At 46.4% G+C, this 57,671-nt stretch carries 59 protein-coding genes, 3 riboswitches and 1 other annotated feature (1 of these 63 running past the window's edge); of the genes, 15 read left to right on the forward strand and 44 right to left on the reverse strand.

Annotation, left to right across the window (positions count from 1 at the left end):
* Positions 1-189: 189 nt before the first annotated feature.
* Positions 190-373, reverse strand: a riboswitch (Lysine riboswitch).
* A 66-nt stretch (positions 374-439) separates the two neighbouring features.
* The 27 genes from yunB to JJQ88_RS08115 all read right to left on the reverse strand — a co-directional run bounded on the left by yunB (position 440) and on the right by JJQ88_RS08115 (position 29,379).
* Positions 440-1,198 carry a sporulation protein YunB gene (yunB, locus tag JJQ88_RS07990; protein WP_210365220.1) on the reverse strand — a complete coding sequence of 253 codons (759 nt, stop codon included), beginning with the start codon at positions 1,196-1,198 and terminating at the stop codon, positions 440-442.
* Between the two features lie 62 nt (positions 1,199-1,260).
* On the reverse strand, positions 1,261-2,367 hold the full coding sequence (locus tag JJQ88_RS07995; RefSeq protein ID WP_210365221.1) for an HD-GYP domain-containing protein: 1,107 nt from the start codon (positions 2,365-2,367) through the stop codon (positions 1,261-1,263).
* Positions 2,368-2,591: 224 nt separating this feature from the next.
* Entirely contained in the window at positions 2,592-2,894 is a 303-nt protein-coding gene (locus tag JJQ88_RS08000) for a YunC family protein (protein WP_210365222.1), read from the reverse strand.
* Between the two features lie 64 nt (positions 2,895-2,958).
* Positions 2,959-4,368, reverse strand: a complete 1,410-nt coding sequence (locus JJQ88_RS08005) for a bifunctional metallophosphatase/5'-nucleotidase (RefSeq protein ID WP_349237111.1) — start codon at positions 4,366-4,368, stop codon at positions 2,959-2,961.
* 376 nt (positions 4,369-4,744) lie between these two features.
* Positions 4,745-5,593: a DUF72 domain-containing protein gene (locus tag JJQ88_RS08010; protein ID WP_210365223.1), complete on the reverse strand. Its 849-nt coding sequence runs from the start codon at positions 5,591-5,593 to the stop codon at positions 4,745-4,747.
* Positions 5,594-5,983: 390 nt separating this feature from the next.
* On the reverse strand, positions 5,984-6,475 hold the full coding sequence (locus JJQ88_RS08015) for an OsmC family protein (RefSeq protein ID WP_210365224.1): 492 nt from the start codon (positions 6,473-6,475) through the stop codon (positions 5,984-5,986).
* A gap of 95 nt (positions 6,476-6,570) precedes the next feature.
* A complete protein-coding gene (locus JJQ88_RS21665) occupies positions 6,571-7,227 on the reverse strand; it encodes a Crp/Fnr family transcriptional regulator (protein WP_210365225.1) in 657 nt (218 codons plus the stop codon).
* A 506-nt stretch (positions 7,228-7,733) separates the two neighbouring features.
* Complete coding sequence (gene sufB, locus JJQ88_RS08025; protein WP_210365226.1) at positions 7,734-9,131, reverse strand: Fe-S cluster assembly protein SufB; 1,398 nt, start codon at positions 9,129-9,131, stop codon at positions 7,734-7,736.
* 113 nt (positions 9,132-9,244) lie between these two features.
* The gene (gene sufU, locus JJQ88_RS08030) at positions 9,245-9,685 is read right to left on the reverse strand and encodes a Fe-S cluster assembly sulfur transfer protein SufU (RefSeq protein WP_210365227.1); all 441 of its coding nucleotides are present in this window, start codon (positions 9,683-9,685) and stop codon (positions 9,245-9,247) included.
* On the reverse strand, positions 9,675-10,904 hold the full coding sequence (locus JJQ88_RS08035; protein ID WP_210365228.1) for a cysteine desulfurase: 1,230 nt from the start codon (positions 10,902-10,904) through the stop codon (positions 9,675-9,677). Before JJQ88_RS08035 ends, sufU begins: the two co-directional genes overlap by 11 nt.
* Positions 10,904-12,211 carry a Fe-S cluster assembly protein SufD gene (sufD, locus tag JJQ88_RS08040; RefSeq protein ID WP_210365229.1) on the reverse strand — a complete coding sequence of 436 codons (1,308 nt, stop codon included), beginning with the start codon at positions 12,209-12,211 and terminating at the stop codon, positions 10,904-10,906. The genes JJQ88_RS08035 and sufD overlap by 1 nt, the downstream gene beginning before the upstream one ends.
* A 17-nt stretch (positions 12,212-12,228) precedes the next feature.
* Positions 12,229-13,014 carry a Fe-S cluster assembly ATPase SufC gene (gene sufC / locus JJQ88_RS08045; RefSeq protein ID WP_210365230.1) on the reverse strand — a complete coding sequence of 262 codons (786 nt, stop codon included), beginning with the start codon at positions 13,012-13,014 and terminating at the stop codon, positions 12,229-12,231.
* 489 nt (positions 13,015-13,503) lie between these two features.
* Positions 13,504-13,656: a YuzK family famiily protein gene (locus JJQ88_RS21825; protein WP_481748286.1), complete on the reverse strand. Its 153-nt coding sequence runs from the start codon at positions 13,654-13,656 to the stop codon at positions 13,504-13,506.
* A 243-nt stretch (positions 13,657-13,899) separates the two neighbouring features.
* Entirely contained in the window at positions 13,900-14,271 is a 372-nt protein-coding gene (locus tag JJQ88_RS08050; RefSeq protein WP_210365231.1) for a carboxymuconolactone decarboxylase family protein, read from the reverse strand.
* A gap of 1,503 nt (positions 14,272-15,774) precedes the next feature.
* The gene (locus JJQ88_RS08055) at positions 15,775-16,605 is read right to left on the reverse strand and encodes a MetQ/NlpA family ABC transporter substrate-binding protein (RefSeq protein ID WP_210365232.1); all 831 of its coding nucleotides are present in this window, start codon (positions 16,603-16,605) and stop codon (positions 15,775-15,777) included.
* 14 nt (positions 16,606-16,619) lie between these two features.
* The gene (locus JJQ88_RS08060; protein WP_210365233.1) at positions 16,620-17,288 is read right to left on the reverse strand and encodes a methionine ABC transporter permease; all 669 of its coding nucleotides are present in this window, start codon (positions 17,286-17,288) and stop codon (positions 16,620-16,622) included.
* Positions 17,281-18,306, reverse strand: a complete 1,026-nt coding sequence (locus tag JJQ88_RS08065) for a methionine ABC transporter ATP-binding protein (RefSeq protein ID WP_210365234.1) — start codon at positions 18,304-18,306, stop codon at positions 17,281-17,283. Before JJQ88_RS08065 ends, JJQ88_RS08060 begins: the two co-directional genes overlap by 8 nt.
* A 188-nt stretch (positions 18,307-18,494) precedes the next feature.
* Positions 18,495-18,608: riboswitch (SAM riboswitch) on the reverse strand.
* A 118-nt stretch (positions 18,609-18,726) separates the two neighbouring features.
* Positions 18,727-20,043: an O-acetylhomoserine aminocarboxypropyltransferase/cysteine synthase family protein gene (locus JJQ88_RS08070; RefSeq protein WP_210365235.1), complete on the reverse strand. Its 1,317-nt coding sequence runs from the start codon at positions 20,041-20,043 to the stop codon at positions 18,727-18,729.
* Positions 20,044-20,129: 86 nt separating this feature from the next.
* A riboswitch (SAM riboswitch) is annotated at positions 20,130-20,232 on the reverse strand.
* 81 nt (positions 20,233-20,313) lie between these two features.
* Positions 20,314-20,805: an SCP2 sterol-binding domain-containing protein gene (locus JJQ88_RS08075; protein ID WP_210365236.1), complete on the reverse strand. Its 492-nt coding sequence runs from the start codon at positions 20,803-20,805 to the stop codon at positions 20,314-20,316.
* 206 nt (positions 20,806-21,011) lie between these two features.
* Positions 21,012-21,320 carry a thioredoxin family protein gene (locus JJQ88_RS08080; protein WP_210365237.1) on the reverse strand — a complete coding sequence of 103 codons (309 nt, stop codon included), beginning with the start codon at positions 21,318-21,320 and terminating at the stop codon, positions 21,012-21,014.
* A 7-nt stretch (positions 21,321-21,327) separates the two neighbouring features.
* The gene (locus tag JJQ88_RS08085; RefSeq protein WP_210365238.1) at positions 21,328-21,681 is read right to left on the reverse strand and encodes a toprim domain-containing protein; all 354 of its coding nucleotides are present in this window, start codon (positions 21,679-21,681) and stop codon (positions 21,328-21,330) included.
* Between the two features lie 520 nt (positions 21,682-22,201).
* On the reverse strand, positions 22,202-22,441 hold the full coding sequence (locus JJQ88_RS08090) for a YusG family protein (RefSeq protein WP_210365239.1): 240 nt from the start codon (positions 22,439-22,441) through the stop codon (positions 22,202-22,204).
* Positions 22,442-22,654: 213 nt separating this feature from the next.
* Positions 22,655-23,035, reverse strand: a complete 381-nt coding sequence (gcvH, locus tag JJQ88_RS08095; RefSeq protein ID WP_210365240.1) for a glycine cleavage system protein GcvH — start codon at positions 23,033-23,035, stop codon at positions 22,655-22,657.
* 53 nt (positions 23,036-23,088) lie between these two features.
* The gene (locus tag JJQ88_RS08100; RefSeq protein WP_210365241.1) at positions 23,089-23,445 is read right to left on the reverse strand and encodes an arsenate reductase family protein; all 357 of its coding nucleotides are present in this window, start codon (positions 23,443-23,445) and stop codon (positions 23,089-23,091) included.
* Positions 23,446-23,906: 461 nt separating this feature from the next.
* Positions 23,907-25,691 (reverse strand): acyl-CoA dehydrogenase family protein, encoded by a 1,785-nt coding sequence (locus tag JJQ88_RS08105; protein WP_210365242.1) that lies wholly within the window; start codon positions 25,689-25,691, stop codon positions 23,907-23,909.
* 54 nt (positions 25,692-25,745) lie between these two features.
* Complete coding sequence (locus JJQ88_RS08110) at positions 25,746-26,921, reverse strand: acetyl-CoA C-acetyltransferase (RefSeq protein WP_210365243.1); 1,176 nt, start codon at positions 26,919-26,921, stop codon at positions 25,746-25,748.
* 76 nt (positions 26,922-26,997) lie between these two features.
* Complete coding sequence (locus JJQ88_RS08115; protein ID WP_210365244.1) at positions 26,998-29,379, reverse strand: 3-hydroxyacyl-CoA dehydrogenase/enoyl-CoA hydratase family protein; 2,382 nt, start codon at positions 29,377-29,379, stop codon at positions 26,998-27,000.
* Between the two features lie 241 nt (positions 29,380-29,620).
* On the opposite strand from JJQ88_RS08115, the gene JJQ88_RS08120 reads away from it, so the two are divergent.
* Complete coding sequence (locus JJQ88_RS08120) at positions 29,621-29,752, forward strand: YuzL family protein (protein WP_210365245.1); 132 nt, start codon at positions 29,621-29,623, stop codon at positions 29,750-29,752.
* Between the two features lie 93 nt (positions 29,753-29,845).
* Here the strand turns inward: JJQ88_RS08120 and JJQ88_RS08125 are convergent, their stop codons facing one another.
* Complete coding sequence (locus JJQ88_RS08125) at positions 29,846-30,763, reverse strand: proline dehydrogenase family protein (protein WP_210365246.1); 918 nt, start codon at positions 30,761-30,763, stop codon at positions 29,846-29,848.
* 208 nt (positions 30,764-30,971) lie between these two features.
* Here JJQ88_RS08125 and JJQ88_RS08130 point away from each other — a divergent pair, with 208 nt between their 5' ends.
* Both JJQ88_RS08130 and JJQ88_RS08135 read left to right on the forward strand, forming a co-directional pair.
* Positions 30,972-31,247 carry a hypothetical protein gene (locus tag JJQ88_RS08130; protein WP_210365247.1) on the forward strand — a complete coding sequence of 92 codons (276 nt, stop codon included), beginning with the start codon at positions 30,972-30,974 and terminating at the stop codon, positions 31,245-31,247.
* Positions 31,248-31,266: 19 nt separating this feature from the next.
* Complete coding sequence (locus JJQ88_RS08135) at positions 31,267-31,611, forward strand: spore coat protein (protein ID WP_210365248.1); 345 nt, start codon at positions 31,267-31,269, stop codon at positions 31,609-31,611.
* Positions 31,612-31,652: 41 nt separating this feature from the next.
* Here JJQ88_RS08135 and JJQ88_RS08140 read toward each other — a convergent pair whose 3' ends face one another.
* From JJQ88_RS08140 to JJQ88_RS08150, 3 genes are all read right to left on the reverse strand, one after another.
* Entirely contained in the window at positions 31,653-31,895 is a 243-nt protein-coding gene (locus JJQ88_RS08140; RefSeq protein ID WP_210365249.1) for a DUF2573 family protein, read from the reverse strand.
* 19 nt (positions 31,896-31,914) lie between these two features.
* A complete protein-coding gene (locus tag JJQ88_RS08145) occupies positions 31,915-32,502 on the reverse strand; it encodes an IucA/IucC family C-terminal-domain containing protein (RefSeq protein WP_210365250.1) in 588 nt (195 codons plus the stop codon).
* 85 nt (positions 32,503-32,587) lie between these two features.
* Positions 32,588-33,763 carry an FtsW/RodA/SpoVE family cell cycle protein gene (locus JJQ88_RS08150; protein WP_210365251.1) on the reverse strand — a complete coding sequence of 392 codons (1,176 nt, stop codon included), beginning with the start codon at positions 33,761-33,763 and terminating at the stop codon, positions 32,588-32,590.
* A gap of 268 nt (positions 33,764-34,031) precedes the next feature.
* Here JJQ88_RS08150 and JJQ88_RS08155 point away from each other — a divergent pair, with 268 nt between their 5' ends.
* The 6 genes from JJQ88_RS08155 (at position 34,032) to JJQ88_RS08180 (ending at position 39,611) form a co-directional block, all read left to right on the forward strand.
* Entirely contained in the window at positions 34,032-34,814 is a 783-nt protein-coding gene (locus JJQ88_RS08155) for an undecaprenyl-diphosphate phosphatase (RefSeq protein WP_210365252.1), read from the forward strand.
* 709 nt (positions 34,815-35,523) lie between these two features.
* Complete coding sequence (locus JJQ88_RS08160) at positions 35,524-36,447, forward strand: substrate-binding domain-containing protein (protein ID WP_349237112.1); 924 nt, start codon at positions 35,524-35,526, stop codon at positions 36,445-36,447.
* A 2-nt stretch (positions 36,448-36,449) separates the two neighbouring features.
* Complete coding sequence (locus JJQ88_RS08165; RefSeq protein ID WP_210365253.1) at positions 36,450-37,322, forward strand: ABC transporter substrate-binding protein; 873 nt, start codon at positions 36,450-36,452, stop codon at positions 37,320-37,322.
* Between the two features lie 25 nt (positions 37,323-37,347).
* Positions 37,348-38,046, forward strand: a complete 699-nt coding sequence (locus JJQ88_RS08170; RefSeq protein ID WP_210365254.1) for an ABC transporter permease — start codon at positions 37,348-37,350, stop codon at positions 38,044-38,046.
* Positions 38,043-38,774: an ABC transporter ATP-binding protein gene (locus tag JJQ88_RS08175; RefSeq protein WP_210365255.1), complete on the forward strand. Its 732-nt coding sequence runs from the start codon at positions 38,043-38,045 to the stop codon at positions 38,772-38,774. The genes JJQ88_RS08170 and JJQ88_RS08175 overlap by 4 nt, the downstream gene beginning before the upstream one ends.
* 90 nt (positions 38,775-38,864) lie before the next feature.
* Positions 38,865-39,611, forward strand: a complete 747-nt coding sequence (locus JJQ88_RS08180; protein ID WP_210365256.1) for a (S)-benzoin forming benzil reductase — start codon at positions 38,865-38,867, stop codon at positions 39,609-39,611.
* A gap of 37 nt (positions 39,612-39,648) precedes the next feature.
* Here JJQ88_RS08180 and JJQ88_RS08185 read toward each other — a convergent pair whose 3' ends face one another.
* The 4 genes from JJQ88_RS08185 to JJQ88_RS08200 all read right to left on the reverse strand — a co-directional run bounded on the left by JJQ88_RS08185 (position 39,649) and on the right by JJQ88_RS08200 (position 42,811).
* Positions 39,649-41,022, reverse strand: coding sequence for a sensor histidine kinase (locus JJQ88_RS08185; RefSeq protein ID WP_210365257.1), 1,374 nt, complete (start codon positions 41,020-41,022; stop codon positions 39,649-39,651).
* Complete coding sequence (locus JJQ88_RS08190) at positions 41,000-41,725, reverse strand: response regulator transcription factor (protein WP_210365258.1); 726 nt, start codon at positions 41,723-41,725, stop codon at positions 41,000-41,002. The genes JJQ88_RS08185 and JJQ88_RS08190 overlap by 23 nt, the downstream gene beginning before the upstream one ends.
* Before the next feature lie 289 nt (positions 41,726-42,014).
* Complete coding sequence (locus JJQ88_RS08195; protein ID WP_210365259.1) at positions 42,015-42,179, reverse strand: hypothetical protein; 165 nt, start codon at positions 42,177-42,179, stop codon at positions 42,015-42,017.
* A gap of 53 nt (positions 42,180-42,232) precedes the next feature.
* A complete protein-coding gene (locus JJQ88_RS08200; protein ID WP_210365260.1) occupies positions 42,233-42,811 on the reverse strand; it encodes a PH domain-containing protein in 579 nt (192 codons plus the stop codon).
* Between the two features lie 153 nt (positions 42,812-42,964).
* Between JJQ88_RS08200 and JJQ88_RS08205 the strand changes: the two genes are divergently transcribed.
* The 4 genes from JJQ88_RS08205 (at position 42,965) to JJQ88_RS08215 (ending at position 46,562) form a co-directional block, all read left to right on the forward strand.
* Positions 42,965-44,314: a sensor histidine kinase gene (locus JJQ88_RS08205; protein WP_210365261.1), complete on the forward strand. Its 1,350-nt coding sequence runs from the start codon at positions 42,965-42,967 to the stop codon at positions 44,312-44,314.
* A 59-nt stretch (positions 44,315-44,373) separates the two neighbouring features.
* Positions 44,374-44,679: a hypothetical protein gene (locus JJQ88_RS08210; RefSeq protein WP_210365262.1), complete on the forward strand. Its 306-nt coding sequence runs from the start codon at positions 44,374-44,376 to the stop codon at positions 44,677-44,679.
* Between the two features lie 327 nt (positions 44,680-45,006).
* Complete coding sequence (locus JJQ88_RS21480) at positions 45,007-45,141, forward strand: hypothetical protein (protein ID WP_282597672.1); 135 nt, start codon at positions 45,007-45,009, stop codon at positions 45,139-45,141.
* A gap of 302 nt (positions 45,142-45,443) precedes the next feature.
* Positions 45,444-46,562 carry a KamA family radical SAM protein gene (locus JJQ88_RS08215; protein WP_210365263.1) on the forward strand — a complete coding sequence of 373 codons (1,119 nt, stop codon included), beginning with the start codon at positions 45,444-45,446 and terminating at the stop codon, positions 46,560-46,562.
* Between the two features lie 70 nt (positions 46,563-46,632).
* Here the strand turns inward: JJQ88_RS08215 and JJQ88_RS08220 are convergent, their stop codons facing one another.
* From JJQ88_RS08220 to JJQ88_RS08235, 4 genes are all read right to left on the reverse strand, one after another.
* Positions 46,633-47,838, reverse strand: coding sequence for a membrane-associated sensor domain-containing protein (locus JJQ88_RS08220; RefSeq protein ID WP_210365264.1), 1,206 nt, complete (start codon positions 47,836-47,838; stop codon positions 46,633-46,635).
* A 158-nt stretch (positions 47,839-47,996) separates the two neighbouring features.
* Complete coding sequence (locus tag JJQ88_RS08225) at positions 47,997-48,260, reverse strand: hypothetical protein (protein WP_210365265.1); 264 nt, start codon at positions 48,258-48,260, stop codon at positions 47,997-47,999.
* 62 nt (positions 48,261-48,322) lie between these two features.
* Complete coding sequence (locus JJQ88_RS08230; protein WP_210365266.1) at positions 48,323-49,879, reverse strand: alpha/beta hydrolase; 1,557 nt, start codon at positions 49,877-49,879, stop codon at positions 48,323-48,325.
* A 439-nt stretch (positions 49,880-50,318) separates the two neighbouring features.
* Positions 50,319-51,347, reverse strand: a complete 1,029-nt coding sequence (locus JJQ88_RS08235; protein ID WP_481748287.1) for a ThiF family adenylyltransferase — start codon at positions 51,345-51,347, stop codon at positions 50,319-50,321.
* A 145-nt stretch (positions 51,348-51,492) separates the two neighbouring features.
* On the opposite strand from JJQ88_RS08235, the gene JJQ88_RS08240 reads away from it, so the two are divergent.
* On the forward strand, positions 51,493-53,334 hold the full coding sequence (locus JJQ88_RS08240) for an aldehyde ferredoxin oxidoreductase family protein (RefSeq protein ID WP_210365267.1): 1,842 nt from the start codon (positions 51,493-51,495) through the stop codon (positions 53,332-53,334).
* 296 nt (positions 53,335-53,630) lie between these two features.
* Here JJQ88_RS08240 and JJQ88_RS08245 read toward each other — a convergent pair whose 3' ends face one another.
* From JJQ88_RS08245 to JJQ88_RS08265, 5 genes are all read right to left on the reverse strand, one after another.
* Positions 53,631-53,903 (reverse strand): MoaD-like domain-containing protein, encoded by a 273-nt coding sequence (locus JJQ88_RS08245; RefSeq protein ID WP_210365268.1) that lies wholly within the window; start codon positions 53,901-53,903, stop codon positions 53,631-53,633.
* A gap of 1 nt (position 53,904) precedes the next feature.
* On the reverse strand, positions 53,905-54,177 hold the full coding sequence (locus JJQ88_RS08250; protein WP_210365269.1) for a ubiquitin-like small modifier protein 1: 273 nt from the start codon (positions 54,175-54,177) through the stop codon (positions 53,905-53,907).
* Between the two features lie 110 nt (positions 54,178-54,287).
* Positions 54,288-54,755: a CD3072 family TudS-related putative desulfidase gene (locus tag JJQ88_RS08255; RefSeq protein WP_210365270.1), complete on the reverse strand. Its 468-nt coding sequence runs from the start codon at positions 54,753-54,755 to the stop codon at positions 54,288-54,290.
* Entirely contained in the window at positions 54,745-55,323 is a 579-nt protein-coding gene (locus JJQ88_RS08260) for a CD3073 family putative ECF transporter S component (protein ID WP_210365271.1), read from the reverse strand. The genes JJQ88_RS08255 and JJQ88_RS08260 overlap by 11 nt, the downstream gene beginning before the upstream one ends.
* Positions 55,310-56,218, reverse strand: a complete 909-nt coding sequence (locus JJQ88_RS08265; protein WP_210365272.1) for a selenium metabolism-associated LysR family transcriptional regulator — start codon at positions 56,216-56,218, stop codon at positions 55,310-55,312. The genes JJQ88_RS08260 and JJQ88_RS08265 overlap by 14 nt, the downstream gene beginning before the upstream one ends.
* Before the next feature lie 244 nt (positions 56,219-56,462).
* Positions 56,463-56,697: a binding site (T-box leader), on the forward strand.
* A gap of 99 nt (positions 56,698-56,796) precedes the next feature.
* Here JJQ88_RS08265 and brnQ point away from each other — a divergent pair.
* Positions 56,797-57,671, forward strand: the 5' portion of a protein-coding gene (gene brnQ, locus JJQ88_RS08270; protein WP_210365273.1) for a branched-chain amino acid transport system II carrier protein. 469 nt of this gene lie beyond the right edge of the window; only the first 875 of its 1,344 coding nucleotides appear in the window; it begins with the start codon at positions 56,797-56,799; the stop codon falls past the right edge of the window.

Below are 57,671 nucleotides of genomic sequence, written 5' to 3' on the forward strand. Positions count from 1 at the left end.
TGCGGCAGCATTTTTACAAGCTCAGTGAAGAAATCATCCCTTAGAATTGATTTTTCATAGAACTTTTGACACTACCTTTTAACAGGGGGAAACTTTACATGAAAAGAGTAAAACTAGAAAAGAAAAATAAAAAGGGCAACGATAGAGAAAAATCTATCGTTGCCCTTGTCAGCAACTAGTTTCTCCATCACGATCTGTAGCTCCCCATTATGGCTTTTCCTCCATAATGACAGTGGTACTCTTATTCAAAGTACCCCCAGCAAACTAAATGATGACTCACTTTAGCCTGCTTCGGCAAAATTCCCTTTCAACTGCGGTCAACGTTGTCATCCTCGCGCAGCCTACTCTTGAATCCTGCTCCTCTACCCCATCGGAATGATAAGGTTTTTTATTCAATTGCCTTAATAATATAACAATGCCCCAAACTTGGCAACTGGTTTTATTCGCCAGGCAGTTGGATGGCCGGCGATGAACCCTTTCCGCCATTATAAAATTGCGGGACTTTCCCAGGATAGTAGAAGCTGCCAATTGGAATATTCTCCTGCACCGTTGCGATCTCGGTCGCGAAAGGGATGATGATTTGTACATTTACCTTTACTCTGACCGAAACGTTTATCAGTGTGTTGTTGATCCCATGTTCCTCGGTTTCCCAGAATACGTCCGCCATGACATCGCCGATTGCATTGAACTTGACCGGAACCTTGGGGCCCATATTCCCCAGGAGCGCGTTATTCGTTGCCTGCCCCAGCGGGACATAATAAATGATTCCTTCTGTCTCCTGATCTTCATCCGTGACAATCTCGACATCGGACAACATTTCAAGCGCGGTGAGATTTCCTCTTTCCGCTTCCTTTAGATTCGTCTGGACAATATTGGTCGTCTCCGCTTTTACCCGATTGATGATTTCAGTATTGAATTTGACGACAGTGGTAGACCCATTGTCGACCGGGACAAATTCAATCACTTTATCAATATCCATACCGCTCGCGATTTTCTTATTGATTGCTTTGTTGATGACAAGTGTGGCAATCTTCCTGGTCTGGGATTCCGCATAGCTCATCAACGTCGGCTCGATTCCTTTATCGATGATCCACAGCCCTGCAGCTGTTGAAAATGAAAAAAACACAAATGTCAGCAGGAATACATACCTGAAAGGCAATGGCCCTTTCCGGGGCAGCCGCCGGCCGAATTTTGGCAAAACAAATCCCCCCTCTAAAGCTATATGTATGCTTCAGGGAGGGGAACTAGCCATAAAAACTACTATTTGCCGGCATACTCATATGTAAGAATCGTATCGCAGCTGGTTATCATCAAAGATAAATTCGACTTCAGATTTACTTCGTACGGGACAACTTTTATATGGTTTTCTTCGAGGACCCTCACGATTGGCCGTTCACTGAAGCCCGGGTTCTGTCCAGATATGACACCTTTCCTGCCATCATTCAAGTTCACTGTCAAGCCGACTGGATAAATGGCGACTGCCTTACGGAAAGCATCAACCACCATTGGATCAAATAAGGTACCGGAGCCTGAAAACAGGATTTCCAGCCCTTCATGGGGAAGCATCGCTGGACGGTAAACCCGGTTCGAGGTAACGGCGTCGAATACATCCGCGACACCAAGGATCCTGCCGAACAAATGGATACTCTCCCCTTTCAGTCCGCGGGGATACCCCGCTCCGTTCAGACGTTCATGATGCTGGTAGGCACAGTGGGCAACGACCAATGGAATAGCAGGGACCTTTCTCAGAAGCTCGAACCCATCCTCTGCATGCGCTTTGATGATCTTGAACTCTTCGGCCGTCAGCCGTCCAGGCTTTGTTAAAATCTCCTCGGGAACCATCATTTTCCCTACATCATGCAGGATGGCTCCAAGCCCAAGCTGTTCCAGCTCCTTCGGCGGGAGCTTCAGCTCAATCCCGATGGCAAGAGCATACAAGGTGACATTCAGCGAGTGGGAAAATATATAATGATCATGAAGGAAGACATCAGACAGCAGATTAAGCAATTCTTTGCTCCTGTTCAGTTCCTCCAGTAACGACTTAATCAATTGCTGGAAATTCCGGTAGGCTTTCTCGAGGATGAACGAATGAGCGAATTTCTTGTCCTTCTGGATCTGCTTGAATGCGGCTCCAATCGTCTTGATTGCCTGGACATGAAGTTCATCGGAAATCGGGTTCATTAATTTAATATCTTCCGTTTCCTTATCGATTATATAAATATAATCAATGCCGAAATCCACCAGCCTGTCCAAGATTCTTTTCTCAAGCCGCGCGCCGACGTTCAGGAGAACCTGCCCCTGATCATTATAAATCGCCTTGCCGAGCAAAGCACCTTCTTCTGCATAAGCCGTCGCTACCAGTCTCATGAACATTCCCACTTTATCTGTTTATTGTTGGAGCAAGAAAATTTTACATAAAACGACAATATTTTCTTTTATTCTATCATACCTGTCGCTCAGCGAGGAGAAGAATGTTGCATTTTGGCAAGTCTTTTGAGCTTGCTATTCCCCAAGAATGAGCTGCTCAAGGTTTACTTGTTCCTCCTGACGAATAGTAAAAAGCCGAGTGGACTAGCCATCGGCTTTTGATTTTAATTCATCAGCAGCAGGGCATCTTTCCCGGCCATGCCCCGCACTGCCCCAAGGCTCTCCGCTTCAAAGGTAACAGATTCCAAAGGGGCCTCGAGCAGTTCATCAATAGTCTTGACCCCAACAGCCCTTCCTGCTATGACTTTCCTTAGTTTCAGCTTCTCATTAAGCAGTCCGACATCAAGGGCGCCGCACATGATATACCCTTTATCTCCAGTAACGACAAGCAGGTTGGTCTTCGGCAGCCTGACCGTGATAGCAAGAAATGTCCTGTCATCTATTTCAATCGGTAACATCTCGATCATGAACACACTCTCCCTTCCCTCCCTTACACTCTATGAAGAGGGCTCAGGAAGCGTGCTGGATTGATCATTTATAAATGGTTGAAATTTTCCATTCAAGCAGATTCCTCAGAAATTCCGGGAGCCAGTATTTTTTATCCTCGGCTCTGTAGATTTGAGGGAAGAACCGGCCGAATGTGAACATATCGGGGATCGCCAATAAATATTTTTTCTTCGCCTCAATCGGCTTTCCATTGATGAATATCTCGTTCCTCTTCACTACCTCAATTCCCGCATAATCCATCACACCCATCACTGTCCCCCTGAAACCGAGGCCTTTTATTTGCAAATGCGGCCACTTTTCATCCTTCGTCTGCAATAGGACTTCCTTCAATTCCGAGCCAGTTAGTGATACGGTACATGGGTTGATTGGATGCGGGCAAATTTCAAGCAAGTCGAACTGCGTCACAGTCCCGCGGCGTAAGCCGCCAATGAGCATTCCTGCATTCATGAACGCGCAATCCGCATCACACCACTCGCGAAGGGCTTCTGTCAGCAACTTCGATAGCCTCGAACGCTCCATAGGGTCTGCTGCCAAATCCTCCGGGAGCTCGGCAACCCTTTTTTCCATCAGCTGTTTGCCAGTTCGATAATACCCTTTAGCTATTGCCTGCTGGCCTTCTGTCTGTTCTCTTTCATGCATATCATAGAGGAAGGCTTTTTTTGTTACTATCCGTTTCGTACCCTCATCGATTTCCAGTGTCACATGACCAGTATAACGGCCGTGTTTACCGGCACCGGCAAGCAGTGTATTGCCGACCTCCTTTCCTTCATGGAGGATGTGGTGGGTGTGCCCGCCAAGGATGACATCAATCTCCGGAAACCTCCCAGCAATCAGTTCATCATCATGGATGCCAAGATGCGAAAGCAAGATAACAGCGTCCGTCCTGCCATCAAGCTCACTGAGGCATCGTTCCAATTCGACAAACGGATCCGTCAGCTTCCAGCCAAGCTGCTCGTAAAAACGCGTGAAATTGGCTGTGACGCCAATGACGCCTATTCTCGTCCCAGTATTAGTTATGTAAACGTGATACGGCTTTGCCCATGCCGGCCTGCTACCATCTGGAAGATAGAGATTCGCGACAAGCATATCAAAATTTCTCCTAAGATACATCGTATCAAGGTCCTCGAATGGCAAAGTGATGCCCTCATTGTTACCGATGGTTGCTGCATCGTATCCCGCTTCATTAAGAAGCTCACAATTCGCCTTGCCCCTTGTCGCATCAGAAAGCGGATGCCAGCGGTCCATATGGTCACCGATATCAAAAATCAGCACCCCATCACCCGCCTCCTCATGCCATCGTTTCCGTTCAGCCAGCAATGCCCGGATTCCCGGCCAATGCTCTAAATGGCTGTGCAAATCATTTGTATGATAAATATGAATGACTTCTCCCATCAAACCATCAATCCTCTTAAAAAGATATCTCTTCGTATCCAATAAATCCCCTTGGTACTGGAATTCATCTCATTTTTCACAATCATATAACCAGCTATTTTCCAAAGCGCTAAATGATTGTGGTTTTTCGTTATATTATTGTTGGCTGTTCGCTCAATTGCTGCTGGATGCCGCTAAAATATTGTTTGATTTCGCTATATTGCTGTTGGCTGCCGCTAAATGGCCGACTGATCACGCTATATTCAGGTCGACTCTGCAAAATAGCCGACTGTTGACGCTAAATCAATGGTGTTTTATGGTAAATGGCTGAATGCAGGCGATAATCATAATTTTTTCATAAACAATGCCGTTAGGCTGAGTCTGCATCCACCGTAATTCAATAAAACAGGAGCAGCGCTATTATAAAAAACGCCCTCTTTTAAAATAAATCTAGCTGCCGAGGGTTCAGACCAGAATATTCTATCCTTAATAAATCGACCATCTGCCTCGCATTATCAGAGGCATCCCCACCCGAATTATTATTGAAAAGCGCATAGACCTTCGCTGTACGTTCCTCCAGCTTTTCCATTTTCCGTGCCCATTCCTTCAGTTCTGTTTCATTATAACGGTATAGATACCTGACTTCCCGCCATTCCTGGCCCCTGCCCTTCTTGTTCCACCCATGGACATTCCTGCCGTGAAAGCGGACAAGCACCTTCTGCTCAGAAGTAGGTTCCAGAACTGTCGGAATCGATCCTTCACCCGCCTGCGGCTCGTCGCAGATGCTGTGGATCCAATTTTCTTCTTTCATAAAATCAAGCGTCCGTTCCCGCATTTCGCCTGCAAACCAGGACTGGTGGCGGAACTCAAGAGCGCAGTCGATGCCATCCATCTGCTCCCTGCACCAGCGCAGGTAATCCACATTCTCACGCCGGCAATCGAACCATGGCGGGAACTGGAACAGCGTCATCGCATGCTTATTCGCTTCAATATATGGCTTCAGGGACTCTTTATATGCTTGGAACATCTCATTTTTATCCTTGAACGGGATTTCCCCGCGCTGATGCCCGGTCATCCCCTGGTACGCCTTGACGATGAATTGGAATGACTCAGGTGTATCCTGGACCCATCGGACGGCGTTTTTCACAGGCTGGACAGCATAAAAAGAGGCATCGACCTCGACTGTCGGAAAGTGGCTAGAATACTCCTTCAACTTATCCCGTGGCTGCACCTTACCGTCATATAAACTGTCATGGTCTCCCCAGCCCGTCAAGCCAACATAAATCATCCTGGGCACCCTCCCTTTTAACCTTCATGATAGCATAGTTATCATGCAAATAAGAACTAAGACATCATTTACCCTGTTTACTTTTTATACTAATTATGACATAGCTAAAATCAGCTTTTATAGTTATTTATCTCTTACCAATACATTTGGGAAAAGTCACTAAGGTTTTTCGTTAATTACAGCACTTTTGACATAATCTCTATGAATTTTGAAAGAACTTTCTACAGAATGGAAAAGAATTTTTGCGATATAAACTACTAAGAACAGGAGATCTTCTTTTTTCACAAAAAAAGGATCCACCTGCCCCAGCAGGTGGATTCCCGTCACTATCTTTTCCTGTATTTTCTTTTACGACAACATGATTGAAAGCTTTCTCCACTCGTTGGTTTTTCATTCTACTTCCAAACGAATTTCTGCTTTCATACTGAGGAGTACCGGTGACTTTTGGAGCGCTGCTTGTGCAATTTCTTCTACTTGCTTTTTGTTTGCCGTGGTTTTCGCTTTTAATGTGATAACTGGGTCAAGGATGCCGCCGTTTCCTTCTTCCAACCCTAAGAAAACAGCTGCGTTTAAATCCGCCTCTATACCAACACTTACCTCTTCTAATGTTATGCCTTGCTGGCTCGCAAGAACTTGAAAGGTGATGGAAAAACAACTTGCCGCTGTCCCAATAAGCAATTCAACGGGATTTGGCCCTTTATCAGTTCCACCTAATTGCTCCGGTTCATCTATCTTTATCGGGTCAAAATTACGGATTTTCAACGTGTTTTCAACACCGGATTTCCAATCAATTCTCGCCTGCCAATTCTTCATTTTCAGCGATGGATCCTCTTTAATCATTTTTATTGTTTGCTCTACCGCTGGAAAATTAATTCCATTCACTTATATCCCCTCCGACATTAAATAGTTGGTACATACCCATCTTACACTGAGGGGAAATTTCCGTATGTAAGGGGGATTACATATTAATGAGATGTCTAGTCTTTTATAACCCAGAGCCGATTTTCCTCATTTTTAAGTACGCCGCTTTGAATCAGTTTATTGATTAAAAAGGTGACTGTTTCTCGGGTCGAGGCAATCATACCAGCAATATCCTTATGGGTAATATATGGAGGAAGTGGATACCAGCCGTTTCTCTCATTTGTTGGGTCCATTAAACGATGAAACGCACGAATTAATCGCTCTTCTACCTTATCATAGGCGACCTGTTCCAAAATCTGCACAACTTCTTGCAATTGATTTGAAAAATAAGATAATAATTGATGCGATAATTCTGGAGTTCCAATCACTTTATCAACAATATCCTTTTTAGGCACTTTCACTACTTCTACATTTGTGAGTGCTGTTGCATACACTTTACTCACTTTGTTTGAAAAAGCGCTTGGCAAATCAATGAAATCTCCAGCACCTAATATGCCTAAAACACATTCTTTCCCGTCTTCATGTATATGCCCTATACTTACATTTCCCATTACGACCAAAAAAAGGTCGTTTTCCAATTTGTTTGGATAACTTATTTGTTCTCCACGCTTAAAGGTATACTGTAGTTCGCCTTGCCACCTTATTAACCAATCTTTATCAAATAAATGACTGGTACGACAGGGATATAAAAAATCGGATTCGATTGTAACCACACTCTCTTATGGAATATATTTACGATTTATTAAATGGGCAATTCTGTTATATATTGTCCTTATTATCTCTCATACATAAATGGAAAATGAAAAATGAATGATACTGCTTACATTACGAGTAAAATACATACTTTCATTAAATCCCATCATGTAACGATCAATTGCTTTTTTATAGAAGGTCAATAGTTCTCAAATGGAACCAGTCATGTTGTTAAGTAACGTTTTACATATTTCATATATGAATAAAAATCAACCGAAACAGGCTGAAAGTATTTTTTCCATAAGGCTCTATTAATGTTGACTATTGATTTCCGTTCCTGGCGGACGCTTTCCGCGGTCTGTCCGCGATCCTCTCCGTCGCTTCGCTCCTGCGGGGTCTCACTTCGACGCACTACTCCCGCATGAGTCAGCGCCTTCAACAGTGTTTCAAATCAACATTCTCCTTTAACACAGCCTTTCATAAAAAGACCCCCGCCACAAACATTGATGTGACGGGGGTGAAGCTATTACCCAATACTTCCTTCCATCTCGAACTTGATCAGACGGTTCATTTCAACAGCGTATTCCATTGGCAGTTCTTTGGTGAATGGCTCAATGAAGCCCATGACGATCATTTCTGTTGCTTCCTCTTCGGAGATTCCGCGGCTCATCAGGTAGAAAAGCTGCTCCTCGGAAACTTTGGAAACTTTCGCTTCGTGCTCAAGCGAAATGTTATCGTTCAGAATCTCATTATATGGAATCGTGTCCGATGTCGACTTGTTATCCATGATCAGCGTATCGCACTCGATGTTGGAGCGGGCTCCTTCCGCTTTGCGCCCGAAGTGGACGATTCCGCGGTAGGTAACTTTTCCGCCCTGCTTGGAGATGGACTTCGATACGATCGTGGAAGATGTGTTCGGTGCAAGGTGAATCATTTTCGCACCTGCATCCTGGTGCTGCCCTTTTCCGGCAATCGCGATTGACAAAGTCATGCCACGGGCGCCTTCTCCTTTCAGGATGACAGCCGGGTATTTCATTGTCAGCTTGGAACCAATGTTTCCATCGATCCATTCCATTGTTGCGTTCTCTTCGCAGACCGCGCGCTTGGTAACCAGGTTGAAGACATTATTTGCCCAGTTCTGAATTGTTGTGTAGCGGCAGTATGCATCTTTTTTGATGATGATTTCAACGACCGCGCTGTGAAGCGAGTTCGTAGTGTAAACAGGTGCCGTACATCCTTCAACATAGTGTACGTGCGCGCCTTCATCCACGATGATCAGCGTACGTTCGAACTGGCCCATGTTTTCGGAGTTGATGCGGAAGTACGCTTGAAGCGGCGTTTCCACTTTCACACCTTTTGGAACATAGATAAAGGATCCGCCGGACCAAACCGCAGAGTTCAAAGCGGCGAATTTGTTGTCTGTCGGTGGGATGACCTTCGCCCAGTGTTCACGGAAGATATCTTCATTTTCTTTTAGAGCGGAATCTGTATCCTTGAAGACGATACCCTGCGCTTCAAGTTCTTCCTTCATGTTGTGGTAGACAACCTCGGATTCATACTGCGCAGAAACACCGGCAAGGTATTTTTGCTCAGCTTCCGGAATACCAAGCTTGTCGAATGTACGCTTGATTTCTTCCGGGACTTCATCCCATGAGCGCTCAGAACGCTCGGAAGGTTTTACATAATATGTGATTTCGTCGAAGTTCAACGGAGCCAGATCCCCTCCCCATTGAGGCATCGGCATGCTGTAAAAATGCTCAAGGGATTTGAGGCGGAAGTCCAACATCCATTGAGGTTCTTCCTTAAGCTTTGAAATTTCTTCAACGATTTCACGCGTCAAGCCGCGTTTAGACCGGAAAATGGAAACGTCTTTGTCGGCAAAACCGTATTTATAATCACCGATCTCTGGCATTTTTTTAGCCATCGTCGAATTCCTCCATTCTTAAAGCGGGAAACGGTGTCCACGCTTTGCTGTTGTACTGCTGGCAGGCCAATCCCCTGCGCGTTTTGCGGCAGGAACCCAGTTACGGTTCCCCTTTATTGGCTGTCTTCCTGCAGGCCCTTCTCCATTGCCTTCCAGGCAAGAGTCGCGCATTTGATCCTTGCCGGGAATTTCGAAACACCCTGAAGTGCTTCAATATCGCCAAGATCAAGGTCTTCCTCGTCATAATCATTGCCTTGCATCATGTCGGAAAAGATTTTTGAAAGTTTGAGCGCTTCTTCGACACTTTTCCCTTTGATTGCCTGTGTCATCATCGAAGCCGAAGACATTGAAATCGAACAGCCTTCGCCTTCAAATTTCGAATCTGCCACTTTGCCGTCTTCAACTCTCATCGTTAGCTGGATGCGGTCTCCGCATGTCGGGTTGTTCATGTTGACCGTCAGGCTGCCTTCCTCCAAAACACCTTTATTCCGAGGATTCTTGTAGTGATCCATGATGACTTGCCGGTAAAGGTTATCTAAATTATTAAAAGACATCGCTGAAATACTCCTTTGTTTTGACCAGCCCTTCTACAAGCCTGTCAATGTCTTCTTCTGTATTATACAGGTAGAAGCTTGCCCGTGCAGTAGCCGATGCATTGAGCCATTTCATGAGCGGCTGTGCACAGTGATGGCCGGCGCGAACGGCAATCCCTTCTGCATCCAGTACGGTCGCTACATCGTGCGGATGGACATCATCAATGTTAAAAGTGACAAGCCCTGCACGTTTGGAAGCATCCTTCGGTCCATAGATAGTCATACCTTCTACAGCGGACAGTTTTTCAAGCGCATAGGCTGCCAGCCTGTGCTCATGATTCTCGATGTTATCCAGACCAATCTCCTGAAGGAAATCAATCGCTGCCCCGAGGCCGATTGCACCGGCAATGATTGGGGTCCCGCCTTCAAACTTCCACGGAAGCTCCTTCCATGTTGATTCGTATAGGCCGACAAAATCGATCATTTCCCCGCCAAACTCGACCGGCTCCATTTTTTCAAGCAAATGCTTCTTGCCGTACAGGACACCAATCCCTGTAGGACCACACATTTTATGCCCAGACAGTGCAAAGAAATCACAATCAAGATCCTGGACATCGATCTTCATATGGGGTGCGCTTTGCGCTCCATCCACAACCATGATCGCTCCATGCTGGTGGGCAATCTCTGCTATTTCCTTGATAGGATTCATGACGCCGAGCACATTGGATACCTGCATGATGGATACGATTTTCGTTTTATCGGTAATCGTTTCCCTTACAGTGTCAAGTGAAATCGTGCCATCCTCCTGAAGGTCGAGGTACTTCAATGTCGCTCCTGTATGCTTCGCTACCTGCTGCCATGGAATGATGTTACTGTGATGCTCCATGTAGGAGATGACGATTTCATCCCCTTCGCCAAGGTTTGCGCGTCCATAGCTGGCTGCCACCGTGTTCAAAGAGGTTGTTGTTCCGCGGGTGAAAATGATTTCCTCAATCGACTTCGCGTTGATGAACTTGCGGACCTTCTCCCTTGCTCCTTCGTAACCATCCGTGGCTCTTGTCCCGAGTGTGTGGACACCGCGATGGACGTTGGAATTATATTCACGATAATATTTTTCAAGTGCCTCAATGACTGGCACCGGCTTTTGCGACGTTGCCGCGCTGTCAAGATAGACAAGTGGGCTGCCATTGACTTCCTGATTCAAAATCGGAAATAGTTCACGGATTTCGCGAGCATTCATTATTTTACTTTCCTTTCGATTACCTCAACCAATTGCTTTTTGACTCCTTCAATTGGGAGCTCATTGACAACCGGTGCAAGGAATCCATGGATGATGAGTCGCTCTGCCTCTGTCTTAGGGATTCCACGGCTCATTAAGTAGTAAAGCTGCAATGGATCAACGCGGCCAACGGAAGCTGCGTGGCCTGCAGTTACATCATCCTCATCGATCAACAGGATAGGGTTGGCATCTCCCCGAGCTTTTTCACTCAGCATCAAAACACGGGATTCCTGCTCTGCGTTTGACTTTGATGCGCCATGTTCGATCTTGCCAATGCCGTTGAAGATGGATGTTGCGCTATCTTTGACGACACCGTGCTTCAGGATGTATCCCTCGGAATTTTTCCCGTAGTGGACGACCATGGTTGTGAAGTTCTGGACTTGTTCCCCGCGGCCGACTACGACTGATTTCGTGTCTCCGTAAGAACCGTCGCCAACAAGGTTCGTGACGTTTTCCGAAATCGTATTGCCGTCATTCATCATGCCAAGAGCCCATTCGATTCGTGCGTCCCTGTCCGCTGTGCCGCGGCGGTTCACATATGTCGTCATTCCAGCAGCAAGCGTGTCCACTGCGCCGTATTGAACTTTCGCATTCGAGCCAGCGATAACTTCCGTTACGATGTTGGCCAATCCACTCTTTGACTCTGTTGCTGAAAAATAGTTCTCAACGTAAGTCACAGAACTATTGTCTTCAGCAACCACAAGAACATGGTTGAACAGGTTCGCTTCCGCATCATCATGCAGGAAGATTGCCTGGATCGGTTTCTTTACGTGGACATTCTTGGGAACATACAAGAACGCCCCGCCGTTCATGAATGCCGCGTGCAGCGCCGTCAATCGGTTCTCATCAGGCTTGACCGCTGACATAAAGTGTTTTTTCAAAAGGTCGCTGTATTCACGGGCAGCAGTGAAAATATCAGTGAATACGACGCCCTGTTCCTGTACTTCTTTTGAAAGCTGCAGATAAGCCGGCTTGTTGTTCCGCTGGACATACAGGCTGTTGTCCAATGCTTCCTGTTCAACAAGAGCTTTTATGTCTTCAGGTAGTTCATTGAGAGAAGAAAATTCGTCACTTTTTACTAAAAGCTTTTCAAACTGTGTAAAGTTCCACTTGTCAATCTTTGTCTTATCCGGCCTTGGCATGGCAAGTCCTTCAGCTTTTCCAAGCGACTGGACGCGAAGTTGTGTCAGCCATTCCGGTTCGTTCATTTCTTTTGAAAAGGAAGAGATATACTCCTGGTCAAAAGGCAATTTCGTTTCCGTAGTCATCATAATCCCTCCAACGCTTAAGCTTCTTGCCCAACTGTTTCGTCTTCGATGCCAAGTTCCTTTTTAATCCAGTCATACCCTTCTGCTTCCAGGCGTTGCGCAAGTTCAGGTCCGCCGGATTTAACGATGCGTCCCTGCATCATGACGTGTACAAAGTCAGGTGTGATATAGTCAAGAAGTCGCTGGTAGTGGGTGATGATCAGGCAGCCGAAATCTTCTCCACGCATTTGGTTGATGCCTTTGGAAACAACCTTCAGGGCGTCAATATCAAGACCTGAGTCAATTTCGTCCAGGATGGCGATTTTCGGCTCGAGCATCATAAGCTGCAAGATTTCATTACGCTTTTTCTCACCGCCGGAGAAGCCTTCATTAAGGTAGCGTTGTGCCATATTAACATCCATTTCCAGGAATTCCATTTCCTTATCCATCTGGCGAATGAATTTCATCAATGAAATTTCATTTCCTTCGCCACGGCGGCTGTTCAATGCAGAACGAAGGAAGTCAGCATTCGTAACGCCGCTGATCTCGCTTGGGTATTGCATAGCAAGGAAAAGACCTGCGCGCGCCCTTTCGTCCACTTCCATTTCAAGAACATCCTTACCATCAAGTGTTACTGTACCATTTGTCACTTCATATTTAGGGTGACCCATGATGGAAGAAGAAAGAGTGGATTTACCAGTACCATTCGGGCCCATGATTGCATGGATTTCCCCGCCTTTTACTTCAAGGTCCACACCTTTTAATATCTTCTTCCCTTCAATCTCAACATGAAGGTCGTTAATTGATAATACAGATCCTGCCATAATAATACCTCCGTCACTATAGAAAAGATTTTAAGCCGACATTTGCGGTTTTCTATTCTATTCTCATTTTATTCTCATTCCAATCTTATAACAAATGAAATGTGTTAGCAACTCTTTCAATCAAGAAAGATTTTCATATGAAACCCTTATTTTATCTGTGTTTTGCACACAACCTGCACCATCCTATTTTTTCCCCGGAAAAGAAAATCATGTACCGGACTCCGCCCGCTGTCATTCCCTTTCTTTAAAAAGTGTAGACAGGATCCACAGGAATCCCGCCAGTTTTATATATCATCCAGAGGGCAGCCTGTTGTAGCCGTTCTTTCAGCTGCTCGTGCGCCGCTTGTGATTCACATTTTGCAAGCGAACGATCAACTTTCCTGGTGTCAGTAACGCTGTCCTCAAAAAGCATTGCACATATATATATAAAGAACCAGTGCATCGATCACACTGGTCCCCAAACTTTCCTAATATCTATATCCGTGTTTGTTATGAATGTAATTTGCGTTCGAGATCAGCTACCATCCTTTGGCTTCGCAAATATTCCTTCTCGCGTTTTTTCTCGACTTTCATTCTTGCATCATGGTCCATGCTGTACACTTCATAGCTAATTCCATGCGCTCCATGCATCGCTTTTTCCATTTCACTCGTGTAGTTCAGCTTTAGCGGACTAATAGTGAATCATCCCTTCAGTTTTACGCTTCGAAAAGCGTTTTTTTGTATTGCATTAATGACTAATGCAATCGTAACACTTTTCTTTTACCACGTTCAAAGCGGCTAAAACCGTTAATTTTTGGATATGGACTGCTGGGAATGGGTATGGAAAGCTGAACTCGGTGATTCTTACAATCCTGGCTGAATCCTCCCGAATGGAGCAAATCCCGATTATTGTCTTGGCTGGTTCAGCTCTGCAATCGCTTCCTGGACAAGGGTTACAGCCTGGCTCATCGCAGCACCGCCCCCAAATGCAGCGGTGACGCCAACTGCCTCAAGAATCTGTTCCTCTGTTGCTCCCTGGTCAAGGCATCCTTTGAGATGGTAAATAATGCAATATTCATCCTGGGAATACAAAGAAATCCCTAAAGCGATCAGCTGCTTCTCTTTCTGGCCCAATGTCCCTTCCTTGAAGCACTGCTCTGTGAACGCATTATAATGATGTGCCAATTCAGGCATTTTCTCGGTAAATATGCCAAGGCCATACTTATATTCGTACAAGGCCGCCTCAGTAGAATTCCTTGGTTCATAATGATGTTCCATTGCTTCCACTCCAATCTTATTTTTTCCAGGTTAGTATGTTTGTTTATAGGATGGACTATGCACTCATCATACGATACCGATGATTTCACAATGAAAAAGAAGGAATGATGAAAACTGAAATTGCGTTCCATCGACCAGCCCTTTGCTGGCATGAAAAAGGAATTTAATCATGGTTGGGGTTGGATCTTTCAGATGGGGTGTAAATATTTTTGGATGGACAGATGTTAACAACAAGCTGGAAAGAGGTTAATCCCTGTTGGTGGCGATATTATCCCTGTTGGAATCGATATTATCCCTGTTGGTGGCAATATTATCCCTGTTGTGCGGATATAATCCCAGCTGGAGGAGAGATTATCCCTGTTGGAATCGATATAACCCCAGTTGGAGTTGATATTATCCCTGTTGGTGGCGATATTATCCCAGTTGTGCGGATATAATCCTCGCTGGAGGCGATATTATCCCTGTTGGTGGCGAGATTACCCTGTTGAAATCGATATAATCCCAGTTGAAATCGATATAATCCCAGTTGGAATCGATATAATCCCTGTTGAAATTGATCTTATCCCTGTTGGTGGCGATATTATCCCAGTTGTGCGGATATAATCCCCGCTGGAGGAGAGATTATCCCTGTTGGAATCGATATAACCCCAGTTGGAGTTGATATTATCCCTGTTGGTGGCGATATTATCCCAGTTGTGCGGATATAATCCCCGCTGGAGGCGATATTATCCCTGTTGGTGGCGAGATTATCCCAGTTGGAATCGATATTATCCCTGTTGGAATCGATATTATCCCTGTTGGAATTGATATAATCCCAGTTGGAATCGATATTATCCCTGTTGAAATTGATCTTATCCCTGTTGGTGGCAATATTATCCCTGTTGTGCGGATATAATCCCAGCTGGAGGAGAGATTATCCCTGTTGGAATCGATATAACCCCAGTTGGAGTTGATATTATCCCTGTTGGTGGCGATATTATCCCAGTTGGTGGCGATATTATCCCTGTTGAAATCGATATTATCCCTGTTGGAATCGATATAATCCCATTTGGAATCGATATAATCCCATTTGGAATCGATATTATCCCAGTTGGAATCGATATAACCCCAGTTGGAGTTGATATTATCCCTGTTGTGCGGATATAATCCCCGCTGGAGGCGATATTATCCCTGTTGGTGGCGAGATTACCCTGTTGAAATCGATATAATCCCTGTTGTGCAGATATAATCCCAGTTGGAATCGATATTATCCCAGTTGGAATCGATATAATCCCTGTTGTGCAGATATAATCCCAGTTGGAATCGATATAATCCCTGTTGTGCAGATATTATCCCTGTTGGAATCGATATAATCCCAGTTGGAATCGATATATTCCCTGTTGTGCAGATATAATCCCAGCTGGGACCCTTTTGTTCCCCGTTGGCCAACGGGCTATAAAGTGTGACTAACCGCTAGTCATCAAAAACAATAAAAGCAGGCGTAAGCCTGCTTTTTATTTTGGATTATTCATTTACTGGCACAACTGCACCTTTGTATTTATCAAGGATGAAATCCTGGATTTCCTTTGAATGAAGGACTTCCACCAAAGCTTTGATTGCTTCTTTGTCCTTATCGCCTTTGCGGACTGCAAGGACATTCACGTATGGGGAATCTTTTTCTTCAATTGCGATGGCATCCTTCAGGGGATTCAGTCCAGCATCGATTGCGTAGTTTGAGTTGATGAGGACTGCGTCGCCTTCTCCATTATTAAAGATTTGCGGAAGGAGCGCTGCTTCAAATTCTGTATCGAACTTCAAGTTTTTAGGGTTTTCTTCTATATCATCAATTGTAGCCTTAACTTTGTCGACTCCGGCTTTAAGCTTGATCAGACCTTCTTTTTCAAGCATGGTCAGGATCCGGCCATGGTCTGCGACAGAGCTGCTCATGATGATTTTCGCTCCTTTTGGAAGATCCTCAAGGCTCTTGTATTCTTTCGAGTATACACCGATTGGTTCGATGTGGATTCCGCCTGCGATTTCGAACTTGTATCCATTGTCAGCCATTTGCGCTTCCAGATAAGGAATGTGCTGGAAGTAGTTTGCGTCCAATTCTTTTGAATCCAAAGCCTGGTTTGGAACGATATAATCATTGAAAGTTTCGATTTTAAGTTCATAGCCCTTCTTTTCCAGCAAAGGCTTTGCTTCTTCAAGAATTTCCGCATGCGGGACATTCGAGGCACCCACAACGATTTTCTTGTTTTCCTTGTCGCCTTCGGATTTTTCCTCTGAAGTTCCGCAAGCTGTAAGCATGATGGTCAAAGATATTGTTAAAAGTGCAACCAACCATTTTTTCATCTCTTTTTCTCTCCTTATCGTTTGTCGATTTTTCTTGTAATGAAATCTCCTAAGAACTGAATTGCAAACACGATCACCAGGATAATGATTGTTGCCATCAATGTGACGTCATTGCGGCTGCGCTGGAAGCCTTCCATGTAGGCAAGGTTCCCGAGGCCGCCTGCACCGATGACACCTGCCATCGCTGTATAACTCACAAGCGCGATGGCTGTCACGGTAATCCCGGATACTAGCGCGGGCATTGATTCGGGAAGAAGGACTTTCCAAATGATCGTTGTCGTTTTTGCGCCCATCGATTTCGCCGCCTCGATGACCCCTTTATCAATTTCGCGAAGGCCAATCTCTACCATCCTTGCATAGAAGGGTGCGGCTCCAATGATCAGTGCCGGCAAAGCCGCGTTCACACCAATCATTGATCCCAGGATCAGTTTTGTAAAAGGAATCAGCAGGACAATCAGAATTATGAATGGGATGGATCGGAAAATATTGACGAATCCGCTTAGCACGGCGTTCACCGGCCGATTTTCCCAGATATTCCCCTTGGATGTCAGAAACAGCAGCAATCCTAAAATCGCTCCGAGAATGAATGTCGCCAGCACTGAAATAGCGCTCATGTACAATGTTTCAAGTGTCGCTTCCCACATCCGATCCCAATTGACATTCGGAAAGAATTTCTCAGCCATGTGACATCACCTCCACGCCAACTTCATGCTGTCCGATAAATTCGATTGCGTGGTCCAGGTCACTTTCTTCCCCGTCGAGGTGAATGAACAGCGTCCCATAAGAGCCATTTTGCGTCTGCGATATTTTCCCCTGGACGATATTCACCGTCACTGGGAATTGACGGATCAAGTTCGTGATGAGCGGCTGCTCGACTCCCTCGCCGACGAAGGTCAATTGGACAACACGGCCCTTAGGGTACTTTGAAAGCAAGTGCTCGACTGTTTCCTTTGTTTCCTCAGGCTCTGTCACCTGCTGGACGAACCTTTTGGTAATCGGCTGCTGCGGTTTTTTAAATACTTGGAGAACAGGTCCTGTTTCAACGATCCTGCCCTCCTCCATGACTGCGACACGATGGCAGATCTTTCGGATGACATGCATTTCATGGGTAATCAGGACAATGGTAAGACCAAGCCTTTTGTTAATATCAACAAGCAGGTCAAGAATCTGGTCGGTTGTCTGCGGATCGAGTGCAGACGTTGCTTCATCCCCAAGAAGGACCTTCGGATTGTTAGCCAGGGCGCGCGCAATGCCAACCCTTTGCTTTTGCCCGCCGCTTAACTGTGATGGATAGGCATCCCCTCTGCCGTCCAGTCCGACGAGTGTGATCAATTCTTTTACCCGCTTCTCTCTTTCCACCTTTGGAACACCAGCGATTTCAAGCGGGAACGCAATATTTTCAGCCACTGTCCTCGACCAAAGGAGGTTGAAGTGCTGGAAAATCATGCTGATTTCCTGCCGCGCTTTCCTGAGCCCGGCGCCCCTGATTCTTGAGACCTCCCTGCCTGCCACGACGACAGAGCCTGAAGTCGGAAGTTCAAGACCGTTCAGCATCCGGATCAGCGTACTTTTCCCCGCTCCGCTATAGCCTATGACTCCAAAGATTTCCCCTTCCTTGATCTCAAGGTTCACATCATCTACTGCCTTGACTTCCCCATTTTTTGAAGGGTAGATTTTCCTTGCGTTCTTAATCGTAATCAAATGACTCACCCTCTTTGCATTCCGTTTAGTTCACCGTTTTAAAAAGCTGCCAGCCTCATTTCCACTTCCGGTATTAATTGAAAGAAAAAATGGTTTTTCCGGCAAAGCGATGGCCGCCGCAGCCGGGATAGTAAAAATAAATGCCTTCCTGCAATGAGCAGAAAGGCATAAACATATATGGTTCCTTTCTCTCATCTTCCAAAGCACATAGCTTTGAGTGAATTGGCACCATTTCAACAAGATCGCTTGCTGATGGTTGCCGGGCTTCGCAGGGCACTTCCCTCCACCTCTCTTGATAAGAGCAATGCTATTAAATTATACAAACGGTTTTTTCACCATGCATGTGATTCTATCACGGAATAAAAAGGAGTGTCAACTATATAGCCCATATAAAGCAAATGGAATGTATTGGGTTCTCGATCAATCCCTTGCTGCCGCTCCCTGGACACCAGTCGCCTTTTCGATTGCCTGTTCTAGGTCCGCGGTGATATCTTCAATGTTCTCAATGCCGACTGACAGCCTGATCAAATCTTCCGGGACGCCAGCTGCCTTCAGTCCTTCTTCATCCAGCTGTTGATGGGTCGTGCTGGCAGGATGGATGATCAAGCTCTTCGCATCGCCAACATTCGCAACATGAGACCATAGCTTGACTGAGTTGATCAGCTTTGCTCCAGCCTCCCGTCCCCCTTCAATTCCGAAAACGACTACAGAACCCGCGCCTTTTGGCAAATATTTTGCGGCTAGCTCCTTATCAGGGTGGGATTCATTTCCCGGATAAGAAACCCAGGTAACGGCAGGATGGGATTCAAGGTATTGGACGAGCTTATTTGTATTTGCGACATGTTCCTTCATACGGACATGCAGCGTCTCGAGTCCGAGATTGAACTGGAATGCGCTTTGAGGGCTCAGGGACGGCCCCAAATCACGAAGAAGCTGGACCCTCGCTTTCACGATATAAGCGGCAGCCCCGATCGCTTCGCTATAGACGAGATCATGGTAGCTTGAATCCGGCTCATTGAATCCCGGGAACTTTGGCGATTTCCAATTGAACTTCCCTCCATCAACAATGATTCCGCCAAGAACTGTTCCATTTCCAAGGAGCCACTTAGTTGCAGAGTGGACGACAATGTCGGCTCCATGGTCAATCGGCCTGCATAAATACGGTGTTGCGAACGTATTGTCAATAATCAGCGGTATGCCTGATTCATGAGCGATGCTGGCAACCGCTTCGATATCAAGTACGCGCAGGCTTGGATTCCCGATCGTCTCCGCAAAAATCGCTTTTGTCTTCGGTGTGATTGCCTGCCGGAAGTTTTCCGTGTCGACAGGATCGACAAGACGTACAGTAATCCCGTATTTAGGAAGCGTCACGGCAAATAAATTATATGTCCCCCCGTAGAGATTTGATGCTGCGACAATTTCATCCCCTGCGTGGGCAATGTTCAATATCGCCATTGTGATGGCTGCCATTCCGCTGGACAACGCAAGCGCGCCTACCCCTCCTTCAAGCAGAGCCACTTTTTCCTCAAGCGCTGTCACAGTAGGGTTATGGATCCGCGAATAAATATAGCCTGGTTCTTTTAGAGCAAAAAGATCCGCTGCATGCCCCGTATTCTCGAACTGGAACGCATTGCTCGAATAAATCGGGAGCGATCTCGCGCCTGTTTCTGGGTCCGGCGACTGTCCCCCATGCACACTTAAGGTTTCAATCTTGTAATTACGCTGTTGCTCAGTCATTTCCATCTCCCCATTCATTTTAGTTTCCATCCAGGAAAGAAAGATTAAAAAACCCTCTTCCTAAGAAGAGGGTTTGTTATCGTCTCTCCTTATCTTTCAAAGCAAAACGCTTTGATGGAATTAGCACCGTGTCACATAACCGGTTGCCGGGCTTCATAGGGCCAGTCCCTCCGCCTCTCTTGATAAGAATATTCTGTTTTTTTGCGTTAAAGTGATAATAGCATGCAGAAGGAAATTGGTCAATCATTTTTTGACTTTTCGGGAAATGAATCATTTGGCCAACGGGCTGGCAAGATAGAAGATGGATTCAAGGGCGAGCAATTCCCTGAAACTTCCTGATACTCGCAAATCACCTGCCTGTACACCATCCCTTAGTTTCATCTCTCCATCAAGCAAACGTGCGATGGCGTCTTTCGATCCTTTGATCGTCACATTTCTCCATGCAGCTTGTTGATCCGGATCCGTCGTCACTTTGCCATTGTAAAAGTACAAATAAACCGTTTCGGTGTCTGTTTCCATCTCAAGCCCGCAATTCATCTTTCTCACGAGCTCCATAAGATGTCCCTTATCTGATATGCCTTCCGTAAACCTTTTGGCTCTTTCCTGCATTCTGCTCATCTCCCTTACATACAATATTCCTTCCATTAGAAGAAAACCCTGCAAGATTTCTTCGACAAATAGCATGTATGGGACCGGCAATTTCCGAGGTATATCCTGGAATTCCACAGAATAAATTTCTTCTGTTCCAATCAATCTGTTCAAACTATTTGATCCTCTTAGAATGATTCAGAAAACGACCATATTTTTAGAAAACAGCCTTTTCTTAACCGCAATTCATCACTCCTATAGCTAAGACTCTTTAGCAAAAGGCAAGAAAAGTCCAATGAGCTTTTGGACATTGAACCGGCCAGGATCTTACCTGGCGGATTCCTCTTTTCCATAGAAAAAACGGCACACATGGCCGTTTTTCAGGTGAGTTTATTCAGCTTCTCATACAGGTAGGGAACAGATTGGAAGGCATAAACCTTTTCCTTCACCCTGCCTTCATTAAGGATGACCAGGCACGGTACACTTTCAATTTGGAATCGTTCAGCTATTTCCGGCAAATAGTTCAGGTCTGCTTTCCCAGCAGGCGTATCAGGGAGCAGCTGCTCGACTACTTCAAGCATCTTCCCTGCAACCTGGCATGTTCCGCACATTGGTGTATAAAAGTAAAGGTAACCTGTACTCTTTGTTTCTAAAGATGTTTCGATTTCTTCCTTCGTCCATTCCTTCATCCAAGCTTCATCCTTTTTCTAAATACTCTGTATGGACATCCATGTTCGCTCCAGTCAAAATCGTGGCGAGATGATTTCTTGGCGCAGTCGCTACTTCCTTGTACATCTTATCAATGTATAAATGATTTGCTTCCGGGAATTCCCGTTTGAATTGCTTCCTCATTTTTTCTCCAGATGAATCGGCATCCACAAGGATGTAGACATCTTTGTCAAAAAGTGAATCGATCAGCTCATCAAGCTTTGAAATTCCAATGGTCCCATTTGTACAAATAACCTCGACAGGCTCCTTTAAAACTGAAAGTACCTTCCGCTTATCAGACGAACCTTCCACAATGATAACCTTATTCTGATTGTCGTCCATCGTCATAACCACCTATGCAACAGATAATAACTGCTTTATTACATTATAAACATTGCTAAATCATTTGTGATGTATTTCTATTGTTACTGAGATTGCTATATAATGCAAAAAAAGCGGCCTAGCTGGAAGGTAATTTTACGTATTGGAATCGAATGCTTTCTGCGCTCGTTTTTTCCAGGGATTTATGGAGCTTGAGCTGCCGTTTACACTTTGTTTTTTTCTATTCTTAAATCCGGGGCACTCGGGGTTTTTCTCTCTCAGACAGTTGGATTCTGTATTTTTTCCTTTGCGCCCCCTCGCAACCGTTCGATATTTACAATACGGTGATTGATGCTGGATTCCCGGGGATATACACACCACTTATCTACCATGCACGGGCTGCGCTGGATTTTCGTGCGATGAAAGCCTGCTTTATTCGTCCGGACTGCCGGCTTACTCCTTCAAACATATTTGAGTGGTTATGGGGTGAATATTTTCAGCTATTAAAAACAGCGGCTCAAAATGGCCGCTGATCCGTATTTCAACACCAGCCGCCCTCATCGCAATCAGTATACCTTGGCTCTGATTGGTCAGGGATTGAAATATGCTGGTATATTCTATTTTGTTGGGATTCAAAATGATGCTCGAGGTCGAGCTGCGTTCCTTCAGGAAGCGAAATTTTTCCGATTGGTTCATTTTCCAGATAAAGCTGGATTCCGCCTTTTTCAAGCTTGCCTGTCACTCTTTCAGTAACATCCAGTTTCTGCTGTTTCAATGTCATCGCCTTCTACCCCTTTCATGTTTCCTTTTGCCTCTAGTTTGTCCAATTAACCCTGAAAGGAGCTTGGAAATTTGCAGAAGAATGGAATGGCCGGGATAAAAAGCCGTTATCATCAAGAAACAGCTTTTTTGCCCTCTACTTCCTTATCCAGTTCATTGGCATAGTGAACAACATAAAAAAACGCCCTGAAGAGCAGGACGTTCTCGTTTGGGTTTATTCCTTTGTCATTTCTTCGTATTGTTCTGCAGTCATGAGCTTGTCGACTTCGCCGCTGTCAGATGGCTCAACGACAATCATCCACGCTTTTTCATATGGAGATTCGTTCACGAACTCAGGGCTGTCATTCAAGTCTTCGTTAATTTCGACTACCTTGCCGCTGATTGGAGCGTAGAGCTCGGACACCGTTTTTACAGATTCGACACTGCCAAACGGCTCATCAGCGGTGATTTCATCGCCAACTTCCGGAAGCTCGACGAATACGATGTCTCCTAGTTCGGATTGGGCGAAATCAGTGATGCCCACACGAACCTTTTCCCCTTCTACCTTTACCCATTCGTGTTCTTCAGAATAACGCAACTCTTTTGGTGTGTTCATTAACTATCCCTCCATTTTCATATCTCTATCGATAAATATCGATGGGACCAAACTTAAAGCCAGGCTTTTTCATATTCATCCTCTTTGAAGCCTACGGTAACTCTATTCCCGTCTGTCATCAGCGGGCGCTTGATCAGCATTCCATCTGAGGCGAGCAAATCGAGAAGCTCGTCCCTCGAAGCCGTCTTCATTTTGTCTTTCATGCCCAATTCTCGATACTTTTGGCCACTCGTATTAAAAAATTTCTTAATCTCAAGGCCGCTTGCATCAATCATCTTTTCAAGCTCCGGGCGGGAAGGCGGGTTTTCGACAATATGTACATCATTATAGGCTACTTCGTGCTGATCAAGCCATTTCTTCGCATTCCTGCATGTACCGCATTTCGGGTACCAGTAAAACGTCTTTGCCATTCTCTCACCACCCTCTGTTAGTATCCCTAAAATGAATGCCTCTAAACGGATAGTAACACATCAGGGAGGCTGAATTCTAATATTCCGTGTCCGATTATGCCGATTTTTCCGCATCCTTTATTTATTTCAACAAATCTCGGGAAATTCCTCCTGAAGGTCCAAAAAAATAACCGCAATAATGAAACGGATACCCCCAAAAAAACGTTGGCCAACTAAGATAAATAGCTCCCCCTGTTTTCCAGGGGGAGCACGATTTAAAATTGGATGGCTTGCAGTTCTTTAAGCAGTGGAGCTTGGCACTCCAGGCTGACCGCTTTCCATAGGGGGAGACGAATCCCCATGGCCCGCTGCTCCTGCCGGGGGCCGAGCACTTCTGCTCTATTCCCCAATCAACTTTTCTTCAAAAGAATTTGTTCGCTTTCAAAACGAATGCCAAAAATCTTTGAGAGAAAAGCGCTCAATTAAACGAGGAATCGTTCTGCTTCGATCAGGTTACCGGCTGCTTCGCGCTTTTTAGCGATTACATTGATCGGTGTATGTCTGGTGAACTTACGCAGTGCGGAAGTCAGCATGCGAAGCGCATCACCTTCTTCTGTTGCCACAAGAGTTTCTTTCGCATCACGTTCGATTTCATTGAACGCTTCTTGGCAGAAGATCTGAGTATAGAGAAGCTTCTGCTTGCTCTTTTCCAGGCCATCCTTCGCTATCGCTTTTTCCGTGCGGAGGACGGCAGATTCCATTGCATATGCATTGGAAATGATATCAGCAATGTTCACAAGGATTTCCTGTTCTTTTTCAAGTGCCTTTCCGAACTTCTGTGCTGCGAGGCCAGCTGCAAGAAGGCCGATTTTCTTTGCGTTCTTGACGAGATACTTCTCCTGGGCCAGCGGCTCATCCCCTGGCTCTTCAGGCATCAGCATCATCAGTTCTTCCTGGAGTGCCTGGGCTTTTTGAAGCAGCGGCAGCTCGCCCTTCATCGCTTTGCGAAGGTAAGTACCTGGAACCAGTAGGCGGTTGATTTCATTTGTACCTTCGAAGATCCTGTTGATTCTTGAGTCGCGGTACGCTCTTTCAATTTCATATTCCTGCATGAAACCATAGCCGCCATGGAGCTGGACGCCCTCATCGACGACGTAGTCAAGAGTTTCTGTCGCAAACACTTTATTCAACGAGCATTCGATCGCATACTCGGCAATCGAAGCGGCAACCGCTTTGCCGTTGTTGATTTCTTCATCCGTCAGCCTGCTCATTCTTTCTTCGAATAAGCCGACAGTACGGTAGACGGAGCTTTCTGTTGCATAGATTTTCGAAGCCATCGTAGCAAGCTTTTCTTTAGTCAGGTTGAATTGGGAAATCGGTGTATTGAACTGCTGGCGCTGGTTGGTGTACTTCACAGTCAGGCCAAATGCATTCTTCGCGCCGCCTGTCGCGCCTACACCCAGCTTGTAACGGCCGATATTCAAGATATTGAAGGCGATGATATGGCCTTTTCCTGCTTCCCCTAACAGGTTTTCCACCGGTACCTGCGCGTCTTCCAGGATCAGTGTACGGGTAGAGGAGCTCTTGATGCCCATTTTCTTCTCTTCGGCACCAACGGATACACCAGGGAATTCCCTTTCAACAATGAAAGTAGAGAATTGTTCGCCATCGATTTTTGCGTACACAACGAATACATCCGCAAAGCCTGCATTTGTGATCCATTGCTTTTCCCCATTAAGGATGTAGTGTGTCCCTTCGGCGTTGAGCTTCGCTGTTGTCCTTGCCCCTAAAGCATCGGATCCGGAGCCTGGTTCTGTCAGCGCGTAAGCAGCAAGCTTTTCACCTGTCGCCAATGCTGGAAGGTACTTTTGCTTCTGTTCTTCATTGCCGAACAGGACGATCGGCAGGGACCCAATCCCAACGTGTGCTCCGTGGGAAATGGAGAATCCGCCTGCCCTTGCCATTTTTTCAGCGATCAATGCAGAGCTTATTTTATCAAGGCTTAGCCCGCCGTATTCTTCAGGAACATCAGCGCCAAGCAGCCCCAGTTCGCCAGCTGCCTTCAACAGCTTCACAGAACGATCGAATTCATGGTTCTCAATGTGCTCCACTTGTGGCAGAACTTCATTTTCAATGAAATCTTCTGTCATTTTCGCAATCATTTTATGCTCGTCAGTATAGTCTTCCGGCGTGAAGACCTGATCGTACGTTACATCTTCAATTAGGAAGCTTCCGCCTTTAACCAGCTTTTCTGTTTGATTTGACATGCTTGTTTCCTCCTGTCTTTTCCGTAAGGGGCTAGTCAGCCCCCGGTTTAAGTTTTATAGAAGTTCAAATACTCCGGCAGCACCCATGCCGCCACCGATACACATGGTCACAAGGCCAAATTGTTCATTGCGGCGCTTCATTTCATGGATGATCGACAACGTTAGCTTAGCTCCAGTCGTTCCCAGCGGATGCCCAAGGGCAATCGCGCCTCCGTTTACATTCACCTTTCCCTCATCAAGTCCAAGCTCACGGATGACCTGGATCGATTGTGAGGCAAATGCTTCGTTCAGTTCGATGACACCGATGTCCGAAAGCTCGAGGCCGGCTAATTTCAATGCCCTTGGAATCGCTACAACAGGACCGATCCCCATGATTTCAGGTGGTACTCCGCCAAGTGCGAACGACCTGAATTTCGCCATCGGCTTCAAACCGTGGGATTCCGCTTTCTCTCTGTCCATCACCATCACCGCTGCAGCTCCATCGCTTGTTTGCGATGAATTCCCTGCTGTTACGGTCCCGTTCACCGAAAATGCAGGACGAAGTTTTGCGAGAGCCTCAAGGGAGGTGCCTGGCCTTACGCCCTCATCCTGTTTGAACTGGATGGTCTTTTCGACAAGTTTATTGTCCTTACCGACCGAGCGAATAGTCACATCGACTGGCACGATTTCCTCATCGAATTTTCCTTCCTGAATCGCTTTTGCGGCGCGCTGGTGGCTCCTGACCGCGAATGCATCCTGGTCCTCGCGGGAGATCCCATATTTTTTCGCTACTTCCTCTGCTGTGTGGCCCATGCCCATATAATATTGAGGCGCTGTTTCAGCTAGTTTTGCATTCGGCCTGACGACGTGCCCCATCATAGGCACAAGGCTCATCGACTCTGCTCCTCCGGCTATGATGGTGTCAGAATGGCCAAGCATAATCCTTTCGGAGGCATAGGCGATGGATTGCAGTCCCGATGAACAATAACGGTTGATGGTAATTGCAGGGACCTCATGGGACAATCCAGCAAGTGCCCCGATATTCCTTGCCATATTCAATCCTTGTTCGGCTTCCGGCATGGCACAGCCGATAATTAAGTCATCAATATTCCCTTCATAATTGCCTGCGCGTTTCAGCGTTTCCTTTACAACAAGTGCCCCGAGATCATCTGGACGGACGGCAGCGAGCGTTCCCTTTTTCGCTTTTCCGACCGGCGTCCGGGCTCCGGCGACGATTACCGCTTCTCTCATCTCATTCCCTCTCTTTCCATGGATGTTCGATCTGTCTTCCAGCCTTTTGTTGAAATCTTTTTAAACTTCCAATCTATTAATTGCGCAGTGGCTTGCCTTTCACGAGCATATGCTGCATCCGCTGCTGTGACTTTGGTTCAGCGACTAGGCTGAGGAAAGCTTCGCGTTCAAGGTCAAGCAAGTACTGCTCATCGACTTCAGTGCCATATGGCACTTTTCCGCCTGCAATCACATATGCGAGCTTTTTGGCGATTTTCAGGTCATGCTCTGAAATATAGCCTGAAAGATGCATCGTCTGGGCGCCAAGCAGCAGCGTCGCGTATCCAGGCTCGCCTGTCACTGGTACCTTCTTTCTGATTGGCGGCTTGTAGCCTTTTTCATAAAGGATTAATGCTGCCTGTTTCGCATCATACAGCAGGTGGTCGCCATTCACGCTGACGCCGTCAGACCCGTTCAGGAAGTTGTTTTCACGCGCCTCTTCTCCCGATGTTGAAACCTTTGCCATCGCGATGGTTTCGAATACTTTGTTCGCGACCTTCTGAAGGTCGAATTCGACGCCTTTTGGCATTCCTTCAAGGTGTTTGATGTAAAGCTCCTTGTTTCCGCCGCCGCCAGGAATCAAACCGACTCCGACTTCCACTAGTCCCATATACGTTTCCATTGACGCCTGGATGTGGGCTGAAGGCAAGCAAACCTCTGCCCCACCCCCAAGTGTCATCCCAAATGGAGCGGCAACAACCGGTTTTGAGCAATACTTGATTCTCATCATCGCCTGCTGGAAGTGGCGGACAACCATGTCAAGTTCAAAGATATTGTCATCCTGCGCTTCCATCAGGATCATCGCCAGGTTCGCACCTACTGAGAAATTCTTGCCCTGGTTGCCGATTACAAGGCCTTTGAAGTTCTTTTCGACTTCATCAATAGCAAAATTGATCATCTGGATGATATCCAGGCCGATAGAATTGCTGTGCGAATGGAACTCGAGCAGCGCAATGCCATCGCCTAGATCAATCAGGCTTGCTCCGCCATTCTTCTTGATGACGCCGTTTTTCTTTTTCAATCGTTTCAGGTTGATGGCCTTAGGATTCTCTTCAACAAGTGCGTACTCGCCGTTTTGGTAAAAATACAGCTGGCCGCCTTCTTCTTTGTAGAAGGAGGTGAATCCTTTGCCGATCATGTCCTTGACCCACCCAGGAACTGATTTTCCTTCTGCTTCCATTTTGCTTACTGCCTTTTCGACACCCAATGCGTCCCATGCTTCGAAAGGACCCATTTCCCAGCCGAATCCCCATTTCATCGCGCGATCGATGGCAACAATGTCATCAGCGATCGTTCCGAGTAGCTCGGCTGAATAGATGAGGACCGGATTGAAGACTTTCCACAGCAGTTCACCTGCGCGGTCATTCGCATAAACAAGCGCTTTCATTTTATTGGCAAGTCCTTTTTCCTGCTTGCTCATCTCGATAGACGCTGCCTTCAACTTTTTGCGGGGTCCGTATTCCATCGTCTGAGGATCGAGTTCAAGGATTTCCTTCCCTTGCTTCTGGAAGAATCCCTGGCCAGACTTACTTCCGAGCCAGCCATTTTCAAGCATTTTTTTCATGAACCCCGGAACCTCGAATACGTCCTTCTCTTCTCCATCCACCTGGTCATAGACGTTTTTCGCCACATGGGCGAAAGTATCAAGACCAACGACATCGAGCGTGCGGAACGTAGCACTCTTAGGCCGTCCGATCAGCGGTCCGGTCACAGAGTCGACCTCCCCGATACTGTATCCGCCTTCCATCATTTCACGCACAGTGACAAGCAGGCCGTAGGTCCCGATCCTGTTAGCGATGAAGTTCGGGGTATCCTTGGCTTCGACGACGCCTTTGCCAAGCTTATCTTCGCCAAACTTTTTGATGAATGCCAGGACTTCAGGATCCGTATCCTTCGTCGGAATGACCTCCAGCAGTTTAAGATAACGAGGCGGGTTAAAGAAATGGGTACCAAGGAAATGCTTCTTGAAATCATCGGAACGCCCCTCGGCCATCGCTTCGACTGAAATCCCGGAAGTGTTGGAGCTTACGATGCTGCCTGGCTTGCGATGTTTATCTACATCCGTGAATACTTTCTTCTTGATATCAAGGTTTTCAACTACTACCTCGATGACCCAGTCAACGTCCTTGAGTTTTTCCATGTCATCTTCGAAGTTGCCCGCTTCGATCAGGGCAAGGTTCTTTTTGGAAGCCAGAGGTGCAGGCTTCTGCTTAAGAAGCTTCTGCAGCGAAGCGGAACTGATCCTGTTCCGTACCTGCCGGTCTTCGAGTGTCAGGCCCTTAGCTTTTTCTTCCTCGGTCAGTTCACGAGGCACAATATCCAGCAACAACGTCGGAATCCCGATGTTTGCCAGGTGGGCTGCAATCCCTGAGCCCATGACTCCAGAGCCGAGAACGGCCGCTTTTTGAATTTGTCGCATCAAATTTTCCTCCCCCTTTGACTCTGTTTGAATGAATACTCATTCATTTTTGCTTCAAAAAAAATATGCATATGAATGGTTCTGCTACTTACTACTATAAAATATTTCAAAAATTTCCGCAATAACAAGGTGCCGAAAAAAGAAAATTTTTTGAATTTTTTATCGAGTGTTTAAATCTTCCGCTGAGGAAACCCTAAACCTGCGGAGAATATTCGCATTTAAAATGAATGGAGGATCAGACATGGCAAAAATGAAGAAAAACCCTTCAAAAGCTGGAGTCAGCGCGGCAAGCGTCAAAGGCAATGCCGGTCCCTCAATGGGCCAGGGCGGCGAAGGCAAGGTCAACAGCCAGAACAGCCAATATAAAAAATAAGCAATTACACTGGTCCTTGTCTGCATATTGATAAAGCGGACAATCGTAAAAGAGGCTGTCCCAAAAGTAGATTCTTTTGGGACAGCCTCTTGTTTATTTTCGGAACATACCTTTCAGCACGAATGCTACGTTGGCTGGGCGTTCAGCAAGCCGGCGCATGAAATAGCCGTACCAATCTGTTCCATAAGGGACATACACCCTCATTCTATACCCCTCTTGTGCCAGCTGAAGCTGCCTTTCCGGCATGATTCCGTAAAGCATCTGGAATTCAAACTGTGTTTTTGGGATATTGTTCGCCTTCGCGAATTCTTTCGTGAAATTGATGATGGCATCATCATGGGAAGCGATCGCTGTATAGTTCCCATTCAACAAATGCATTTTGATGATCTTCTTGAAGTTTTCATCCACATCTTTTTTTTCAGGGAACGCCACTTCGGCAGGCTCTTTGTAAGCTCCTTTTACAAGTCGGAGGTTTGGCGAATATTCATTCAGATCCTCGATATCCTTTTCAGTCCTGTAAAGATAGGCCTGGAGGACGGTTCCGACATTCTCGTATTCGGATTTCAACTGCTTGAAGATGTCCAATGTACGCTGGCAGCGTGAAAAATCTTCCATGTCGATTGTCACAAATACATTATTTTCCTTGGCAGTATCAAGGATACGGCGCATATTCCTCATGATGACATCATCTGAAATATCGAAACCAAGCGATGTCATTTTCACGCTCAGCTGCGCATCCAATTTTTCTCTGCCGATCGCCTTGATCGCTTCGATGGAGTTGTCGGCCCGTTCATTCGCTTCTTTTTCATTGTCGACAAATTCACCGAGAAAGTCGATGGTGACCGCCAGTTTTTTCTTATTCAGCTCTTTGATGACCTCTACAGCCTGTCCGATTTTTTCACCCGCTACGAAGCGCGAAGCTCCAAGGCGAAGTCCGTATTTTTTGGCCAGCTTTGTGAAAAATTTATTTTTTGACAGAAAAAGAAAAAAGTCCTTCATTATTTTTTCCATAGCGTTCCATCCCCCTTTTTTGAAAGCGGTTTCATTACCGCCAAAAAAAATGATTTCCTATTATATATAAAATTTCAACTTCATTTTATCACTTTTTTATAATTTTGAATATTACTTTTGTAGGAAAATTTTTAGCAGCGAATATTTTCCTTTCTCTCGGACAAAATAATTGGCGATTAAAAAACCATTTTTCACAGGAGGATCCGTCATGCAGCAGCAAAACATGAATTTTCAAAACCAGCAGCAAGGCACCATGCAGCAGCCGCCAACCATCATATCAACAAAGGATTCGCTCTATTTGACCGATATGCTTTCCTGGAATCTTCTTGCCATGAAAAAAGCGCATTTCTTTGCGCAGCAATGCCAGGACCAGGAATTGAAAACGGAAATGGAGAGATGCGGCCAGATGCATCAAAATCATTATGAAAAAATCCTTAAACACTTGAACAGCCAGCAAAACCAGACTTTTGCAGGAATGCAATGATGACAGGGGGGCCAAAGAGATGAACCAGAATCAAAATCAGCAAAAAATCCAGAATCCTGAAACACAAATCCAAAAGACACCGCAAATGAATGAACGTGATTTCATCAATGATATGCTGACAACAGAAAAATACATGACTGAAGCTTATACAACCGCTTTGCATGAATTCAGCCACGATGCGCTTTTCCAGGATGTCCTGTCCATCTATAACGAAACAGCGAATGCACACCGAAATGTTTACAACTTGATGTTCAAGAAAGGATGGTATGCAGTGGAAGCAGCCCAGCCGCAAAAACTGCAGCAGTCCTATCAGCAATTCCAGGGCTATAGCAACCAATTCCCATACGGAAACCAGGTTCAATGACAAAGAAGGAACCATCCCATAACATTAAGGGATGGTTCCTTCTATTTTTTCCGCTGCTGTTCATTCATTTCCTTGATTTCAGCGATGGTTTTGATGATTTGTTCCTTTCCGTCTGGGTACTTCTGATTCCAATGTTTGGCCAATGGCGGCATCGATTTGGCAATATGGTTATAGACAATCCACATCTTCACTTTTTCAGTTTTTTCGGCAGAACCTTCTCCTACAAGCAATTCAGTATATTTTTCAAGCAAACCATCGATCTGTTCTTTTAATCTATTGTCCATCGTACCACTCCTTTACAGACTAGTTGCAGACAACCGGGCAGATTTTGCAATAATCCCCGCCCTTCACCTTATAGCTGAAACAGCAGGTTCGCCTTGGCCTTTCTAAAGCTTTCATTCCTGTTTCACTATAATATTTCTTGAGCGGACTTTGATGATCGTCACCAAAAAGATTGCCAGGCGCCGAATGGAGCAGGTAGGCGAAATCAGCGGCTGCCCGTTCCTCAGCGATACCCGGAAGCACTTTTTCATACAGCCAGTATATATAAATGGCGATATTTTCCCAAAGAATCAGCTTCGGGATTTTTGTCTCTTTTACCAAACCGTCTATCAGCGGAGAGAGGTTGTCAGCGAATAAATAGCGGATCGAGTCTTCCTTCCATCCATCCCGCATTCCAGCCCTGCTGGCAACAGTTTCCCAGCTTGTGAACCGGAACTCCGGCAGCCAAAGACCCTCTTTATACATATCCAGGACAATGATATTTCCTGGTTTGGAATCAAGGCGCTTATCGAAAACGGTCATGGCATACAGATGAATGACTGCCAGGAACGCGAAGCGTTTCATCAATATCGATGCCGCTGTTTTCACATCAGGTGCCGCAAGCTTCATTCGGATTCCGGCATGGAGCGGATACCAATAAACAACTCTGACATAGCCTAAAAATAGAGCAGGAGACCTGGGTTCCTGCTCTTTGTTATGCTGTAGTTGAAAACATGTATTTTTTATGATGGTACCGAATCGAAAAGATCAGGCTGACAGCAAGCATGTTTCCCATCAGCGAGCTTCCCCCGTAGCTTATGAACGGAAGAGGAATCCCGGTGATCGGCAGCAGCCCGATCGTCATGCCAATATTCTGGAAAACATGGAAGGTGATCATGCTGATGACCCCAACACAAATATAGGTGTAAAAATCGTTTTTCGTTTCCATGCCGATTTTCGTGATTTGATAGATAAGCAGGAAGAAAAGACTGACTAGGACGCTGGCTCCGACAAATCCAAATTCCTCGCCGATGATGCTGAAAATGAAGTCAGTATGGCTTTCAGGGAGGTAAACTTCCCGTGTCCCATATCCCTTCCCCGTCGTCTCACCGGAACCGATTGCAAGCAATGATCTCGTCAGCTGGAACCCGGTCGTGCTCTGGTAATTGTATGGATCGATCCACGAATAAATCCTTCCGAATTGATATTCCTTCACACCAAGGTACTTCTCAAGGATTTCAGGCTTCCAGATGACAAAATAAAAAATGATTGAAACCAGTGTCACGCCGGTCCCAAAGATCGGCACAAGCAATTTCCAGGTGATTCCAGAAATAAAGATCATCCCAAGCATGATCGCGATGTAGACAAGGGATGTCCCAAGGTCTGGCTGCTGCATGACAAGCAAAAGCGGAACCATTGTCACAATGCCAATCTTCATCAGAAGCCAAAAGTCCGTTTTAATCGTCTTCAGCCGATACTTTTGATGATGGTCAACGATGACCCTTGCAAGCGCCAGGATGAGAAATACCTTCACAAGTTCCGATGGCTGCAGGGTTCCCATCGCTGGTACCTTGTACCAGCTTTTTGCCCCATTGATGACAGGCGCGATTCCAGACGGTGCGACAATCAGGCCGGCAAGGAGCAAGAGGCCAAAACCATAGGTATACCAGCTGAGTTTTTGCAGCTGGTCGGAATCAAGCGTGATGACCGCGGCGATGATGCCAATCCCGATCATATACCAGACAATCTGTTTTAATACAAAGTTCTCATTTCCATACTGTCCTGTTGTCTGTGCACTATAGATGGCAATACAGCTGGAAAGGAACAGAAGGAACAATATCAAGACCAGGCCGTAGTCGATCCTGGAATTATTTTTCGTATTTGATGGCATGATGATTCTCCTTTTAATAAGGACTGTACAATATTCCATTATATTTTTTCCGGCGAAAAATCACAACTTCTACCTCTTAAATGGTTATTATTACACATCAGGATATAAGAAGGAATCATCCTTTTTTCACAGCAACCCCCTATCCCGCTTCCCCTCCAGGAAAGTGTCATATATATGTATATTCATTCATATTTTTTATTGGACAAAGTCTTGCCGGCCTTCACAGCGAGTTGGCAGGCTTAACATTTCCAAAAGGAGGGGAAGCGGGATGCTATCTAAAATTGAAGCTTTTTTCCTTGGGTTGATCCAGGGCTTGACGGAATTCCTGCCGATCAGCAGCACTGGCCATCTCTACCTTGGGAGGAACCTTTTCGGCCTTGAGGAAGCAGGGCTGCTGCTCGACACGATGCTGCATGTCGGTACACTTCTGGCAGTCTTTGTTTTTTATAAAGCCGAGTTCACCAAGATCCTGAAGAATCCTTTTGGCAAGCTCACATTCCTCCTTGTCGTCGGAACTTTGCCAGCCGTTGCGGTCGGCCTGCTGTTTGAAGATTACTTCGATGAAATTTCGAAGACAGGCGTTACGATTGGATGGGAATTCCTTGTCACTGGGGCTTTTCTTTGGTTCTCAGACTCCATTAAAAACGGCCATAAAAAAATGGAAGATATCGGATATATGGATGCGGCGATCATCGGTGCTTTCCAGGCAGCAGCGATCTTCCCGGCCATATCGCGTTCAGGATTGACAATCGTAGCAGCGTTATGGAGGAGGCTCGACAGGGAAACAGCAGCCTACTTCTCCTTCCTGTTATCCACCCCGGCCATCCTGGGCGCTATCGTCCTCCAATCAAAAGACCTTTTCAGCGGCGGAAGCGAAGCAATATCATTACAGGCCTTGCTGATCGGGATCATTTCTTCAGCAGTTTTTGGCTATATTGCGGTGAAATGGATGATCGGTTACCTTAAAAACCACTCACTGAAGCCTTTCGCTGTCTATGTCTGGCTTCTTGGCGCCATCGTGTTGTATTTCCAGTTTACGGGACGATTTTGATTGTTTAGGCAGTTAATTGGATGTTAAAAGGTATCTTGATTCCAGCCATGATCTTCCACAAACTTTTTTATTTTTTTCTTAGGCATTCCTTTCCCCAAAAGGTCTGACGCCCCCACGGTGATTAGATAAAAAGCAATTGAAAAAATGCACACCAGCAGAGGTGTGCATTTTCATTATTAACAGCCTGAGTCGTTCCCCATCAAGACAAGACCCTGGCGGTACTCGTCGTACTCGAGGGACAGCCCTTCGGTATACTCGACGATGTGGGATTCTATCGCAACCTGTATTTCATTGATAACGGATACTTGATCCTCTTCTTCCGGCTCATCCAGAGCCAGGCCAATCTGCGGGCCCCCTCAGCCAAATCCGCCGAAATAGACGCGAATTCCTTCCGCTTTGCGTTCTTCAAGGATTTCCTTGAGGATGTCGCGCGCTTTATCTGAAATCTGCATGCTCATTATTCCTTTCTCGATTTAATTTATCATTGTCCAGTTTACCATGAGATCGATAAGAAATACACAATACTGCCCGGAGTATTTTGTGAAGGTATAATTTGGAAATGAATCTTGTTCCATTCCGAGCATTTTTGACAAAGTTGTGACACTAAAACTAACAAAACTAAACAAAACTTGACGAAACTAAACATTTGTCACACTTTCCTATTACATATTCTAGTATATTTAGATTATGAAGAAAAGGAGGGAATGTAGTGCAAATCTATACTCCTGATGAAATCGCTGCGATTCTGAAAATATCGAAGCACACTGTGTACGAAATGATCAAGCGAGGCGATCTGCATGCTTTTAAAGTCGGCAATAAAATGCGGATTGAGGAAAGCGAGTTTGACAGGTATAAAGCAAGCATGGCCGCAGCTCCTGACAAGCGGCCGGCAGAAGCTGGAACTGCCGCCCAGCAATCCCTTCAGCTTGCCGGGAGCCACGACTTCATCGTCGAACACCTTGTCAAGTACACGGCTGCCCAGGGAACCGGACTGTCAATCAGTCCTTCATACATAGGCAGCCTTGAAGGACTGATGATGCTTTATCGCGGAAGCGCTGATATCGCTGCGGTCCACTTGCTTGATCCCGTTTCACAGCAGTATAACCTTCCATTCATCAGGCAGTTATTTGTACACGAGGCTATTTCCGTCATGCGTCTCGCATCACGGGAACAAGGCTTAATTGTAGCAAAGGGCAACCCGAAAAACATTCTCGGTGTCAAGGATCTTGCAAGGAAAGGGATAACCCTTATCAACCGCCAAAAGGGAGCCGGTACCAGGTTCCTGCTGGATTCGCTTCTTGCTGCTGAAGGCCTGCATCCATCCGATGTGAAGGGATATGATAATGAGGAATGGAACCACCTTGGCGCTGCTGCCCATGTCAGCAGGGGCACAGCAGATGCAGCATTCGGGATCCGATATGCCGCAAGCCAGCTCGGACTAGACTTCATCCCTGTCACTAAGGAACAGTTCGACCTCGTTCTCAGGTGGACGCCTGAGAACAAAACAGCGATACAGCATCTCACCGATCTTCTGCAATTCACTAGTTTCAAAGACAGCATCGCGGAGCTCGAAGGCTATGATGCACACGACTTCGGAAAAATCATTCACGGAAAACAACTGACGGAGGCATAATGATGAAGCTCAAACAATTCCTTTCCATTTTAATCGTACTTACTTTTGCTTTTATTGCAGGTTGTTCTGATTCTGCTTCAAATGAGCCAAAGAAGAAACCAGCTGAAAAACCAAAAACCGAAGAACAGACCGATTTGATCCTTGCGACTACAACAAGCACTCAAGATAGCGGTCTGCTTGATGTTTTGCTGCCTGAGTTCGAGAAGGAGAATACCTATAAGGTCAAGACGATCGCTGTCGGTACTGGACAGGCTCTTGAAATGGGAACCCGTGGTGAAGCGGATGTCCTGCTGGTACACGCGCCTGAGGCAGAACAAAAAATCGTCGACAGCGGCGATGCAATCAACCGCCAGAAGGTCATGTACAATGATTTCATCATTGTAGGCCCGAAAGAAGATCCGGCCAAGATCAAAGGAACCACAGTCGCAGAAGCAGTCAGCAAGATTTCCGAATCCAAAGCCGTATTTGTTTCCCGCGGAGATGACTCCGGCACACACAAAAAAGAGCTTGAGCTTTGGAAAAAATCATCCATCGACCCTAAAGGCATGGGGGAAACATATATCGAGGCCGGCCAGGGAATGGGAGCGACGCTGCAGATTGCTTCAGAGAAAAAGGGTTATGTCCTGACTGACCGCGCTACATTCCTTGCCCAACAAAAGAATATGCCTGATACAGAAATTCTCGTTGAGGGCGATGAAAGCCTGCTGAATATTTACCACGTTATGCAGGTAAATGATGAAAAACATGATAAAATCAATGCAGACGGCGCAAAAGCGTTTGTGGAGTTCATGCTTGCTGACAAAACAAAGGACATCATCAAGGAATTTGGCGTAGACGAATACGGAGAGCCGCTCTTCTTCCTTTTTGAAGAGTAATTCCAGAAAGAAAGCCTGATTGCGAATGGAACTTTTACTAGAAGGATTAAAAAAAGCGATTGAAATGATTCTGTCAGGTGACAGGGAAATCCTTGAAATCACCCTGTTGACCTTAAAGGTCTCCATCACCGCAGTGCTCATCAGCACCTTCATTGGCATCCCGGCCGGCATGCTGCTTGGCCTTGCCAGATTTCCGGGACGGAAGTTCATCCTTGCTTTGGTCAACATCGGAATGGGCCTTCCCCCGGTAGTAGCAGGTCTGTGGATCACGATTTTCCTATGGCGGTCAGGGCCGCTTGGGGATTACTCGCTGCTCTACACACCCATCGCAATCATAATGGCACAGACATTGGTTTCTTTGCCGATCGTTACCGGATTGACTAGCACGGCTTTCCAGCAAATCAACAATAAAATGATCTTACAGGTAAAAGCATTAGGTGCCACCAGGATGCAGCTATACTGGATTCTGATGAAAGAAGTCAAACTGGCGATCCTTGCCGCCATCATAGCGGGGTTCGGAAGGGTCATCGCCGAAGTTGGAGCGGCGATGATGGTCGGAGGCAATATAAGCGGCGATACACGGATCTTGACGACCTCGATCGTCATGGAGGTTTCGAAAGGAAACTTCGACGTCGCGCTTGCCCTCTCGTTCATCCTGATGTCGCTTGCTTTCATCATCACATTCTGCCTGACCTATTTACAGCAAAGGAAGCGAAAGTCATGATTCCTCTAATAACAGTCAAAAATTTAGAAGTGCGGGCAGGAAAGAAAGTCCTGCTCTCCATCCCGCATTTCCGCATCCATGAGGGCGAAGTACTGGGAATCATGGGACCAAACGGCGCAGGCAAAAGCACGTTCATCAAAGCCCTGTCCCTCCTCGAACGGCCTGAACAGGGTTCGATTCTTCTAAAAGACAGGGATATCACAAACGATATGACGGTTGAGATCAGGAGGAAATTCGCTGTCGCGATGCAGCAGCCCCTCTTGCTCGATATGAATGTTTACCAGAATGTCGCGATTGGCTTGAAGCTTCGCAAACTACCGAGACAGGAGATCAAAAATAAGGTGGATCACTGGCTCGAGAAGTTCCATGTCAGCCATCTCGCAAAAAAGCATGCTTTCACCCTTTCAGGCGGTGAGGCCCAGCGCGTCAACCTTGCCCGTGCCATGGTCCTCGACCCCGAAGTCTTATTTTTGGATGAACCATTTTCGGCCCTTGACTTTCCCACCAAGGTGCAGTTATTGAAGGATATTAAATCGATCATCCAGCAGACGAATACAACAACAGTATTCGTCAGCCATGACTTGATGGAATTGAAGTATATGGCTGATTCGCTGGCAATCCTGATTGATGGCGATTTAAAACAAAGCGGTCCCACAGCAGAGGTGCTATCATCCCCTAACCCCTCTGCTGCCGCTTTCATCAATCAATGGAAAGACCTTCTCAAATAGTTTTTTTATTCCGGCATGGCCTTAAGGCTATGCTATTTTTTTATTGAAATGTTACATTGAAACTATCAAAGTATTAAAAGAGGTGGAACGATGAAATACGCTATCATTACCGGAGCATCCCGCGGGCTCGGGGCATCCATCGCAAAGCAGCTGCTGGAAGAGGGCATGCACGTGATTTCAGTAGCAAGATCGAAAAGCAGTGGATTAGGGCAGGCGGAAGCTGGTTCTATCCTTGAGCATTATAAGTGTGACCTTTCCTCCGCGGAGCAGATCAGCGCAGTTTTTAACGAAATCGCTGGGAAAGTGTTCAAGGAAGCTGAGCAAGTCTACCTGTTCAATAACGCCGGGGTCATTGAACCGATTGAAGCCGCCGGCTCGCTTGATAATAGGCAGCTGCTCACGAATGTGCAGGTTAACCTGACAGCACCCGTTACGATCAGCAACTTGTTCTTGCAAAAAGCAAAGGAAGCAGGTATCAGCACCACAATCATCAATGTGACCTCGGGAGCAGGAGAAAGGCCGGTCCAGGGATGGAGCCTATACTGCAGCACAAAAGCGGGGATCAACATGTTCACCCAGACAGCCGGGGTGGAACTAGAAACTGCTGGAAGCGCCAACAAAGTCATCGCCTTCAGCCCAGGGATCATGGATACGGACATGCAGGCAACCATCCGCGCTTCTTCGGAGGAAGCATTCGCTGATCTGCAAAAGTTCAGGCATTACAAGGAAAGCGGCAGCCTCCGCAGCACGGCCCTCGTTGCCAGTGCACTCGTGAAATTGGTGCTAGGCGGCAAGCTGGAGAATGGAAAGATTTATAAAATCAATGATTTGCTTTAATAAGCAAGAAGCGAAGGATGCATGTACCCTTCGCTTCTTATATTTCCGCCTTTGGAAAAAGAATCGTAAAAGTACTTCCCTTTCCGAGTTCGCTTTCAACGGTTATTTTTCCTTTTTGCGCTTCGATCAAGGCCTTCACGATGGAAAGGCCGATTCCTACTCCGCCTGTTTTCCGCGCCCGCGATTTATCGCCGCGGTAAAAACGTTCGAAAATAAGAGGCAAATCTTCGCTTGATATCCCCATTCCTTTATCCTCCACCCTGAACCCGGCCAGAGTTCCATCGTCGACTGTCGATATGGTGACCTCCCCATCCTCCGGTGTATATTTGAGGGCATTATTGATGATGTTGGTCAGAATCTGGACGACCTTGTCACGGTCACCCTGGAACCATATGCTCTTTTCGGGAAGCAGGACCTTTAGCGCGACTTCCTTTTGACTGAATGCAGGGATGAGGAGCTCTTGCATCGCTCTCAGCATCTCTCCTGCTTCAAGGTTCATCTTATCAAGACGGATTTGCGGGTTTTCCGCTGCCAGTAATTTTTCCAGCTCATTGACAAGCCTGACAAGCCGCATAAGTTCATTGTGGCTCTGCTTCAGCCGCTCGGGAGTCGGCTCCCAGATTCCGTCCTGGAACGCTTCGATTTGGCTGCGCAACGTTGCCAGCGGTGTCCGCAGTTCATGTGCCAGGTCCCCAGTGAATTCCTTGCGGAGGCGTTCTTCTTTTTCCAGCGACATGGCCAGGTCATTAAAGGCGATCCCAAGCAGCTTCATTTCGAGTGACAAATGATCAAGGGGCACGCGAACACCGCGCTTGTGGCTGGCCAGCTCTTCTACGGCGCCAGCCAGGCTTTTCAGTCCCGCTGTGAGCCGTTTCGAAAACAGCATGCTGAAAAACAGCGCAAGCAGGACGGTCACAACAACAGCACTCACAAGGTATTTCTTGATTTTTTGCAAAAAGATATATTCACTGTCTATGAAACCTTTAGGATAATAAACCTTCAATTTCGCAACCGGCTTCCCGTCGGCCTTAATTGTTTCAGTCGCTGTCAGCCAGTTGTCCTCCTTGTAAGGATTGCTGTCAAATCCGATTCCTTCCCTCACGCCGCGGATCGTTGTCGAATCCATCAGCAAAATATCATTCATCGTATACAGTTTATAATAAAGGCTGTCGGTCATCGCCTGTTCATGCAGCAGTTGGGAAACCCGCTCGCCTGTGAATGTGCCATGTTCCTTGTATTCCAGCCTGAGTGCATTGATGAGCTGGTCGATCCGCTCCGAACGGTTCTGGTTGATATAATGGTTGAAGCTTGCTTCGAAACCCCATTGCATGCTGAAGCTTACGACCAGGATACCTGTAAGGGAAACAAGCAAGAAGTAAAACAGGATTTTAGAGCGCAGCGTTTTTAACATCGGGCACTCCTCCAAATTTATAGCCCATGCCGAAAACGGTTACGATGAATTTCGGATCGCGGGCATCGGTTTCGACCTTCTTGCGGAGATTCTTGATGTGTGTGTCGATGCTGCGTTCATACCCTTCATAGGAAAGTCCATCCTCCTGGATTTTCTCGAGCAGATCCATCCGGCTGTAAACCCGCCCCGGATGTTTTGCCATATTGGATAGCAGCTTGTATTCAATTGGAGTTACGCTGATGCTCTCGTTGTGAAGAAGGATTTCTTTTTTGATTAGATCAATGACAAGCTGGCGCTGATTGAAAGAAAGCTGTGCACTGCCAGGTCGTTCCTGTCCTTTGGAAGCTCGCCTTAGGATCGCCTGGATGCGTACAACAACCTCACGGGGGCTGAACGGCTTCGTCACATAATCATCCGCCCCAATGACAATGCCATTGATCCTTTCATCCTCCCCGGATTTTGCGGTCAGCATCAGGATTGGGATATCGGATTCCTTGCGGAGCAGCCGGCACACCTCTTCCCCGGAAATATCCGGCAGCATCAAGTCAAGCACAATCAAATCAGGCTTGACGGAATCAGCCTTCCTCAGTGCATCGAGGCCATTTTCCGACTTAAAAACCTCGTAGCCCTCCCTTTGTAAGTATGCTTCAAGCACGTCGCTGATCATTGTCTCATCATCAACAAGCAATATTTTCCAGCCCATGACGGTCCCCTCCCACTTCATCTTCACAACTTCCACATAAGTTCCCCATAAGTTCTCCATACCTACTTATTATTATAAAGATAAGGAATCACCAAGGAGCTGGGAAAAAGGAAAAATTAGCGACAACTATCCTTTGCATCCGGCTTGAATCCAGTAATCAATGATTGATGAATAACAGGGTTCGGAAAACCCCGTTCCGAAAATCGAAAATGATAAGGATCTCGATTTTCAACCCGCTTTGGCAGCACGGAAAATCCCATTCCGTTCAATCTGCCGGAGTGCTCTGGCTTTAAATGTTTTGCAAACTTCCCTTTTTATCCATACGGGTTTTGTCCGCAAAACCCAAAGAATCTACAAGGCTGGCACATTGCCAGCCTCTTTTTTTTGCTGAATCGCCCAAAATCCGACTGTTCATGCTGCGCTCCGCCCATCCGTCAGTATCCGAAGCCTTCATCTTTATTCCTGCACCAAAAAGCCAGGCTCCGAAGATACCTGGCTGTGCATTCCTTATCCGTTTGTCTCTTTTTGCGGCGAGGCTTGCTCAAGATCCGGGTCAGCCGTTTGCCCCTCTTCGCCCGTTTCGAGGAAGAAGCCGACATTCATCTCCATAAGCAGGTCAATGAGTTCGCTTTTTTCCTTGATGTTGCTAAGTCCGATATTGAAGGCAGGGAATCCAGTCCTCTGGTTGAGCCTGGCAAGCCGCCTCCCCTTCTTGGGCATGGCTTCGATATATTTTTCCTCGTCCTGTAAAATGATGCCCAGTGTCGCATTGTTATGGACTTCGTAGGGTAGAACCCCTTCTATATCTTCCCATGGAATGAAACCAGGGCCCGCAGTCCCCCGCAAAGTGAGACCATCATCACTGATTGTCACATTTGCTTCCTTTTGGAAAAATACCTTCCCGAGAAAATAGACACACCAAATGAAGAGTAAATCCAATCCACCTGAAATCAGCAGCCCTGCTGTATCTTTTTCCGGCGAAGACAGCAAGTTAATAAAAACAAATGTAAAAATGATTGCCAGGGCCGCCATGAAAGCGAGCAGCAGAAAAATCCTGATCTTGGAAAAATGAAAATCCCTTTGCATGTTTTCCTCCCCCTATATTTCACTAGCATATACAATTGGATAATTTACCCATCATTTTACCAATAAAGCCTCGTCATTCCAAACATTTTCTTCACTGATTCTCGATATTTTTTTAGTATGATAGAGGGTAAGACCAGTAGGGGAGTTGCGGATATGGACAGGATTTCGCTAAAAATCGGTGCGGTTTTTTTCATTACGATGCTGCTGATGGAAGGGATCTTATTTTATTTCCTTCATTATTCCATCATCCATTCGCGGATTGACGAAGAGCTAACAGCCCTGCAGACAAGGGGGAACAACCATCGGGATATCCTTGAGACCTCCTATTTGGAAGAGACGATCCATCATATCACAACCATGGAGGCGAAAACGGATACCCATGTTTTGATCACAGATGGCAGCGGAGATATTGTCTCATCCTCGGTTCCAACCGACCGGACAATGCTACAGGTTGTGGCCAAATCACCCGCTGATGTAAAACGTGATGGACTGATTCTTGAAGACGATTGGAAACAAAGGAAATATATCGCTTCTGTCAGCCCGCTTAAGGATGGCGGAGCTGTCTATATGTTCAAGGATACCGAGCGAGTCCAAGGGCTGATTTCCAAATTGAACCGGCATTTCTGGCTAGCTGGGATCCTGCTGCTTTTTTCAATGGCGATTATCACTCTATTCCTCTCAAGATTCGTCACGAAGCCCGTGATCAAGATGAACGAGGCCACGCTCAAGCTCAGGAAAGGGGATTATTCCGTGACCTTGCCGCATCTCGGCAACGATGAACTGGGCGAACTTGGGGAATCGATCGAGGTGCTTGCGAACGACCTCAATCAAATCAAAAAACAGCGGAATGAATTTTTGGCGAGCATCTCGCACGAACTCCGGACACCGCTCACCTATATCAAGGGCTATGCTGATATTGCCGGAAAGGAAGGGATCAATCCAGAAGACCGCAAAAAATACTTGCACATCATTTTCGAGGAAGCGACGAAGCTTTCCGATTTGATCAAGGAACTGTTCGGCCTTGCAAAAATGGACGAAAATACATTCACGATTGAGAAGCAGCCTTTGGAGCTATGTGGGTTCCTGCAAAAAATCGTGACGAAAACCCAGCCTTCATTCAATGAAAAAAAGATCGCGCTTAAAAACGACTGTACAGGGGAAGTATATATTGAGGCAGACCCGGTCCGCATTGAACAAATACTTTTGAACCTGCTCGACAACGCGCGAAAATACTCGGACACGGGGACCACCGTAACGCTTGATGCCTATCAAGAGGGAAATCAGGTCCATATCCTTGTCAAGGATGAAGGAAGAGGCATTCCTGCCGAAGACATTCCCTGGATTTTTGACCGTTTTTACCGTGTGGATAAATCGCGTTCGAAAGCGTTGGGGGGTTCAGGTCTTGGACTGGCAATCGTCAAAGAACTTGTCGAGGCACACGCCGGCAGGATTTCACTTGAGAGCGTGCCGGGAAAAGGCACGACTTTCAGGATCATTCTTTGACAGGAGAGCCGTTTCGGAAACCCGCAAACAAGGAATACATATTCTAAGGGGTGATGTAATTGAGGCACGTTGAAGATTTGCAGGAAATGATCGATGCAGTGAAAAAAGCCGGAAATGGTTCCAATGTTTACGTAAGCCAGCATGAAACCTCTCGATCCGCAGTGACTTTAGGGGATGAGGATACAGAAGCCGGAACGAGACTGCGTGTAGCAATCCTTCTCGAAAACAAGCTTTACTATTCGGAAGAGTTCTTTGATGACCTTCTTTACGAGGAAACAATCGAAACGATCAAGGAACTGAAAAACATGGCCAATGTCAAGATGGTCAGCGAAGATGAAATCGAAAAAATGAAGAGTGGAAAGTGAGGCAGCCATGGAATGGGCTGCTTTTTTGATTGGATGGTTCAGGAAGGTACTCATGTATTCCGATCTTTTAAAGGCGCCATTCACCTTATTGGATACCTCCAGACTCCCCTGCCCTGAAGGCGGCAATGGACCGCTGGTTGCGGAGAAGGGATAATATAAAGGCATCAAGGAATTTGGATCATTTGCCGGGATATCCGTCAAGACCTCAAGAAATCAGATTTCGCTATAGGCACGCTCTTCCCTTTTTATCATGATCGATCACACCGATTACATATCTTCTTGCTTTTCCAGCCAAAATAGGACGGACATATGAAAAGGAGGATAAGGATGACGAAAAAATTCAATAAAGGCAGCAAAAACCAGAATGCTCCTGAAAACCACGGACAGGAGCCAATCAGCGGCGACAACAGCAAGGGGAACAAACGAAACAAAGATCAGAATGATAAAACCGATCGGCAATGACAGCTGGATCACGATTGAAAGAGGCTCAGGCTTTACTTGCATGATTGATTCACCCCATGGCTGAAGCCCCAGGGAAACGATCCTTCATTCTAGAGCTTCATGAAGGGCCTGATTGTTTCTTGCAATGAAGGTATGTTCTCCAATGAATGGTACTATGGAGGCCTGAAAAGCTGGCCTCCCTTTTATTATTCGAACTGTCTTCATTATTTGTCAAAAAAGTCAGAAATATGTCATGATATCCCCATCCCTATATTGGTAACCCATGATACAGTTATAGTGGAAACTGACAAGGAGGGAATATCATGACTGTATCCTACATTACCTCTATGGACAAAATCGAATCACTATCTTCGGCCGAAAAGGAAAGGATAAAGCCGATCACTGACCGGTTCGTATTCCGGTCAAATGATTATTATCTAAGCTTGATTGATTGGGACGACCCGGATGACCCAATCCGGAAAATCATCATTCCGAATGAGGGCGAGCTCCTGGAGTATGGGACCTGGGATGCAAGTGACGAGGAAACCAATTACGTGGTTCCCGGCTGCCAGCACAAATATACTACAACCGCGCTTCTGGTCGTATCTGAAGTATGCGGCGGCTATTGCCGTTTCTGTTTCAGGAAGAGATTGTTCGTCAATAATGAGAAAGAGGCGCTGATCAACCCCGAAGCCGGCCTTGAGTATATACGGCAGCATAAGGAGATCAATAATGTTCTCTTAACAGGAGGGGATTCCCTCATGCTGTCGACAAACAAGCTGATTGATATCATTGCCAGGCTCAGGGAAATGGATCATATTAAAATCATCCGCCTTGGATCAAAGCTTCCTGCGTATAACCCGATGAGGATTTATGAGGATCAAGTCCTCCTGGATGCAATCAGCAGGTATTCCACCCCTGAGAAACGGATTTATATAATGTCTCATATAAATCATCCGAAGGAAATTACGGAGGAAGCCCTCAAAGGGTTTGAGGCGTTGATCAAAGCTGGAGCGATTGTGCTGAACCAGACTCCAATCCTAAAAGGAATCAACGACGATCCGGAAATCTTGGCCGAACTGCTCGACAAATTGACCTATATAGGTGTGAGTCCATATTACTTTTTCATCAATCGGCCGGTTGCCGGCAATCATGATTTTGTCCTGCCGCTTGAAAAAGCATACCGGATTGTGGAAAAGGCAAAAGCAAAGACTTCTGGCATCGGGAAAAGGGTCAGGCTTGTTATGAGCCATAGTTCCGGTAAAATCGAAATAATGGCAATCGAAAACGGCAAGGCCTATTTAAAATACCATCAGTCAAGGGAAGGAAACTATGGACAGACAATGATCCTAGATTGCCCCGATGATGCGGCATGGTTTGATGACCTGCCGGGGAACACGAACTACTGGAACCCTCCAGTCGTCAGGGAGTCCCTCCATTGATTGTGCGAAGGAAGATAAAAAACGCGTGCAGCCAGGAAAAAGCGCACGCGTTTTATTTTGGCCTTTCCACTTACAAGGATTTCAGCTTTGGCCTTTTGGAGCAGCGCTCGAGACGCGCATGCTTGATGATTCCCATGACAGCCCCTGCGATTTCCACCACTTCGCCATTTCGGACAACCGGCATTAACGAGATCGCATAGGAATGGCCCCCGATTTCAATATCAAAGACTACTTTCTCGTTGTTTTCCCAGACACATTCATAATATCTTTCTATCTTAGCCGCCTTTTGCGGAAAAAACTCAACAAGCGTCCGTCCATTGATCTCGTTTGGCGTGAATCCCAGATCATCCAGCAGGCCGCCGCCAACAATTTGATGGATGAAATCATTCCTCTCTTTTGTCAGCCTGAAAATGATTCCATAGTGGGCCTGCAGCATTCCCTCGGTCTGGCGCCACAACTTTTCCTCCGGATCTTTGGTGGCACTTTCATCCGTAGTCGTTGAAAAGAAAAACCCCTTCATGATGAAGTAAGAGCCGATCACCTTGTATACATGGCCCGTAAAATTATCGATATCGAAAGCACTTTGATAGATCGTGAAGATCAGCTCCGATAATAACAGGAAGGTAAAGGCAAGGGCGACATACAAATGCTGTCCATTCCTGCTCTCATTATAAAAATACAGCGAAATCACAATCGAAATAAAATACAGGAAGCTGAAGCCATATTCGAGGGTGTTCTTAAGGGTTGTTGTCCCCTCTCCTTCCACAAATAGGAGGGGCAGTCTGCCCTCATACTTGAAAATAATATATGAAATGACCGCAATGATCGCTGTACTCGAAGCAAAATAAACTGGCCTCAGGTCATGCCGCATCCTTCGGTCTGGAGCCATCAGGATCCCGACCATCATGAACGATTCAATCAGCCTCGCTGTCACCCAGAACCAGGTTGCCTTCGCAGTCGAGCTTTCCGTAATGAAAAATGGCATGCCCTTGAATGTCAGGGTATGGAGCAGATCAAGAACCCCAATGACAAAAAATAAGAAAGACAGCAGCAAAATCTTTCTCGACCTTGATGTAGGATAAGTTTTCCAGCCATATAGAAAAATGACAAAAGAAACGGTGATGCTGAAAAACTCAAGGATTGTATGGATGGCAAGATAATTCTCCGGATGGAAATAGGGCGAGAGAGCTGAGTGATAGAGATGGATCAGCATCAGCAGGACTACCGCTGATACTGTGAAAACCAGGAACCTGCCTTCAGTCATGCTCTTTTCCATTTAGTTCACCTGCTTCGGAGATGGTAGGGTAATTTTATTATAAACACCCTGGTGGCAGTAAACCTGGCTTATATTTAGAAATTTTTGTGAATATTCATGGATCGGAGGCAAAACAAAAGCAGCCAACCCTTATTCTGGCTGGCTGCTTTAAGATGGAATCATTCATTTTTGTAGAACATGCCATTGACGATATCGAGCAAATCATTCAAAAGTCGTTCCTCGCGTTCAATGGTGTATAAATATTGGACAAGCTCGCATAGTTTTTTCGTTTGCTTCAAATCCATTTTATCCGCATGTCTTTTTAGCAAACCAAGCAACAGGATGAAATCCTGATCCGTGTAAGTATCATTGATGATTTTATTCTGGACGGAACGGAATTGCCTTTGTTCCTCCAGGTCATACAAGATCAAATCGCCAATCATCATTTATGCTCCTCTGCGAAAATTATTCCTTATACTATAACAGCAGGAGCATTACAGAATCATTACAAAAACGAAGAATCATCCATCTTCCGGAAATATCCGATGCCTTTATTCCGGTTGGCTTTCCCCTGGAGTTCATCCAGGTGCTCCTCGTATGGGGCTTCGCCCGGACTGATCTTCAGCAGGATTTTCAGGAGCGCGATTGCTTCTTCTTTGCCCGGAGCATCATACAGCAGATTCTCGCATATGTGAATGATCCTGCTCTCGATATTCGTCCTGATCTTCAAGAACCAGTCATCATAAAACAACGGAAACAGCGGGTCCGGAAGGCCTGAGAATTTGCGGATCGCAAGCACCGCCTTCTGCTTCACATCCGGCTCCCTTTCTATTTGTTCAATACAATCGATCAATTCATGAAAATCCATTCTGCACTTTACCTTCATATGGATTGAATCGCGATCAATCAAAAGATAATTATCTATTGACTCACCAGTATGCTCTTCAAAAATCGATTTAATATGATTGAGTGAAACCCGCAATTGATTCCTTGCTTTTTCCAATGTCAGCTCCGGCCAAAACTGGTCATAAAGCTGCTCTCTCGTCACAGACTGATGGTAGGCAATGTAGATGACCAGTTCTTTCGCCTTTCGCTGGTTCCACTTTCCACATACTTCCTTTCCATTCAGCCAGATTGAAAAACCGCTGAGGAAGCTGATTTCCAGGAGTTGATTGGACTCAAGCCGTTTCACGCTGGTGGCAACAATATGATCCGCCTCTTTTTTCAGTGCATATGTATACGTAAAAGCACTGTCCTCTTTTTCGGTTTCTGCCGAGATTGATTGGATGAAACGGATGGAAAAGCTGGCAAACATCCTTGGTTCCTCCATCATCAGGACATTACCAGTGTCCGGAATGATGAAAAAGCGGATTTTTTTCAAATAAGAGATATTCATGACTTGAAACTCCAGCGGGAACATCCGATCGAATTCACCCTGGAGCATCATCATCGGGATACCGAGGTTCCTTAGTTCCTCCATGGAATAATTCAGGATCGCTTCGGTAGCAAGCTTGAAATACCCAATATAGTCGTCCGCTGATACGTTACTGTATATGGATGACAATTTTGCTTTAAGGCAGCTTGATCCTTGGTAACTGATTGTGTTGACAAGCCTGCCGATCATTTTTTCAAACTCATCGCATTGACTGACAGTCTCACTTCGGTCGATCAATTCCTTCCTTCCGACCTCTTTAGGGACAAAGACCGGCGTCGCTGCAAGGGTAAGCGAATTGATTAGCTGCCTGTCCCGCATTGCCAGTTCAAGGGCGAGGTTCCCGCCTCCTGAATGCCCGATGACATGGACGGATGGTATCGCGAGCTTCGATAGCAGCATTTTGACGCTTTTAACCATTAGCTCCCATGTATAAGGTGTTCCATCTGGCTTCGTGCTTTTCCCATGCCCTGGCAAATCACACCGCAACACATTGAATTCCTTGAGGAAAAGAGGAATGACATCATCCCAGATCGACATATCAAGACCCACGCCATGCAGAAATAAAACCGTATCATCACTCGGCTTTGCGCATTTTAAATATTCATAATGGAGTCTGATCCCGGCCATGGCACTCTCCTCTTTCCACAAAAAAATAGCTTCTCTATTATACTCTTTTCCTCGGGAGAAAAAGAAAGAAACCTATTAAAATCGCAATCCTTCTTTCGTTTCATTCTTAGTCTATGAGTAAAATGGCACAACCCCACAGAATAGAAGCTGCCGCTCTACACTCCACGAAATTCTTTTCCGGGTTAAGGATGCTATACGGATCCAGCGTTTTTTGATCATTTTCATCATTTCGTATACAGGTCCATGTTAAAGTCGCTGGAATCTTGCTTTACCAATGCCAACTCCGTGCTCGCCCATACAGGTTCCGCCTTTATCCTATGCACAGCGGACGGTTTCCCCATTCATCCTTCCTGCAGCCTTTACCTCTGTTGGATATTGTTTATCAAACACAAACAACGCCCCTCTTCCAGGCAGCCATACTGAAATGGCTGGGCAGGCTTCACAGGCCAATATAGCGGGCATAATACGATTTTGCTTTTACCGTATCATTGGTCCCATGGACAAGGACCCGGCCGTCATGGAAGATGACCATCTTGATTTCATCATCCGGCATGAACTGAAGCAAAAAAGGATTCCCCTTTACTTTCCCGATATCCCCCAGGCGCCTGGCCAGCTTCCTGAGGTCTGTCTTATGTGTTTGCCGCGGGTTGATCTGGATCGTATTGCGGCCGCATAAAGAAGCATAGCTGACCTGTTGGTCAGAAGCCCTGTCAAGGAACTCAAAGCGATGATGGACACAGGCAGGGCATTCAGGATTCCTTCCCTGGCTGATATCCATTTGCAGGAATGAGTTGTGCCAAATATCCATTTGCTCGAGATTCGGGTTCGATTCAGCACCGACCAGAAGCTTGATGGCCTCCACTGCTTCGAAAGATCCAATGATCTCTGTGATCGATGACAGAACGCCAATGCTGTCACATGTCTCCCCAAGTCCAACGGGCACAGACGGGAACAGGCATCGATAGCAAGGAGTCTGTCCCGGCCTGATGACGGAGAACATCCCCCTTGAGCTGACTGCTCCTCCATAGACCCACGGGATGCCGTGCTTGACGGCAACATCGTTGATCAAATATCGGGTATTGAAATTGTCGGTTCCATCGACAATGACATCAAAGCCACCCAGTAAATCTTCAGCATTGTCAAGGGTCAGGTCAGCGATGATGGGCTCCACCTTCACTCCGGAATTTATCTTCCTCAGTTTTTTTTCGGCAGCAATCACCTTTGGCAAGCTATCCAGCGCGTCGTCTTCATCATAGAGGGTCTGCCGCTGCAGATTGGACAGTTCGACCAGGTCCCTATCAATGATCCTTACATAGCCGACACCTGCACGGACAAGGTGATTGGAAATCACTGTCCCCAGCGCTCCCATGCCAACAATCACAGCAGAGCTTTCCAGCAATTTTCCCTGGCCTTCCCTTCCAATCGGCTGGAATAATATCTGTCTTGAATAACGTTCCATCTCTGTCATGAACTTCCCCTCCCGCTTCTAAATAGATTATAAGGTAAATAATGCTTTTTTTTATCAAAATTTTTCACTATACTTAATATTAAGAGGACTTTTCTGCCCTCGAGGCTATCCTATCTTTAATGATGAAAGAGGTGGAATGGTTAAAATGAGTTTCGGAGGATTCAAGAACAAGGAAATCATTGTGGATTTAACTGATGGCACAATCGATTACAGAAAGGTTAATGAAGAAGACGCCAGGAAGTATATCGGCGGACGCGGTCTCGGCGTCAAGTATGTCCTTGATAATGGGCCTGAGGTCGAACCATTATCGGAAGAAAATATCCTGTGCATCATGACAGGCCCTGTGACCGGCTCGCGTTCTTCGATGAGCGGCCGTCTTGCAGTGGTGACGAAGTCACCGCTGACAGGAACGGTAACGGATTCCCACATGGGCGGATGGACTGCGGCCCGATTGAAATGGGCTGGTGTGGACAACATCATTTTCAAGGGAAAGAGTGACAGGCCAGTCTATTTATATGTCGAAAATGGACAGGCAGAGCTTCGTGACGCTTCCGATTTATGGGGCATGGGCACGCGCGGCACTGTCCAGGCAATGAAGGATCGCTATGGGGAAGAAGACCTGAGTGTGATGACGATTGGCCAGGCTGGCGAGAACGGCGTCCGCTTTGCCGGATTCATGAACGAGCATGACCGCGCTGCCGGACGGGGAGGCACCGGTGCTGTTGCCGGATTCAAGAAACTGAAGGCCATTGTCATCAAAGCGGCGCAAAAGGGCAACATGCCTGAACCTGCATTGAAGGATGAGTACAACAAAGCGAACAGGAAGGCTGTCAAAGCAATCCTTGAAGGAGGTTTGACCGCTCCGAACAAAGGCGGCTTATCCGTATACGGAACGAACGTCTTGACAAACCTGATCAATGAAGTAGGAGCGCTTCCAACAAGGAACGCCCAGCTAACCCACTGGGATGAAGCGGAAAAGCACTCAGGCGAATATGTAAATGAGCATTTGCTTGTAGCCAACAATACATGCCATGCCTGCCCTGTCGCTTGCAAAATTGAAGTGGAAGTGAAAGAGGGCAAATATAAGACTCGCGTTGAGAGCTTTGAATTCGAATCCGCATGGGCACTTGGCGCCAACAGCGGACTCAGCGACTCTGAAGCCATCGCCTACTTGATCGATGTGTGCAATGAATACGGGATGGATACCATCGAGCTGGGGAATGCATTCTCCGTCACGATGGAAGCTTACGAGAAGGGGCTTGTCGGCCAGAAGCTTGATTGGGGCGATGCTGACGGCATGATCGAAATGGCGAGGAAGGTCGCCCATCGTGAGGGCTTCGGCGGCATCCTTGCCGAAGGGCCGGCCCGCGCTACTTCCCTATGGGGCGCGCCAGAGCTTTCGATGTCTGTAAAAGGTCAATCGATTCCGGCATACGACCCACGCGGCATCCAGGGAATCGGCCTTGGCTACGCGACGAGCAACCGCGGCGCCTGCCACCTGCGCGGCTATACAATCGCAAGTGAAATCGCCGGCATTCCGGAACCAACAGACCGCCTGAAGCCTGAAGGCAAGGGCGAGCTCCTGAAGACATTCCAGGATATGCTTGCATTCTCTGATTCTATGAACATCTGCAAATTCTCTTCCTTCTCGGAAAATGCCGAGCACTATGCTGAGCAATACAGCACGATGACAGGCATCCCGATGACGGCGGAAGACGTCATGCATGCCGGCGAAAGAATCTATAACCTTGAGCGTTATTACAATAACCTGGCCGGCTTCGACAAACGTGAAGATGACTTCCTGCCAAAACGGTTCACTGATGAGCCAGCATCAGGAAACAGCGCGGGATTCGTCAGCCGCATGGATATCATGCTTGACGAATATTATCAGGTCCGCGGCTGGAAAGACGGCGTCGTGCCTGAAGAAAAACTCCGTGAACTGGGAATCACCACGGAAGGGACCTCCTCTTCCCAGGAACAACTATAATTATAGCTGTAAGTCGAAACGATCATTAAAAGCCAGGCGAATCCGCCTGGCTTTTTAGCTTTTTTTGGCTAGCATCAGAAATTCGCAATCCGGTATCATCTGCTTTAGGCATTTTATCGGGATTATGGAGGTAACGACAATAAATTGAAGGAGAGTTGATATTTATTTAGCGGAAGGCCAATTTTTAGCGAAAATAGTGGGTTTATTTAGCGGATACAGCCGTTTATTTAGTGAAAGAGCGATTTTTTCCAGTCCCGCAAAAACAAAAAAACAGCATCATTAAGATGCTGGAGTCCTTAACCGCCAATGCGTGTCGTTTTATAGCGGTAATTTTTAATGAGTTTTTCCAAAGCTTCGCCGCTTTCAGCGATGAAGCGGATATGCACTGAATTGACAGTGAAAGCTTTAGTGAATGAAATTTCGTCTTCGCTTAAGATTTCCGCGCTCCATCCTTCCCCGTTATAGATAAACGGGAAATCGGCTGTGGCTCGCCTGCCCCCCAGCTCTTCAAAATAGGTACCCAGATGGCCCCGATCGATTCCGCGGAATTCCAGGATGCGATCGATCATCTCAGCCACCTGCCACCGGCGGGAACAACGCGAATTGGTCACTGTCCTTCACCACTGTCTCTAGGTCATCGTCGTGGATGATGTTGCGGCCATTAATATAGACATGGACGAACGGCTTCAGCTTCTTTTGTTCATTAAAAATTTCCCCGTGAAGCTCCGGGAACATTTCGACCATCTTATCGAGCACATCGATCACCCTGTCCCCGTCAGGATTCACTTCGACGTTGACACCGCCGCAAATTTCCCTGAGGTTCGCAAATACCTTTACCTGCATTCCTACCGCCCCTTTCTATTAACCTAATAATAAAAGGAAAATCCCAAAATGTCACCCGCTCTTTTTCTGCGACAAAAATGGCCAGCTTTCCGAGGAAAGCCAGCCATTTTTCACTGCGGCAAAAGATGTTCATTGGCCCTGAATAAAGGTTCTTCTGAGTTCGGCAAGTACCAAAGGGTTTCCAACTCGATTCCATTCTGGGAAAATAGAAGCATCAATTCTTCCATGAAGACACCACGTCCCGGATCGCAGGATGGACTGCTTTGAATTCCGAGCAGACCGGCCAGTTCATAGCCATTCCTTAAATAATCCTTTACCTGAGCCAGCACAGGCTTCAAGATTTCCCGGCAATGCTTCCTATAATCCGGGGTATCATATTCTTCATAGGTCATCGGCGGCCGATTCAGGCCGAGGAAGGTGAATTCAGGGCAAGGCAATTGGAGGATGCCAAATCCTTCTCTCAGTGCCCATGTTGCTGCGGAAAGCACTGGACCTTCTGCTCTTGCTTCATTTTCAATGACCGTGTTCTGATTCAAGATACAATGTGAAACTAGCAAAATCCGTTTACTACGCTGCATTTCTTTTCTCCGTTTTCTTGATTTTCGCGAAATTAGGAAGACGGGCTATCATGAAAGCTACTAGAAAGCAAGTCACGATTTTATCAACAAGATTACCGGTAATCCTCGAAATGAACGTTGAGGCAAAAACGCTCTCACCAGATGCTCTTAACCATAAAACAACGACATCCATCCCGCTCCCATTCAATCCACCGAAAACGGCGACTGCGATAGGCGTTCCCACCAATGGAGCAATCACAGAAAGCAAGATTCCGGTCGCAAGGGCTACATACCACTTGCTAAAATCAAACTTCCTCGCCATGAAACCGGCAACAAGAGCGATCGTAATGCTGACGATTCCAAAAAATATCGCTGTCGGTCCTGTCGTCATGCCAAGCACGATATTGGTCACTCCTCCAGTCAGCGCACCCCACCAGGGACCGAATAATACGGCAATCAATACGGTACCGATGGTATCAAGGAACAGCAGCGGAATCTTCATGGCAGAAACAACTGTACCTAAAATTACATTCAAAGCGATTCCTAGAGCTGAATAAGTCAAGATCACCGACTTGCTAGTATGTTTCATTTTTCTTTCCCTCACTTTCCCTATTTGATAATAGTGCGGAGAATTCTTTGATGATTGGGCGGTTGGCAGTATCGATATGAGTAGCTAAATAAAACGTCCGCTCGTATGGCGGCAACTGCTCGATCAGCTGGATCCTGCCCGCATTCGCCGCTGGCAGTGCAGCAAGTCTGGACACAAAAGATATGCCAAGGCCAGCTTCCACTGCAGCTATGACAGATTCAGTACTCCCCATTGTCACGGCTGCTTTCAATTCGCTGATCTCCATTCCGTTGACAGCAAGGTACTCCTCCATCATCTTCCGGGTACCAGACCCTTCCTCTCTTAAAACAAAGTCGTAGTGCCTCAAAGCGGCGAAATCGGAATTCTCTCCAAGCTCATATCCATTTGGCGCAACAAGCACCAATGAATCGGAAGCGATTGGCTTGTAGGAAACCTTTCCCGAGTCAAGCTCCATCCCAATAATTGCCGTGTCAATGTGATGGTCTAGCAGCTGATCAATGATTTTCTTTGAATCACCGACGACAATTTGAACATCTACTTTCGGGAATTGTTTCCGGAACATACTGACCCAGCGGGGAAGCAGATATGTACCGGGAATGGTGCTTGCCCCAATGGTCAATGTCCCGGTCAACACCCCCTGGAACTCATTCAGTTCGTCTTCAAGCCTTCTCCATCTTTTAATCAAGTCTCCCGCTGCCTGATAAACAAGCATCCCCGCAGGCGTCAGCCTGATGCCTGAAAAGGTGCGGTCGAACAATTCAAAGCCGAGCTCATCCTCCAGGCTTTTTACCTTCTGGCTTACAGCAGGCTGTGAACTTTTCAAAGCAATAGCGGCATCAGAGAAACTATTTTTTTCAACGACCATCATGAATGCTTCCAATTTTTTTAAATTCATTGCCTCAACTCCGATTATAAAGTTTCTTTATATATACTATATATTTTCTTTATGTATTCTCCATTTGATTTTACCCTTTAAAAGGGGGCATTGGAAGAGCATAATACCATTCATTTGTCCAATTTGTGAAAAATGGTTAGACTGGAAATCAGGTATATTTTTCATTAAATATTTTCTAGGATGATTCTGTTGACATATTATTGTCTGAATATTATCATTGTTCTATGAAAATGTTATTGAAATAGTAAAATCAATGAAGAGAACACGTCCTTTATAAAACTGATCCACAGAGAGCCGGTGCTTGCTGCAAGCCGGCGTTCAATTTGTAAGGGACATCATCTTGGAGATGCGAAGCTGAACCGAAGTAAGCTTTTGCCGGCGATTCCACCGTTAAAAGGGACACGTATGATGGTACGTTGATGAGGGCCGCGTTCATTCGCGGAATACGGGTAGTAACGAGAGGCGAACTCGTCCCTGCATGAAGGGCGGGTTTTTTATTTTGCTGCAAATAACTATTCCGTTCCAAAATTCCTATACTCATTAGTGCCAAAACCTAATTTTTCAGGAGGATTTTTAGAATGGGAAGCTTAAGAGCAAGAGACACACTCACAATCGGATTGATGTTATTCGCGCTATTTTTCGGAGCGGGGAATCTTATTTTCCCGCCATTTTTAGGTCAGCAGGCAGGATCGAATTATTGGCCGGCAATCCTTGGGTTTGTCGTGACCGGTGTCGGCCTGCCGCTCCTTTCTGTTGTCGTCATCTCGATGGCAAAGGACGGGATCAAGGAAATCGGTTCGAGGATCCATCCATGGTTCGCAGTCATTTTCAGTGCTGCTGCCTATCTTTCCATCGGCCCGTTCTTCGGGATACCGAGAAGTGCCAATGTGGCCTATGAGATGTCCGTCAAACCATTCATACCTGAGTCAGGATGGAATTCAACCATCCTGCTTGCGTTCACTGTCATCTTTTTCGCGCTCGTGTATTGGGTTTGCTTGAACCCTTCAAAAATGGTTGAACGGATTGGCAGCGTGCTGACGCCAGTTTTGCTGGCCGCCATCATTATCCTGGTGTTCGGAAGTTTCTTCAAGATGGAAGGCACACTGGGGAATGTGACTGAAAAATACGCTGCATCGCCATTTGTCACCGGGTTCCTTGAAGGGTATCTGACCATGGACACCATTGCTGCACTCGCTTTTGGCATCATTGTCGTCAGTGCCGTCCAGCAGAAAAAGGCACTTGACAGGAAGCAGATTATCCGCGAGACATTGAAAGCAGGAATCATAGCCGGCATCGGCTTATCATTTGTGTATGTAACAATTGGATTGCTCGGTGCTAAAATGGCCGCATTCGGGACATACGATAATGGCGGGACGATTTTGACAGAAGCAGCCAAGCTGATGTTCGGAGTTCCAGGTATGCTGCTGCTAGGACTGATCGTGACCCTTGCCTG

Source organism: Bacillus sp. REN3 (assembly GCF_017912555.1).
GTDB lineage: Bacteria > Bacillota > Bacilli > Bacillales > Cytobacillaceae > Mesobacillus.

Coding starts and splice junctions, on each gene's coding strand:
- JJQ88_RS08170 (WP_210365254.1), top strand. CDS start 37,348: ATGGAACTTTTACTAGAAGGATTAAAAAAAGCGATTGAAATGATTCTG.
- JJQ88_RS08260 (WP_210365271.1), bottom strand. CDS start 55,323: ATGAAACATACTAGCAAGTCGGTGATCTTGACTTATTCAGCTCTAGGA.
- JJQ88_RS08230 (WP_210365266.1), bottom strand. CDS start 49,879: ATGGCCGGGATCAGACTCCATTATGAATATTTAAAATGCGCAAAGCCG.
- JJQ88_RS08225 (WP_210365265.1), bottom strand. CDS start 48,260: ATGATTGGCGATTTGATCTTGTATGACCTGGAGGAACAAAGGCAATTC.
- JJQ88_RS08125 (WP_210365246.1), bottom strand. CDS start 30,763: ATGGAAAAAATAATGAAGGACTTTTTTCTTTTTCTGTCAAAAAATAAA.
- JJQ88_RS08250 (WP_210365269.1), bottom strand. CDS start 54,177: ATGCAGGTAAAGGTATTTGCGAACCTCAGGGAAATTTGCGGCGGTGTC.
- JJQ88_RS08105 (WP_210365242.1), bottom strand. CDS start 25,691: ATGTCAAATCAAACAGAAAAGCTGGTTAAAGGCGGAAGCTTCCTAATT.
- JJQ88_RS08245 (WP_210365268.1), bottom strand. CDS start 53,903: ATGATCGATCGCATCCTGGAATTCCGCGGAATCGATCGGGGCCATCTG.
- JJQ88_RS08145 (WP_210365250.1), bottom strand. CDS start 32,502: ATGAAGCTTGCGGCACCTGATGTGAAAACAGCGGCATCGATATTGATG.
- JJQ88_RS21825 (WP_481748286.1), bottom strand. CDS start 13,656: ATGGAAAAAGCGATGCATGGAGCGCATGGAATTAGCTATGAAGTGTAC.
- JJQ88_RS21480 (WP_282597672.1), top strand. CDS start 45,007: ATGACGAAAAAATTCAATAAAGGCAGCAAAAACCAGAATGCTCCTGAA.
- JJQ88_RS08140 (WP_210365249.1), bottom strand. CDS start 31,895: ATGGACAATAGATTAAAAGAACAGATCGATGGTTTGCTTGAAAAATAT.
- JJQ88_RS08135 (WP_210365248.1), top strand. CDS start 31,267: ATGAACCAGAATCAAAATCAGCAAAAAATCCAGAATCCTGAAACACAA.
- JJQ88_RS08175 (WP_210365255.1), top strand. CDS start 38,043: ATGATTCCTCTAATAACAGTCAAAAATTTAGAAGTGCGGGCAGGAAAG.
- JJQ88_RS08205 (WP_210365261.1), top strand. CDS start 42,965: ATGGACAGGATTTCGCTAAAAATCGGTGCGGTTTTTTTCATTACGATG.
- JJQ88_RS08165 (WP_210365253.1), top strand. CDS start 36,450: ATGAAGCTCAAACAATTCCTTTCCATTTTAATCGTACTTACTTTTGCT.
- JJQ88_RS07995 (WP_210365221.1), bottom strand. CDS start 2,367: ATGAGACTGGTAGCGACGGCTTATGCAGAAGAAGGTGCTTTGCTCGGC.
- sufD (WP_210365229.1), bottom strand. CDS start 12,211: ATGACTACGGAAACGAAATTGCCTTTTGACCAGGAGTATATCTCTTCC.
- JJQ88_RS08220 (WP_210365264.1), bottom strand. CDS start 47,838: ATGGAAAAGAGCATGACTGAAGGCAGGTTCCTGGTTTTCACAGTATCA.
- JJQ88_RS08035 (WP_210365228.1), bottom strand. CDS start 10,904: ATGAATGCTCGCGAAATCCGTGAACTATTTCCGATTTTGAATCAGGAA.
- JJQ88_RS08050 (WP_210365231.1), bottom strand. CDS start 14,271: ATGGAACATCATTATGAACCAAGGAATTCTACTGAGGCGGCCTTGTAC.
- JJQ88_RS08240 (WP_210365267.1), top strand. CDS start 51,493: ATGAGTTTCGGAGGATTCAAGAACAAGGAAATCATTGTGGATTTAACT.
- JJQ88_RS08185 (WP_210365257.1), bottom strand. CDS start 41,022: ATGTTAAAAACGCTGCGCTCTAAAATCCTGTTTTACTTCTTGCTTGTT.
- JJQ88_RS08235 (WP_481748287.1), bottom strand. CDS start 51,347: ATGACAGAGATGGAACGTTATTCAAGACAGATATTATTCCAGCCGATT.
- JJQ88_RS08070 (WP_210365235.1), bottom strand. CDS start 20,043: ATGACTGAGCAACAGCGTAATTACAAGATTGAAACCTTAAGTGTGCAT.
- JJQ88_RS08100 (WP_210365241.1), bottom strand. CDS start 23,445: ATGGCAAAGACGTTTTACTGGTACCCGAAATGCGGTACATGCAGGAAT.
- JJQ88_RS08085 (WP_210365238.1), bottom strand. CDS start 21,681: ATGGACGACAATCAGAATAAGGTTATCATTGTGGAAGGTTCGTCTGAT.
- JJQ88_RS08090 (WP_210365239.1), bottom strand. CDS start 22,441: ATGACATTGAAACAGCAGAAACTGGATGTTACTGAAAGAGTGACAGGC.
- JJQ88_RS08120 (WP_210365245.1), top strand. CDS start 29,621: ATGGCAAAAATGAAGAAAAACCCTTCAAAAGCTGGAGTCAGCGCGGCA.
- sufB (WP_210365226.1), bottom strand. CDS start 9,131: ATGGCTAAAAAAATGCCAGAGATCGGTGATTATAAATACGGTTTTGCC.
- JJQ88_RS08200 (WP_210365260.1), bottom strand. CDS start 42,811: ATGCAAAGGGATTTTCATTTTTCCAAGATCAGGATTTTTCTGCTGCTC.
- JJQ88_RS08255 (WP_210365270.1), bottom strand. CDS start 54,755: ATGCAGCGTAGTAAACGGATTTTGCTAGTTTCACATTGTATCTTGAAT.
- JJQ88_RS08010 (WP_210365223.1), bottom strand. CDS start 5,593: ATGATTTATGTTGGCTTGACGGGCTGGGGAGACCATGACAGTTTATAT.
- sufC (WP_210365230.1), bottom strand. CDS start 13,014: ATGGCAGGATCTGTATTATCAATTAACGACCTTCATGTTGAGATTGAA.
- JJQ88_RS08190 (WP_210365258.1), bottom strand. CDS start 41,725: ATGGGCTGGAAAATATTGCTTGTTGATGATGAGACAATGATCAGCGAC.
- JJQ88_RS08215 (WP_210365263.1), top strand. CDS start 45,444: ATGACTGTATCCTACATTACCTCTATGGACAAAATCGAATCACTATCT.
- sufU (WP_210365227.1), bottom strand. CDS start 9,685: ATGTCTTTTAATAATTTAGATAACCTTTACCGGCAAGTCATCATGGAT.
- JJQ88_RS08130 (WP_210365247.1), top strand. CDS start 30,972: ATGCAGCAGCAAAACATGAATTTTCAAAACCAGCAGCAAGGCACCATG.
- JJQ88_RS08180 (WP_210365256.1), top strand. CDS start 38,865: ATGAAATACGCTATCATTACCGGAGCATCCCGCGGGCTCGGGGCATCC.
- gcvH (WP_210365240.1), bottom strand. CDS start 23,035: ATGAACACACCAAAAGAGTTGCGTTATTCTGAAGAACACGAATGGGTA.
- JJQ88_RS08060 (WP_210365233.1), bottom strand. CDS start 17,288: ATGGCTGAGAAATTCTTTCCGAATGTCAATTGGGATCGGATGTGGGAA.
- JJQ88_RS08115 (WP_210365244.1), bottom strand. CDS start 29,379: ATGCGACAAATTCAAAAAGCGGCCGTTCTCGGCTCTGGAGTCATGGGC.
- JJQ88_RS08080 (WP_210365237.1), bottom strand. CDS start 21,320: ATGAAGGAATGGACGAAGGAAGAAATCGAAACATCTTTAGAAACAAAG.
- JJQ88_RS08150 (WP_210365251.1), bottom strand. CDS start 33,763: ATGCCATCAAATACGAAAAATAATTCCAGGATCGACTACGGCCTGGTC.
- JJQ88_RS08265 (WP_210365272.1), bottom strand. CDS start 56,218: ATGAATTTAAAAAAATTGGAAGCATTCATGATGGTCGTTGAAAAAAAT.
- JJQ88_RS08055 (WP_210365232.1), bottom strand. CDS start 16,605: ATGAAAAAATGGTTGGTTGCACTTTTAACAATATCTTTGACCATCATG.
- JJQ88_RS08000 (WP_210365222.1), bottom strand. CDS start 2,894: ATGATCGAGATGTTACCGATTGAAATAGATGACAGGACATTTCTTGCT.
- JJQ88_RS08195 (WP_210365259.1), bottom strand. CDS start 42,179: ATGAAGGCTTCGGATACTGACGGATGGGCGGAGCGCAGCATGAACAGT.
- JJQ88_RS08155 (WP_210365252.1), top strand. CDS start 34,032: ATGCTATCTAAAATTGAAGCTTTTTTCCTTGGGTTGATCCAGGGCTTG.
- JJQ88_RS08110 (WP_210365243.1), bottom strand. CDS start 26,921: ATGAGAGAAGCGGTAATCGTCGCCGGAGCCCGGACGCCGGTCGGAAAA.